The organism is Neiella holothuriorum (assembly GCF_019457915.1).
GTDB classification, from domain to species: domain Bacteria; phylum Pseudomonadota; class Gammaproteobacteria; order Enterobacterales; family Neiellaceae; genus Neiella; species Neiella holothuriorum.
Genome location: NZ_JAHZSS010000004.1, coordinates 173,014 through 219,630, shown reverse-complemented (window position 1 = coordinate 219,630; position 46,617 = coordinate 173,014). Strand labels below are relative to the sequence as shown.

Annotated in this window: 48 protein-coding genes and 2 tRNA genes (1 of these 50 only partly in view); 31 read left to right on the top strand and 19 right to left on the bottom strand. The window is 48.3% G+C overall.

Features of this window, described 5'->3' with window-relative positions:
- Positions 1 to 481 precede the first annotated feature (481 nt).
- The 19 genes from K0504_RS05840 (at position 482) to K0504_RS05750 (ending at position 18,924) form a co-directional block, all read left to right on the top strand.
- On the top strand, positions 482 to 1,378 hold the full coding sequence (locus tag K0504_RS05840; protein WP_220103235.1) for a transporter substrate-binding domain-containing protein: 897 nt from the start codon (positions 482 to 484) through the stop codon (positions 1,376 to 1,378).
- A gap of 286 nt (positions 1,379 to 1,664) precedes the next feature.
- Positions 1,665 to 2,903, top strand: coding sequence for an oligosaccharide flippase family protein (locus K0504_RS05835; RefSeq protein WP_220103234.1), 1,239 nt, complete (start codon positions 1,665 to 1,667; stop codon positions 2,901 to 2,903).
- Positions 2,863 to 3,966, top strand: a complete 1,104-nt coding sequence (locus K0504_RS05830) for a glycosyltransferase (protein WP_220103233.1) — start codon at positions 2,863 to 2,865, stop codon at positions 3,964 to 3,966. Before K0504_RS05835 ends, K0504_RS05830 begins: the two co-directional genes overlap by 41 nt.
- 14 nt (positions 3,967 to 3,980) lie before the next feature.
- The gene (wzy, locus tag K0504_RS05825) at positions 3,981 to 5,378 is read left to right on the top strand and encodes an O-antigen polysaccharide polymerase Wzy (protein ID WP_220103232.1); all 1,398 of its coding nucleotides are present in this window, start codon (positions 3,981 to 3,983) and stop codon (positions 5,376 to 5,378) included.
- A 60-nt stretch (positions 5,379 to 5,438) separates the two neighbouring features.
- Complete coding sequence (locus tag K0504_RS05820) at positions 5,439 to 6,614, top strand: glycosyltransferase family 4 protein (RefSeq protein WP_220103231.1); 1,176 nt, start codon at positions 5,439 to 5,441, stop codon at positions 6,612 to 6,614.
- Between the two features lie 12 nt (positions 6,615 to 6,626).
- Positions 6,627 to 7,811 (top strand): glycosyltransferase, encoded by a 1,185-nt coding sequence (locus K0504_RS05815; protein WP_220103230.1) that lies wholly within the window; start codon positions 6,627 to 6,629, stop codon positions 7,809 to 7,811.
- Complete coding sequence (locus tag K0504_RS05810) at positions 7,795 to 8,385, top strand: sugar transferase (protein WP_220103229.1); 591 nt, start codon at positions 7,795 to 7,797, stop codon at positions 8,383 to 8,385. Before K0504_RS05815 ends, K0504_RS05810 begins: the two co-directional genes overlap by 17 nt.
- A complete protein-coding gene (locus tag K0504_RS05805; protein WP_220103228.1) occupies positions 8,382 to 9,011 on the top strand; it encodes an acetyltransferase in 630 nt (209 codons plus the stop codon). The genes K0504_RS05810 and K0504_RS05805 overlap by 4 nt, the downstream gene beginning before the upstream one ends.
- A gap of 3 nt (positions 9,012 to 9,014) precedes the next feature.
- Complete coding sequence (locus K0504_RS05800) at positions 9,015 to 10,202, top strand: DegT/DnrJ/EryC1/StrS family aminotransferase (protein ID WP_220103227.1); 1,188 nt, start codon at positions 9,015 to 9,017, stop codon at positions 10,200 to 10,202.
- A 73-nt stretch (positions 10,203 to 10,275) separates the two neighbouring features.
- Complete coding sequence (locus K0504_RS05795; protein ID WP_220103226.1) at positions 10,276 to 12,183, top strand: polysaccharide biosynthesis protein; 1,908 nt, start codon at positions 10,276 to 10,278, stop codon at positions 12,181 to 12,183.
- Between the two features lie 72 nt (positions 12,184 to 12,255).
- A tRNA-Trp gene (locus tag K0504_RS05790) sits at positions 12,256 to 12,332 on the top strand.
- Between the two features lie 272 nt (positions 12,333 to 12,604).
- Positions 12,605 to 13,252, top strand: a complete 648-nt coding sequence (locus K0504_RS05785; RefSeq protein WP_220103225.1) for an ANTAR domain-containing response regulator — start codon at positions 12,605 to 12,607, stop codon at positions 13,250 to 13,252.
- On the top strand, positions 13,245 to 14,345 hold the full coding sequence (locus K0504_RS05780; protein ID WP_220103224.1) for a CmpA/NrtA family ABC transporter substrate-binding protein: 1,101 nt from the start codon (positions 13,245 to 13,247) through the stop codon (positions 14,343 to 14,345). Before K0504_RS05785 ends, K0504_RS05780 begins: the two co-directional genes overlap by 8 nt.
- A gap of 36 nt (positions 14,346 to 14,381) precedes the next feature.
- Entirely contained in the window at positions 14,382 to 15,179 is a 798-nt protein-coding gene (gene cobA, locus K0504_RS05775) for a uroporphyrinogen-III C-methyltransferase (RefSeq protein WP_220103223.1), read from the top strand.
- Between the two features lie 81 nt (positions 15,180 to 15,260).
- Entirely contained in the window at positions 15,261 to 15,680 is a 420-nt protein-coding gene (locus K0504_RS05770; RefSeq protein ID WP_220103222.1) for a DNA polymerase III subunit psi, read from the top strand.
- Positions 15,644 to 16,129, top strand: coding sequence for a ribosomal protein S18-alanine N-acetyltransferase (gene rimI, locus K0504_RS05765; protein WP_220103221.1), 486 nt, complete (start codon positions 15,644 to 15,646; stop codon positions 16,127 to 16,129). The genes K0504_RS05770 and rimI overlap by 37 nt, the downstream gene beginning before the upstream one ends.
- 78 nt (positions 16,130 to 16,207) lie before the next feature.
- Positions 16,208 to 17,473 (top strand): hypothetical protein, encoded by a 1,266-nt coding sequence (locus K0504_RS05760; protein ID WP_220103220.1) that lies wholly within the window; start codon positions 16,208 to 16,210, stop codon positions 17,471 to 17,473.
- A gap of 174 nt (positions 17,474 to 17,647) precedes the next feature.
- Complete coding sequence (locus tag K0504_RS18545; protein WP_220103219.1) at positions 17,648 to 18,622, top strand: M23 family metallopeptidase; 975 nt, start codon at positions 17,648 to 17,650, stop codon at positions 18,620 to 18,622.
- The gene (locus K0504_RS05750; protein WP_318837941.1) at positions 18,550 to 18,924 is read left to right on the top strand and encodes a bactofilin family protein; all 375 of its coding nucleotides are present in this window, start codon (positions 18,550 to 18,552) and stop codon (positions 18,922 to 18,924) included. The genes K0504_RS18545 and K0504_RS05750 overlap by 73 nt, the downstream gene beginning before the upstream one ends.
- A gap of 23 nt (positions 18,925 to 18,947) precedes the next feature.
- Here K0504_RS05750 and K0504_RS05745 read toward each other — a convergent pair whose 3' ends face one another.
- Both K0504_RS05745 and K0504_RS05740 read right to left on the bottom strand, forming a co-directional pair.
- Positions 18,948 to 19,226 carry a hypothetical protein gene (locus K0504_RS05745; protein ID WP_220103218.1) on the bottom strand — a complete coding sequence of 93 codons (279 nt, stop codon included), beginning with the start codon at positions 19,224 to 19,226 and terminating at the stop codon, positions 18,948 to 18,950.
- Positions 19,227 to 19,401: 175 nt separating this feature from the next.
- On the bottom strand, positions 19,402 to 21,078 hold the full coding sequence (locus K0504_RS05740; RefSeq protein ID WP_220103217.1) for an alkaline phosphatase: 1,677 nt from the start codon (positions 21,076 to 21,078) through the stop codon (positions 19,402 to 19,404).
- Between the two features lie 454 nt (positions 21,079 to 21,532).
- Between K0504_RS05740 and K0504_RS05735 the strand changes: the two genes are divergently transcribed.
- On the top strand, positions 21,533 to 21,745 hold the full coding sequence (locus K0504_RS05735) for a DUF2061 domain-containing protein (protein WP_220103216.1): 213 nt from the start codon (positions 21,533 to 21,535) through the stop codon (positions 21,743 to 21,745).
- Positions 21,746 to 21,863: 118 nt separating this feature from the next.
- On the opposite strand, the gene K0504_RS05730 is transcribed toward K0504_RS05735, so the two are convergent.
- From K0504_RS05730 to K0504_RS05710, 5 genes are all read right to left on the bottom strand, one after another.
- The gene (locus tag K0504_RS05730) at positions 21,864 to 22,271 is read right to left on the bottom strand and encodes a CBS domain-containing protein (protein ID WP_220103215.1); all 408 of its coding nucleotides are present in this window, start codon (positions 22,269 to 22,271) and stop codon (positions 21,864 to 21,866) included.
- Complete coding sequence (locus tag K0504_RS05725) at positions 22,268 to 22,618, bottom strand: P-II family nitrogen regulator (RefSeq protein ID WP_220103214.1); 351 nt, start codon at positions 22,616 to 22,618, stop codon at positions 22,268 to 22,270. Before K0504_RS05725 ends, K0504_RS05730 begins: the two co-directional genes overlap by 4 nt.
- Complete coding sequence (locus tag K0504_RS05720) at positions 22,615 to 23,394, bottom strand: DUF1538 domain-containing protein (RefSeq protein ID WP_220103213.1); 780 nt, start codon at positions 23,392 to 23,394, stop codon at positions 22,615 to 22,617. Before K0504_RS05720 ends, K0504_RS05725 begins: the two co-directional genes overlap by 4 nt.
- Entirely contained in the window at positions 23,394 to 24,116 is a 723-nt protein-coding gene (locus K0504_RS05715; RefSeq protein ID WP_220103212.1) for a DUF1538 domain-containing protein, read from the bottom strand. Before K0504_RS05715 ends, K0504_RS05720 begins: the two co-directional genes overlap by 1 nt.
- Positions 24,117 to 24,299: 183 nt before the next feature.
- Positions 24,300 to 26,060, bottom strand: coding sequence for a sensor domain-containing diguanylate cyclase (locus tag K0504_RS05710; protein WP_220103211.1), 1,761 nt, complete (start codon positions 26,058 to 26,060; stop codon positions 24,300 to 24,302).
- A 166-nt stretch (positions 26,061 to 26,226) separates the two neighbouring features.
- On the opposite strand from K0504_RS05710, the gene K0504_RS05705 reads away from it, so the two are divergent.
- Positions 26,227 to 26,703, top strand: a complete 477-nt coding sequence (locus K0504_RS05705) for a DM13 domain-containing protein (protein WP_220103210.1) — start codon at positions 26,227 to 26,229, stop codon at positions 26,701 to 26,703.
- A gap of 33 nt (positions 26,704 to 26,736) precedes the next feature.
- Entirely contained in the window at positions 26,737 to 27,354 is a 618-nt protein-coding gene (locus K0504_RS05700) for an RraA family protein (RefSeq protein ID WP_220103209.1), read from the top strand.
- 129 nt (positions 27,355 to 27,483) lie between these two features.
- Here K0504_RS05700 and K0504_RS05695 read toward each other — a convergent pair whose 3' ends face one another.
- The gene (locus K0504_RS05695; protein WP_220103208.1) at positions 27,484 to 28,374 is read right to left on the bottom strand and encodes a LysR substrate-binding domain-containing protein; all 891 of its coding nucleotides are present in this window, start codon (positions 28,372 to 28,374) and stop codon (positions 27,484 to 27,486) included.
- A gap of 103 nt (positions 28,375 to 28,477) precedes the next feature.
- On the opposite strand from K0504_RS05695, the gene K0504_RS05690 reads away from it, so the two are divergent.
- Together K0504_RS05690 and K0504_RS05685 are read left to right on the top strand one after the other, a co-directional pair.
- A complete protein-coding gene (locus K0504_RS05690) occupies positions 28,478 to 29,404 on the top strand; it encodes a YeiH family protein (protein ID WP_220103207.1) in 927 nt (308 codons plus the stop codon).
- Between the two features lie 126 nt (positions 29,405 to 29,530).
- The gene (locus K0504_RS05685; protein ID WP_220103206.1) at positions 29,531 to 29,881 is read left to right on the top strand and encodes a HopJ type III effector protein; all 351 of its coding nucleotides are present in this window, start codon (positions 29,531 to 29,533) and stop codon (positions 29,879 to 29,881) included.
- Between the two features lie 59 nt (positions 29,882 to 29,940).
- Here the strand turns inward: K0504_RS05685 and K0504_RS05680 are convergent, their stop codons facing one another.
- The 4 genes from K0504_RS05680 to K0504_RS05665 form a co-directional block, all read right to left on the bottom strand.
- Positions 29,941 to 30,795 (bottom strand): RluA family pseudouridine synthase, encoded by an 855-nt coding sequence (locus K0504_RS05680; protein ID WP_220103205.1) that lies wholly within the window; start codon positions 30,793 to 30,795, stop codon positions 29,941 to 29,943.
- Positions 30,796 to 30,956: 161 nt separating this feature from the next.
- Positions 30,957 to 32,426, bottom strand: coding sequence for a hypothetical protein (locus tag K0504_RS05675; protein WP_220103204.1), 1,470 nt, complete (start codon positions 32,424 to 32,426; stop codon positions 30,957 to 30,959).
- 110 nt (positions 32,427 to 32,536) lie between these two features.
- Positions 32,537 to 33,007 (bottom strand): hypothetical protein, encoded by a 471-nt coding sequence (locus K0504_RS05670; RefSeq protein WP_220103203.1) that lies wholly within the window; start codon positions 33,005 to 33,007, stop codon positions 32,537 to 32,539.
- A gap of 310 nt (positions 33,008 to 33,317) precedes the next feature.
- Positions 33,318 to 33,393 (bottom strand) — tRNA-Arg (locus tag K0504_RS05665).
- Positions 33,394 to 33,640: 247 nt separating this feature from the next.
- On the opposite strand from K0504_RS05665, the gene K0504_RS05660 reads away from it, so the two are divergent.
- Positions 33,641 to 34,288 (top strand): hypothetical protein, encoded by a 648-nt coding sequence (locus tag K0504_RS05660; RefSeq protein ID WP_220103202.1) that lies wholly within the window; start codon positions 33,641 to 33,643, stop codon positions 34,286 to 34,288.
- A 52-nt stretch (positions 34,289 to 34,340) separates the two neighbouring features.
- Here the strand turns inward: K0504_RS05660 and K0504_RS05655 are convergent, their stop codons facing one another.
- Entirely contained in the window at positions 34,341 to 35,510 is a 1,170-nt protein-coding gene (locus tag K0504_RS05655) for a flagellar assembly protein T N-terminal domain-containing protein (RefSeq protein ID WP_220103201.1), read from the bottom strand.
- 256 nt (positions 35,511 to 35,766) lie between these two features.
- Between K0504_RS05655 and K0504_RS05650 the strand changes: the two genes are divergently transcribed.
- Together K0504_RS05650 and K0504_RS05645 are read left to right on the top strand one after the other, a co-directional pair.
- Entirely contained in the window at positions 35,767 to 36,411 is a 645-nt protein-coding gene (locus K0504_RS05650; RefSeq protein WP_220103200.1) for a FlgO family outer membrane protein, read from the top strand.
- Entirely contained in the window at positions 36,408 to 36,878 is a 471-nt protein-coding gene (locus tag K0504_RS05645) for an LPP20 family lipoprotein (RefSeq protein ID WP_220103199.1), read from the top strand. Before K0504_RS05650 ends, K0504_RS05645 begins: the two co-directional genes overlap by 4 nt.
- 160 nt (positions 36,879 to 37,038) lie before the next feature.
- Here the strand turns inward: K0504_RS05645 and K0504_RS05640 are convergent, their stop codons facing one another.
- The 4 genes from K0504_RS05640 to K0504_RS05625 all read right to left on the bottom strand — a co-directional run bounded on the left by K0504_RS05640 (position 37,039) and on the right by K0504_RS05625 (position 42,611).
- Positions 37,039 to 38,040, bottom strand: a complete 1,002-nt coding sequence (locus tag K0504_RS05640; RefSeq protein WP_220103198.1) for a LacI family DNA-binding transcriptional regulator — start codon at positions 38,038 to 38,040, stop codon at positions 37,039 to 37,041.
- A gap of 184 nt (positions 38,041 to 38,224) precedes the next feature.
- Complete coding sequence (locus K0504_RS05635; RefSeq protein WP_220103197.1) at positions 38,225 to 39,352, bottom strand: lipocalin-like domain-containing protein; 1,128 nt, start codon at positions 39,350 to 39,352, stop codon at positions 38,225 to 38,227.
- Complete coding sequence (locus K0504_RS05630; protein ID WP_220103196.1) at positions 39,349 to 41,913, bottom strand: ABC transporter permease; 2,565 nt, start codon at positions 41,911 to 41,913, stop codon at positions 39,349 to 39,351. The genes K0504_RS05635 and K0504_RS05630 overlap by 4 nt, the downstream gene beginning before the upstream one ends.
- On the bottom strand, positions 41,913 to 42,611 hold the full coding sequence (locus K0504_RS05625) for an ABC transporter ATP-binding protein (RefSeq protein WP_220103195.1): 699 nt from the start codon (positions 42,609 to 42,611) through the stop codon (positions 41,913 to 41,915). The genes K0504_RS05630 and K0504_RS05625 overlap by 1 nt, the downstream gene beginning before the upstream one ends.
- 179 nt (positions 42,612 to 42,790) lie before the next feature.
- Here K0504_RS05625 and pdxH point away from each other — a divergent pair, with 179 nt between their 5' ends.
- Both pdxH and K0504_RS05615 read left to right on the top strand, forming a co-directional pair.
- Complete coding sequence (gene pdxH, locus K0504_RS05620) at positions 42,791 to 43,432, top strand: pyridoxamine 5'-phosphate oxidase (protein ID WP_220103194.1); 642 nt, start codon at positions 42,791 to 42,793, stop codon at positions 43,430 to 43,432.
- Positions 43,433 to 43,453: 21 nt separating this feature from the next.
- On the top strand, positions 43,454 to 43,984 hold the full coding sequence (locus K0504_RS05615; protein WP_220103193.1) for a SprT family zinc-dependent metalloprotease: 531 nt from the start codon (positions 43,454 to 43,456) through the stop codon (positions 43,982 to 43,984).
- A gap of 112 nt (positions 43,985 to 44,096) precedes the next feature.
- On the opposite strand, the gene K0504_RS05610 is transcribed toward K0504_RS05615, so the two are convergent.
- Together K0504_RS05610 and K0504_RS05605 are read right to left on the bottom strand one after the other, a co-directional pair.
- Complete coding sequence (locus tag K0504_RS05610; RefSeq protein ID WP_220103192.1) at positions 44,097 to 44,873, bottom strand: DUF2884 family protein; 777 nt, start codon at positions 44,871 to 44,873, stop codon at positions 44,097 to 44,099.
- Between the two features lie 160 nt (positions 44,874 to 45,033).
- Complete coding sequence (locus tag K0504_RS05605; protein WP_220103191.1) at positions 45,034 to 45,645, bottom strand: glutathione S-transferase family protein; 612 nt, start codon at positions 45,643 to 45,645, stop codon at positions 45,034 to 45,036.
- A gap of 115 nt (positions 45,646 to 45,760) precedes the next feature.
- Here K0504_RS05605 and K0504_RS05600 point away from each other — a divergent pair, with 115 nt between their 5' ends.
- Both K0504_RS05600 and K0504_RS05595 read left to right on the top strand, forming a co-directional pair.
- Positions 45,761 to 46,414 carry a response regulator gene (locus tag K0504_RS05600; RefSeq protein WP_220103190.1) on the top strand — a complete coding sequence of 218 codons (654 nt, stop codon included), beginning with the start codon at positions 45,761 to 45,763 and terminating at the stop codon, positions 46,412 to 46,414.
- 177 nt (positions 46,415 to 46,591) lie between these two features.
- A protein-coding gene (locus K0504_RS05595; RefSeq protein ID WP_220103189.1) for a patatin-like phospholipase family protein crosses the window boundary here: on the top strand, positions 46,592 to 46,617 show its beginning. It continues 922 nt past the right edge of the window; only the first 26 of its 948 coding nucleotides appear in the window; its start codon is at positions 46,592 to 46,594; the stop codon falls past the right edge of the window.

The following is a 46,617-nucleotide window of genomic DNA, read 5'->3' as shown; positions in this document are numbered from 1 at the left end:
GACGTGAAACGCAACTGCGCCGATGGTAGTGTGGGGATTCCCCATGTGAGAGTAGGTCACCGCCAGGCACCTTTTAAGAGAAAGCCCGCTACTGATGTAGCGGGCTTTTTTGCTTTTGGGGGGAAATGCCTACGACAGGGCACTCCTGCCGTGACGACCAATACCCCGCCGAGATTCTCACCAAGCAACTCGTCGAATAACAGGACAATCCGCAAGCTATGAACTTCAACGATTGCTGCACTTTTGAGGACTAAGACTACTTCTCTCTATTCTCCAAAAGCCGACATTAATTGACCCGGCTTAATCAAATCATGATCGCCCTTATCGTCATAGATTGTCTGTATGTGGGTGCTTTTGTTGCTCAATATTGAATCAGAGAGAGACAGATATCTCAGACTGACGGAGTTGGCATTTATTAGTGAGCGACATTCGTTTATAAAACCATGTAATGTCATTTCAGCGTGGAGTAGTTGTATCTGAAATGTTGAAGCAAACGTTAAACATAATCTTACCTGCGATAGCGCTGTTGCTACTTTCTAGCTCTGCCTATGCGTTTGATGCTGTCAAATTATACTCGCCGTCTTGGGGCACCAAAAGCACTGCGTACAAGCATGATGTACTGAAGCGCGCGTTAGAAATTACACGTGCTGAATATGGTGCTTATTCCACACACATCACCGATATTGATATTAAGCCTAAACGCCTCATCGCACTGATGCAGACGAATGCCATGGTGAATGTTGCGGTGTTTGCCGCAGAAGAATCGTGGGACAACAGCGCAACACCGATCCGCATACCAATTCGCGGCGGAGCATTGAGCTATCGCTTATTGCTCGTCAATAAATCGAAACTGAAACAATTTGAAGGGGTTTCGACTCTCAGTGAGTTAAAAGCGCTGACGCCGGGTTTAGTTAACGATTGGTCGACGACCACCGTTATGGAAGAGTCTGACTTTCAAGTTGTTAAATCACAGCATTTTGAAGGTTTGTTTGCGATGCTTGAGAGCGGTCGAATCGACTATATTCCTCGAGCCGTTTATGAAGCCTATGATGAGTTGGAGCATCGCACTGCTGATTTCCCAAGCATCGTGATAGAGCCAACCATTGCGTTATTGATCCCCATGGTTACCTATGTCTATGTTGCACCTAGCGAACCGCGAATTGCGGAGCGTCTATCAAGAGGATTGCATAAGCTGCATGAAACAGGCGAACTGAAGCGTATTTTCGATCGGTATTATGCTGAGGAATTTGAGAAGGCAAAGCTTTCTCATCGTAAAGTTATTAAGATCGATTCTGAGTACTTCGATAATCAACAACATGTCGAAATCGGCAATTCAGAAAATGGGCTGTTTTGGAATTTACATAATTCAAATCAGTAAACTGACCGGTGATTGCTCATTTTTACCGGTGAAGTTGTCTCATGAAAGGGCGCTGGGGCAATTTCACATCCGCCACTCTCGACACCGGTTCATTGCATAATCAACCGGTTACTGGCATCTTACAGGCCAAATTCATAGTCGTGCCATGTTGTTTAGCTGAGTTTAGCGACGTTAAATCAGGTGTTTTAGCTTGCCAAATTTAACGGCTTTATCAGTGTGGTTAGCCTTCTGTTGTAAACCCAATCAAAACCCAACGGATTAGGGAAAGTTTAGTAGTTGTGGATTCATGAACCTCACTAAAGGCATCAGCATTACCCTTGTGTCAAACCTTGTGTTTGCCCTTTCTCAGTGGGTTATTGTTGCAGGCCTTAACCATCTTGGTAGTGTCGATGTCGTCGGCCGATATGCTTATAGCATTACGTTGGCTGGCTTCTTTCTGACTGTTGGTCAAATGGGGTTACGGCAATATTTACTCTCGAGTACGGTAACGTCAGAACTTCTAGCACAAGCTTTTGGGGCACGATTGATCAGCTCATTGATCGCGTTTGTTTGCTTGGCCGCTTATGCTCTGTTGGTCGTGGATGATATTTACCTCTACTTGGTGCTGGTTCTTGGCATTGCCAAATGGGTAGAGAATATGACCGATATCGCCCACGGCTTTTATCAACGCAATTTTAAAATTACTCATATCGCGTGGTCGCGCACCAGCCGGTCTTTACTCACGCCCGTATTGTTTCTCTCGGTGTTCTACTACTCATCCAATATTTACTATGCCTGTGCTGCTCTCATCGGCGCATGGTTGCTGCTATTTGTCTTGTTTGATAAAGCATCATTTATATTTCAGCCCCAGCGCCAGGTTAACTTCCGACTTGTCTCTCAGCTGTTAAAAAAGGCCTTTCCGTTGGGGGTTACGTCGGTATTGGTATTACTGGCAGTCAGCCTACCATTGTTCATTCTTGCTGAAGTCAGCTCTGAAACCGCCGTAGGCCAATATGCCTCGGTGTTTTACTTTGTGACGGCAGCTAGTTTGATTTTGCAATCGGTATTGCAGGTGTTGTCACCGATTATTGTCCGCCACTTGTCGGATAACGAATTTCTCCGCGTTCGCAGGCTAATAAAACAAAGCTACTGGTTAGCGTTGAGCTATGGCATATGCGGGGTGATTATCGCGGTAGCGATTGGAGAGTGGGTATTGAACTTCGTTTATGGCCCGCAGTATATCGGACTTGGTTATTTGGCGGTTTTAGCGGCCGTGCTTAACGGTGCGTTGGCGTTGCAAGCCGTTGGCGGCATCATGTTAACGGCACATGGGGTGTTTAACTTTCAAATGTTCGCCATGATTATTTCGGTCATTGTGAGTGCTATTAGTGGTTATTTTGCCATTCAGGTTTTTGGTATTGCTGGCGCTTTCTATGCCGGTATTGTAACGGCGCTGGTGAATGCCGTGCTATTTGGAATTCGGGTATTAAAAGAGACGCATACATATGAAAAGCTCCAGAGTCTTGCATATCATCAATCGACTTAATACAGGGGGAGTTGAGCGTTGGTTATTAGGTGTGGCCGAAGGGCTACAAGATAGCGAGATCCAAGTTGATGTCTTGGTGCACACCGAAGAGCCAAGTGAGTTTGATGACGCCTTTACCGCGACAGGTAGCAAAATCGTCAAGTGCCGGTATCAGCGCGATCCGTTTCGTTATGCTTGGCGGCTATACAAAACCTTAAAGCAAAACCCCTACGATGCCATTCATAGCCACGTTGATCATTTTAGTGGCCTTGTGCTCATGGTGGCCTTTTTGGCTGGCGTAAAGCTACGCATTTGCCATAGCCACAGTAACCGCGAAAACATCGAGCCTAAAAAAGGATTGCGTCAGTGGTATTTACGACTGATGAAATGGCTTATCTATATCTTTTGTAATAAGTACTTGTCGGTAAGCAAAGAAGCAGAGCGTTCTTTGTATGGCGCAGTAGTACCACCGCAAAAGCTTGAAGTGTTTTATTGCGGTTTAAAGCACTTGAATGAGATAACGGTTAATCCACAACTCAAAAGCGAGCTACAGCTGCCTGAAAATTCACTGATCGTCGGTCACGTTGGCCGGTTGTCGGAACCTAAAAATCATCGTTTTATTTTGCAAATCTTCGCTCGCTTAGTGCAACGAGTTGATGCAACGCTGGTACTCGTTGGCGATGGCGAGCTTAGGGCCGATATAGAGCAACAAATTGCCCAGCTTAATTTGCAGTCGCATGTCAAAATTCTGGGAATGCGCGCCGATGCCGTTGATATTATGGCATCCGTTTTTGATGTCATGTTATTCCCGTCATTGTATGAAGGCTTGCCACTCACGGTGGTCGAGGCTCAGGTAGCCGGTGTGCCTATTTTGGTGGCGGATAACATCACCAAAGAAGCGGGCTTTTCAAAGCACATGGTGGCTTATGCGTCCCTCAATGATTCAGAAGATCAATGGTGCGATGCCTTATTAGCGCTAAAAAGCACGTTTGATCGCAACGAGCGGGAAGATAGCTTTAAACAAACGGATTTTTATATGCCCAATCATATTCAAAAGCTGCAACAGCTTTATATGGGTGTTTAAGGCTTGCCGTTCATATGAATCAAGCGGGCTCCAAAACCTACGGATATATCGCCGTTAATGCGCTGATCTGTCTGTTGACGATCTTTTATCGCATTCACAATGCCGATCTGCATACCGCCAGTACCTTGTATGTGCAAAGTTGGGCGATTTTGAGCTTGGTAGCGATCCATAGCTATGCGTGGATGCGTCAAGGCGGCAGTGATTTGTCGCTCGCCTATTTGTTCTTCTTGATGGTCTTTATTTTTAATTGCGGTAAAGCCATCTTGTTTGTGTTTTTCCCCAATTATCATGAGCCACTGTTTAGCTTCTTTAATGAGCGGCACAGTCTCGTATTGATTCGTGCCTACGAATACTCTTATCTTTGTTTGTTTGCCATGTCGGCGGCCATGCTCTTCGCTGGCAACCATCAACCGATTCGTCAGCAGCCCATTCCGAGCAAGCAACTAGAAGCCATTAAATTAACCGGCGCGCTATTTTTATTGGTCTCTGTTCCTGCTGCGCTTTATGACTTGTTGGATATGATTCGGCTGGTGCTGTCCGGCGGTTATTTTGCTTTGTTCAATACAGAACAGGCCTATGGCGCCAGCGGCATTGTGAAGGTGTTGGGTTTCTTTTTGTTTCCGGCGTTGTACATCACCCTCATTGGCTATCACGATAATCGGCGCATTGTTCGGGTTCTATTTGTATTAGCGGCAGTGTTTACCTTGGCGAAATTAGCCATGGGGGCGCGACTCGTTGCACTGGTACCGTTTTTAATCATGCTCAGCTTATGTGATGTGAGTATTCGGCGGGTTGGTCGCAAAGCGATTTATATGATTGCAGCTGGACTCATTGTGGTGGTGTTTCCGGCGTTATCGCTGTTACGAGTTGGCGACCAACTCGAAGAAGGCGGGGGCATGGCGCACTCGCTGTTTGTCATCGTAAAGGAAATGTCCGATAGCATTAGTCCCTTGGTTTGGATCATGCAGCGCGTTCCTTCGGAAATGGACTTTATCAACGGCCACAGTTTTCTGCTGGCCGCTAGTACCGCTGTGCCGAACTTATTCTGGGATGTTCACCCAGCACAAAAGGGGAGTTTATCGAGCTGGCTAGTGAATGAAGTTGATCCGTGGATGGCAGCTCAAGGCGGAGGCTTTGGTTTTTCGATATTTGCCGAGTTTTATTTAAATTTCTATTGGTTTGGTATTCCGCTGTTGTTTTTAACCACGTTGCTTATTACCCGATTAGCCAAAGTACGTGCCAACCCCATCAATACGGCGTTTTGTTTTAGTTGTTTTCTAGGGCTCATGCTATGGCCCCGTGGGGAGCTCGTTGCCGTTGCTCGCTTTATTATTTGGAATGCTGGGATTCCTTGGCTTTGTTACCGAATATTAATTGGTTTAATTCCTGCCTTTAGACTCCACAACCGATAGTTAGTTGTCGTGAATAGCAGTGAATGTTAATGTTTTGAAAAAAATTATAAAGGCGCGCTAATGAACCTCGCGGTAACGTGTGAGTTTCGGTTTTTCCGGACTCCAGATGGACAAGTTTGGACCGAGAGTGTTTTCTTATACGAATTCTGGTTGCGGTACCTTGAGGCATTTAGCCAAGTTACCGTCATTGCTCGGATACAGGATGTTGCTGAGGCGAAATCGAACTGGCAATTGTCCAGTGGTCAACAGGTCGCATTTGTCGCGTTACCTTATTATGTAGGCTTTTCTGGCTTAGTTAAAAATGCTCTAGCCATTCGTAAAATTATCCGTCAGCAAATCAATCTAGCCGACGCCGTAATTTTTCGAGTCCCTTCTCAATCGATCACCCTTGCCGCTTTTGGTAAAGCCATTACAACCCCGTATGGGGTAGAAGTTGTGGGTGATCCTTACGATGTGTTTTCTAGCGGGATTACTGGCACATGGCTCGACCGAGCACTTGCCGTGACATCATGCCTGAGTTTAAAGCGTATTTGCCGTCGTGCGGAAGCTGCTTGTTATGTGACTCAAGGTTATTTACAACAACGTTATCCTGCTGGCACTAGTGCGTTGTCGGTCGGTTGTTCGGACATTGAACTACCGGCTAACCAAATTTTGCCAAGCCCACGCAGTTACAGCCAACCAGCCAGTAAGTTGGTGTTTGTCGGTTCACTCGAGCAACTATACAAAGGGCCAGATACGCTGATAGAGGCGTTACAACAGCTAAACCAGCAAGGCATTCAGCTCACCGTGAATATGTTGGGGTGTGGTCGCTACTTGGCGCACGTTAAACAGTTGGCAGAACAGAAAGGATGCGCAGACAACGTTAATTTACTGGGCGCAATTGAGCATGCGCAAGTTTCTAATTACCTTGATGAAGCTGATGTATTTGTGATGCCGTCGCGCACCGAAGGGCTGCCGCGAGCGCTGATTGAAGCCATGGCGCGCGGCTTGCCTTGTGTCGCGTCCAACGTTGGCGGTATTCCAGAGTTGCTACCAGCAGATGTACTGGTTGAGAAAAACGATCCTCATGCGTTGGCCGACTGCTTGAAGCGACTTTGCTTGTCGCCAGAGAAATTAACCCAAGCGTCGGCTCAGAATCTGGAAAAATCAAAAGAATACGAACTTAACAAGTTGGCCAAACGGCGAACTGATTTCTATTGCGGCTATAAAGATCGCCTGCAATCCGATGCGATATAGGACGTAGTTGCCGTGAAAGTGCTCCATTTATTGAAAACTGCCGTGGGCGCCAGCTGGGCGCTCAGGCAAACTCGCGAGTTGGTAAAGCTCGGCATCGACGTGCATGTAGCCTTGCCCGATGGCCCCATGGTGGCTAAATATGAAGCTGAAGGTGTTCACGTGCACCAGCTGCAAACGGCCTTAAATATTCGCAACCCTTTGGCCAATCTCAAAACATTTCGCGCGTTACGGCAGTTAGTTGCTGAGATTCAGCCAGATTTAATTCATTCCCACTTTGTTGCCACGACTCTCACCATGCGCCTTGCTTTGCGGGCAAGTGATATTCCTCGCATTTTCCACGTGCCGGGCCCGCTGCATTTAGAGCATGGCTTTTTTCGCCGGCTCGATTTGTGGACGGCCTCTAAGCACGATCATTGGTTGGCGTCCTGTGAATGGACGCGACGCTGCTATCAACGCAACGGCATCGACGCCTCGCGTTTAGGCCTTGCTTACTATGGTGTTGATGTTGAAGCCCATCACGGCAACAACACTGGCAAAATGCATCAAGAATATGGCATTCCTGATGATGCGCCAGTGGTTGGCAATGTCGCCTTTTTCTACCCGCCTAAAGCGTACTTGGGGCAAAAGCGAGGGTTAAAAGGGCATGAAGATTTGATTGATGCGGTTGATTTGGTGGCACAAGATATTCCCGAGCTCCACTGCATTTTTGTTGGTGGGCCATGGGGCGACTCTGACGATTACTATCAGTCGGTCAAACAATATGCTGCGAAAAAACAACACGGCAAATTTATATTTACCGGCACGCGTCATGATGTACAAGATATCTATGCGGAGCTCGATGTCGCGATTCATCCGTCGCATTCAGAAAATGTTGGTGGGGCGGTTGAGTCTTTGCTGTCTGGCGTGGCAACCATCACCTCGAATGTGGGTGGGTTTCCCGATCTGATTAAGCCAGACCAAACCGGCTGGCTGGTACCCAAAGCCGATCCGCAAGCACTGGCTGAAGCGATTCGAGATGCGCTTAATAACCCTCAAAAACGCCATCAATTTGCCGCTCAAGGGTATGATTTGGCGGCTTACTTACTCAATGTTAAAAATAACGCCAGCGACATAGCGCGTTACTACCAAAACCTTGCCAATCACAACTGCCTAACACCAGCTAAAACAAAGGAGAGTACCAATGAAGCGTCTGTTTGATTTGTTGGTTTCGCTTGTTGCCCTTGCTCTACTTTGGCCGGTACTACTGGCACTTTATGTGTTGGTTGCCGTTAAGCTCGGCCGGCCTGTGCTGTTTTCGCAAGTACGCCCGGGCAAACACGGTCGCCCATTTCGAATGTATAAGTTCCGAACCATGACAGATGCGCGCGACTCCGATGGTGAATTATTACCGGATGCTCAACGTATTACGCCGTTTGGTCAGTTTCTTCGTTCGACCAGTCTGGATGAGTTGCCTGAGTTGTGGAATGTTCTTAAAGGTGAAATGAGCTTGGTGGGGCCTCGGCCATTACTGATGGAGTATTTGCCTCTCTATAGCGAATACCAGCGACGTCGCCATGAAACGCCACCAGGTATCACTGGCTGGGCGCAAGTGAATGGGCGTAATGCCATTTCTTGGCAGCAAAAATTCAATTATGACGTCTGGTATGTCGAACATCAGTCGTTGCTGCTCGATATCCGAATTCTTTGGTTGACGGTGCTCAGGGTCGTTCAGCGAGATGGGATCAGTGGGCAAGGTGAAGTCACCATGAGCAAGTTTGAAGGTAATTCATGAAACGGTTAGTGCTTTTGGGCGCCGGCGGCCACGGCAAAGTGGTGTTGGATATCGCCAAACTATCGGGCCGTTACCAGCAGTATGTGTTTCTTGATGATGCCCATGAATCCATTGCCGAATGCGCAGGCATTGCGGTTGAAGCGCCGCTTCATTGCTATGCCGATTATCTGGACTCAGAGACTGAATTCTTTGTTGCGATGGGCAGCTGCGCTGGTCGCCAACAATGGCTTGAAATCTTGCAAGGCGCCAATGCGAATGTCGCCACCTTAATTCACCCCAGCGCTGTCGTTGCCGATTCTGCCCGTGTGGCCTCTGGCGTTTTGATATGCGCTGGCGCGGTGGTAAATCCAGATACAAAAATAGGCTTTGGAGTTATCGTCAATACCCGAGCTAGTGTCGATCATGATTGTGTGATTGGCGCATTCAGCCACATCTGTCCTGGCGTTGCCATTGCGGGCATTGTGACCATTGGGGCACGATGCTGGATAGGCATTGGTGCCAGCATTATTCAATTAGTTTCGATTGCCGATGACTGCATCATTGGTGCAGGCGCTGCCGTCATTCAATCAACCAACGTAGAGCAAACGCTTGTTGGCGTGCCTGCTCGTCCAATTAGTAAGGGATAATTCATGCTCAATACCAACTATTCGCCTTGGCCTAGTTTTACCCAAGAAGAGGCCGACGCTGTTCAGCGGGTGTTGCTGTCCAATAAAGTGAATTACTGGACCGGGCAAGAAGGGCGTTCGTTTGAAAAGGAATTTGCGGCGTTTGCAGATGCGCACTACGCCGTGGCAGTTGCGAATGGCACAGTGGCGTTGGATTTAGCGCTACATGCAATTGGTGTAGGCCAAGGTGATGAAGTCATTGTTACCTCGCGCACTTTTTTAGCGTCGGTGAGCGCGATTGTTAATGCTGGTGCAACGCCGGTGTTTGCCGATGTTGATTTGGACAGCCAAAATGTCAGCGCAGAAACGATTGCGCCACATATCAACAGCAACACCAAAGCCATCATTTGTGTTCATTTAGCGGGCTGGCCTTGCGATATGGATCCGATCATGGCGTTAGCCAACCAACATGATCTATACGTGATTGAAGATTGCGCACAGGCCCACGGCGCCAAATACAAAGGTCGCTCGGTTGGCAGTATTGGTCACATGGGCGCTTGGTCATTTTGTCAGGACAAGATCATGACCACAGGTGGCGAAGGCGGCATGGTCACCACCAATGATGAAGAATTGTGGCAACGAGCTTGGTCCTTTAAAGATCATGGCAAAAGCTACGATAAAGTCTACAACAGTCAGCATCCGCCAGGCTTTCGCTGGTTGCATGAATCCTTTGGGACGAATTGGCGATTAACCGAAATGCAATCGGCCATCGGGCGCATTCAACTGGGCCGTATGGACGATTGGAAAGCTCGACGCCAGCAATTGGCAAAAATGCTTGATCACGCCTTTGCCGATTACCCGTGGATCCACATTCCTCAAATACCTGAATTTGTCGATCATGCCCGCTACAAACATTATGTGTTCGTTCGCCCTGATTTGTTACCTGACGGTTACGATCGCGACCGAATCATGGCCGAGCTAAATGAAGCAGGGTTACCCACCATGTCTGGCTCTTGCTCTGAAGTATATTTGGAAAATGCATTTGAAAAGCATGGTTTACGGCCGGAGAAACGCTTGCCTGGCGCCCAATTGCTAGGTGAGACAAGCCTAATGTTTATGGTACATCCAACACTGACAGATGACGAAATGTTAAAATTTGTCGATGCAATTCACGTTGTGATGACGAAAATGGCTGAACTGTCAAAGATTTGACTGGTCGGATGTTGTGTAAGTCACACTTTGGTGGTAGGTTCGCACAATAATAATATATAAGTGATTGTGCGCTATGAAAATTAACGATCTTCTCGATCGGTTGCCTCGTCGTGCCAAACAGTTGGTGGTCGTCGGTTATGATGTGGCAGCAATGTCTACAGCTTTCGTTCTTGCCTTTTGGTTGCGGCTAGGTTGGAGTTCATCCGAGCTTCATGCTGATCATTTTATCGTTTTATTAACATCTGTTGCGTTAGCCGTTGGTTTAGCTGGTTTGACCGGTGTCTATCGCGCGGTGACACGCTTTATGACTGGCAGTGTCTGGTTGCTGGCTATATCCTGTGTGGTTGTGTCCGCCGCTTTTATGCACCTCGCTGGCATGGTTGCCGAAATCTTCATCCCTCGCTCTATTCCTATCTTGTTTGGCGCTATGTCCGTCTTCGCCATGAGCGTGCCGCGTGTGCTCCTCAGTATTAATCTGGTGAAGAACCAAATCGTCAACAAAGAGAAGGTTGTGATCTTCGGCGTGGGCTCTGCGGGTCGTCAATTGGTGACCGCACTCAATACCGGTATTGATTATCACCCCGTTGCTTTTGTGGATGAAAAGCAGCGCTTCGTTGGCTCGACAGTGCTTGGTCTATCGGTGTATAGCCTCGATCAGTTAGATAAACTGAAAGCTCGCCACGGCCGCATTAAAATTCTGTTGGCGCTACCGGATACCACAGCTGATCGTCGCCGCGAGTTGATCCACAAAATTGAACCGCATGCGCTGGAAGTGCTGCAAGTTCCGCGCATGTCAGACATTGTCAGCGGCAAGCACCGTATCGATGAATTACGCCCTGTTAAAGTTGAAGAAGTACTTGGTCGTGAGCCCGTGCAGCCCATCAAAGATTTGTTTGAGCGCAATATTCGCAACAAGGTTGTGATGGTAACAGGCGCTGGCGGCTCCATTGGCTCAGAGCTGTGCCGCCAAGTACTAGCGCAACAGCCACGCGTACTGATCTTCTTTGAGCTGGCCGAATTCAACCTGTATCAGATTGACAACGAGCTGGCCAAAAAAGCCAAAGAGCAGGGCACCATGTTGGTGTCAGTGTTAGGCTCGGTGCTCGATGGCAAATTGATGCGTAGCACCATGAATCAATACCGCGTAGATACGGTTTATCATGCGGCAGCCTATAAACATGTACCGATTGTTGAAGCCAATTCAATGGCCGGTGTGCGCAACAACATCTTTGGTACCAAAGCCGCGGCAGAAGCGGCGATTGAGTGCAATGTTGAAACCTTCGTGTTGGTCTCAACGGATAAAGCCGTTCGCCCCACCAATGTTATGGGCGCCACCAAGCGCTTTGCTGAATTGGTGTTGCAGGCGCTGGCGCAAGAACCTCACGGCACCCGCTTTGTCATGGTACGTTTTGGCAACGTGTTGGACTCCAGTGGTTCGGTAATGCCGTTGTTCAAAAAGCAAATCAGCGAAGGTGGCCCGATTACGGTGACCCATCCAGAAATTATCCGATACTTCATGACCATTCCAGAAGCTGCGCAGTTAGTGATCCAAGCTGGCGCGATGGGAACGGGTGGTAATGTTTATGTCTTGGATATGGGCGCTCCTGTGCGCATTGTTGAACTGGCATATAAAATGGCGCACTTAATGGGACGCTCGATTCGAGATGAACGCAATCCGCACGGCGATATTGAAGTTCGCTTTACCGGTCTTCGTCCTGGCGAGAAGCTTTACGAAGAATTGCTCATTGGTAATGACACCATTGATACCCAACACCCACGGATTATGTCGGCCAGTGAAGTGTCGCTGCCACTGTCAGAAACCTTGCCGTTACTCGACCGACTCGACAGTGCCTTAACCCGTCATGATGTTCATCAGATCAAGCGCATTTTACTGGAAGCTCCATTGGCTTATGATCCGAGTGAGCCGGTCATGACGCTAGTGTCAGCAAGCGATAAAAAGCTCGCAGCGGTTGCTAATTAACCAACTAAAGCGCTTTGTTACAAAAGCGCTTTACCTTTTGTCGAGCTTAGGTATAATCCAGCTCGCTTGTCTAGGGGCGTAGTTCCAATTGGTAGAACAGCGGTCTCCAAAACCGATGGTTGGGGGTTCGAGTCCCTCCGCCCCTGCCAATTATAAAAACCCAGCTTCGGCTGGGTTTTGTCTTTTCTGCTCCTGCCAAAATTCACCTGCACTAATATGGTGCCAATTCTCATTGTTCGATTCTAATCGCCTCCTAAAATAATGCACTAAATGGGTGCTTGAAATTTCAAGCGCATGATATTAATGGTTTTATTTATCTGGCCTGGCTTTTGCTTTTGTCTGATAGATTAAAAATTGCAGCCATCGGTATCTCTGATGGCAGTACTTACAATGCAAAGGCGCATTAGAGAAAACAATAATTATGCAAGCTCAAGCTGAAATGACGGCCATTAAAGTCATGTTGGTGGATGATCAGGTGGAACGAGCCGCCTTAGTTGAAACCGCGTTACGAGACAATGGCTTTGATGTGGTCGCAAACCTGCCACATGCTTCAGGGTTACTTAATCAAATTGGCCTAACTCTTCCCGACATCGTCATCATGGAGCTGGACTCACCGGATCGGGATATTCTGGAAAGCTTATCGTTTGTGAATAACCATCATCCGATTCCCGTGGTGATGTTTTCTGAACAAGAGAGCGCAGACTTCATGGCACAGGCAGTGGATGCCGGCGTTAGTGCTTATATGACGCAATCGATTGAGCCGAACCGAGTAAAAACAGCCATCGACTTGGCCATTGTGCAGTTTCAACAGCACCAAACATTGAAACAGGCATTAGCTGATAGCCAAGCCGAATTAGAAGCAAGAAAACGAATAGAACGCGCTAAAGGCCTATTAATGGCCACACAAAAGTTAACTGAGCAACAAGCTCATAAACATTTACGCGACTTAGCAATGCGTCAGCGCTGGCGTTTAGAGCAAGCGGCTGACAACTTAATTGAAGCGCTGTTGCCCGGTGCGTCAGGAAAGAATTTGAGTACGGAAGTTGAACATGGGATCGGTCATGAGTAATAACGATAAAATTAAAATTGGATTTGTTCGCCTGACCGACAGTGCACCTTTAATCGTGGCCGAACAACTTGGTCTGTATAAACAACACGGCTTAGATGTCGAATTGCAGCGGGAACGTTCATGGGCGGCTATTCGCGATAAGCTGCATGCCAATGTGATTCAAGGCGCGCAGTTGCTAGCACCATTAGCCATTGCTATTCATGGCGGTTTAATGGGGCCTGCGATGGCGATGGACATGAGCCTGAGCCTTGGCTGTAATGGCAATGCCATTTCCATGTCATCACGCTGCTGCGCTCAAATTCGAGCCGTTGGCGGTGAGTTGGGCGGCAACCCGATGGTCAATGCCCAAAGCTTTGGCGAATGGGTGCGCCAGCGCCGTCAATCGATCAAGCTTGCTACCGTTCACCCATACTCCGTTCATACATTTCAACTACACGCTTGGTTGCGTTACGCCGGGTTAAACCCGACACAAGACGTTGACATTGTTACGCTGCCGCCTGAGCAAATGGTTGATAGCCTGATGAACGGCCATATTGATGGTTTTTGTGTTGGCTCCCCTTGGAGCTCTGTCGCCGTGCAAAAAGGGGTGGCTGAGATTATGGCTGCCGGTTGCCAATTATGGAGCCAGACACCTGAAAAAGTTTTAGCAATGCCAAAGCTTTGGGTTGAACAAAATGCCGAGCAATATGACCAATTACTCGCTGCCGTGCTCGGGGCGTGTGCATGGCTTGGCGAGCCCGCGAATCAAGACAAAGCTATCGCCATGCTCGCGAAGCCCGAATACTTAGATTTGCCTCCGGCAGCGTTAAAGCCGGCGATATCCGGTGAATTGGTTTTGAATCGATTGGGCGAGCAGGTTTATGTGCCGAATTACCATGAATTTTATGGTCGCTTGGCGAATCAGCTATCGGAAATCCAACAGCAATGGCTGCTCACTCATATGAACGATTGTGTTGCTGAACACAACATGACACTAGAAGATATTCGATCTTGTTTTAACGGTCAGACAATGAGTCGCGCCGAGCAATTGGCCGGTGTTGCCTTACCGGAAGTTGCCGGCCATAAAATGCCAGCGCTTGTTACTCTTGCTTAATTGAATACGCAGTATTTCTACGATTGGAATAACCACATGAAAACACATCGCGAACGACAAACTGGATATGTAAGCTTGGTTGGCGCTGGCCCCGGTGATCCGGATCTGATCACGGTTAAAGCGCTCAAAGCGATCCAGTCTGCCGATGTGATCGTCTACGACCGGTTATCGTCGCCAGAATTGTTGCAGCACGTGCCCGCGCATTGTCAGCAAATATACGTTGGTAAAGCGAAAGGCTGCATTCAAATGTCGCAGCAAGAAATCGATCAGCTGTTGGTTACGCTGGCTCAGCAACCGCGCCACATTGTGCGTCTCAAAGGTGGCGACCCCTTTGTGTTTGGGCGAGGCGGGGAAGAAATGTTAGCCCTGCGCGATGCAGATATTCAGTATCAAGTGATTCCAGGCATCACCGCTGCCAGCGGCTGTGCTGCTGCGACCGGTATTCCGTTGACTCACCGAGGCATTGCCCGAGCTGTGACATTTCTCACCGCTCACGGTAGCGACGGCAAATTGCCCAATGGCTGGAGTGCATTGATTCACCCTGAGCATACCTTGGTGATCTATATGGGGCTAAGCAAGCTCACTGAAATTTGCCAAACCTTAACGGGCGAAGGGCGCGCGACAGACACGCCAATCGCTGTGATCAGTAAAGGCTGCACCGCTGACCAACAACAGGTGATTGGCAGTTTGTCTGATATACAAGAGAAAGTAGACGCCGCAGGGCTACCTTCGCCCGCGTTAATCATGATTGGCGAGTCAATTCGCTTAGGCCATGCTGATGTTGATTCTTTAGCGGTTGATTGCGAACGTGCAATGTCGAGCATCGTTGCGTAATCCGAATTACATCGGCTTGCCCATGGTTAATGCAAGTTGGTGGGCGAATGGTTAATATAGCTCCCTCAACGCGGGGGAATTATGAATCAAGCACAATGGCAAGTCTTACAGACTATGGGAATTCAAGCCTGGCAACCCGTTGCTGCCGGCGAGCAGCGACAGCCGATTGGCGTTGCTTCGGCTCCAACCAGCCCCGCTAAATTTCTTATTGTTGCGGCCAGTGACGATGTTCAAGCGCAACGGCGCCTACTGCAATCCATTATCCAAGCCGTGAACTGGCGCTTGAGTGACTACTTGCTTGTTGATAATGTCACTGTGCTAACACCAACCCAGTTAGCGACTATAGAGTGCGTTTGGTGGAGTGCAACGGCAACGCAAACAGAATTGTTTGCTGCCACAACCTGTCATATCGAATCTGCCAGCTTGTCAGAACTTGCCCAAAACCGTCAGCAAAAAGGCGCGTTATGGAGCCAACTCAAAGATTGGCACCAGCCAGCATGATCATTCGCCCGATGCAATCAAGCGACGTGCAAGCGGTCGCGGCCATCGAGCAACAACTGCAGTACAACCCTTGGTCAGAGTATCTATTTGCCGATAGCTTGTCGGTGAATCGTTATTTTTGCTTCGTCATGTTATCTGAGCAGTCAGCGGAGGAATTAGCAGGCTATTATGTTGCCGAGGCGATTGCCGGTGAAGCGAGCTTACACAATATCGGTATTGCCAGCGCATTTCAGGGGCAAGGATTTGGCAAGCAACTGCTACAGCACATGTTGGCGCAATGCCGCTTGTCGTCGGTTAGTAAGGTGTTTCTGGAAGTACGCGATACCAATGGCAAAGCGATCAACCTATATAAGTCGTTAGGCTTCCAACTCGATGGTGTGCGCAAAGGCTATTACAGCGCGCCATGGGGCCGCGAAGATGGCCACCTGATGAGTTTGGCACTTAGTTAACCCTTTCTACTGCACCACTGTCATCTGTTCTTCATAAGCCAAACGGTACACTGTCCGATCATTATGGACAGATCTCACTTGGCTATGCATTTTTACCGTTACTTTTTTATCGCATCCGCAGTGGTGTGTTTACAGGGCTGCTCCAGCGTTGCCAAAGGCGTGACTGAGGCAGTATTAGAACAAGATAAAATCAATTACCAGCGCCGATGCCAAGTGTATGGTGAAACCTTCAAAGGCCTCAGTGAAACTTGGGCCAACCAAAACCCTTATGAGCAACGTGAACTGCGTGTATTGGTGATTCATGGGGCTGGTAACTATCCGAGTGGTTACGCCGATGCAATGAGTTTTCAATTGGCGCGGCGGATGGGGCTAACCCGAGTGGACGCAAGACCTCGTAAACTTGCCTTAAATCAGATCGATTCAGGTTGGAATAAAGGCCAAACCGAGCAGTCGTTAGGCCAGCTTAACGTGTTGCGTTTTCGCAATGCTCAGGACAATCGCCAGTTATTGGTGTTTGAGTTGAGTTGGACGGATATTGCCGCGGCAGACAAAGCCAAGCTGGCGTTTGATGAATCGACTGCGATGACGAGCCAACGGGTGATGGTGAATCGGCAGCTCAAGGAAATGGTCAATATGCACGCCTCTGATCCGATGATTTACATGGGGCCAACGGGCGAGCGTATTCGGCAAGCGGTTGATACCGCAACCTGCTTGATGACAATCAGTCGTTGGGAGCAGCTGCAACCGAATGCTTCATTTGATTGCCAGCGGCAAAATCAACAGTCGCCAAGCCAACCAGCCGGTTATGCCGTGATCACCCACAGTATGGGCAGCCGTATTATCATGGATGTGATTCAGCGAGCGGCAGAAAATGATAATCAGCAAGACGGCATCAACCCGGCCTTCAAGAATCAAAATTTAAATATCTACATGTTGTCGAATCAGTTGCAGCTGTTCCAATTAGGCCGACCGGAGCCTGATAGCAAGGTTCAGACCGGAGATTACTGCACCACATCGAGTGCTGATTACGACAAGCGCTTGGTTAATGAGATGCGGCTTGTGTCCATTACCGACCCAAATGATGTGTTTAGTTACACGGTGCCACAAACATTCGTTGATGAATTCATTGACGCCCGCTTATGTCCAAAGCTCGTCAATGTTGTGACCGAAGTGGCGGCGCCTATCAATGTGTTTGGGCTCACTCAGGTGGCCGAGCCAATGGCTGCTCATAAGGATTATTTTACCGATAGCAAAGTGCTGGATGTCATGGTCTTTGGACTTGCTGGAGCCATGAGCTCGGATGAAGGTCATGAAGGCTGTGAGTGGCACGATGTGGTGAATTAGCACGAGTGGAATAATTTGCTGGTTAAACTTAATCGTTCTAACGATCCGCGTCTAATTTTTTCAAAAAGTTCAACGGTAGATTAGGCTTGCTTGATGGGGGCTGTTTGAATTTAAAAACAAAAAAGGGCATTGTAACGAACCTGTTAAGCACATTGAGTTGAAGTAGTCGTTGTTGTGATTCATCCGCTGTTAGTGACCATTACCACCCGTCAAAGTGCCCGCCAGTTTAAACTGCGATCGTGGCTGCTGTGGGTTTTGCTGGGTTGCTGGATGATTACGATTGGCTTGGTATACAGTTACCAACAACAACTTCAACAGGCGCAACAAGCGCTCACGCTCAGCCAGCACGAATTTGACCAATCTCTAAATTCTATCCGGGAACTAAGGGAAGCAGAGCAGCAACTCTTCACTCAGCTCGATAGCCAGTATGATCGCTGGCGCCACTTTGACAACCGTCTGCAAGGCGTTGAAGTCTTAGCGGGTTTATCTGAGGTTGATATCACGCCGATCCCAACGCCTTATCAAGGCCGGCTCGCACAGGTGCAGCATAAAATTCAGCTGCGCCAGCAAATGCTCACGAAAATCCCCAATGGTAACCCCATGGAATACCGCCGCGTCAGTTCGCAATTCGGTAGCCGCAAACACCCCATTTCATTTAAACGTCATCGCCATACCGGCGTTGATTTACGTGCCGACAAAGGCCAACCCATTTATGCCACTGCCGATGGTTATGTTCAGCAAGCGCGTGACAATTACGACCGAGGCTACGGCAACATGGTGACCTTGTCGCATCAAATGGGCTTTGATACGCGTTACGCCCACATGAATTCCGTCGCAGTTAAATATGGTCAATTTGTTCGCAAAGGCGAACTGGTTGGTTATTGCGGCAACTCAGGCGATAGCACCGCCTCTCATTTGCACTATGAAGTTCGTTTTCTTGGTAACGCCATCGATCCTAAGCCCTTTATGAGCTGGAACTTGGCAAATTACGAACAAATATTTGAAACCGTAGGAACATTACCATGGGACTCTTTTCAGGCGGAGCTAACGCAGCAACTGCAACCTCTGGAACCACAATTATCGCAGCAGGTACCGTCTTCGATGGTTCCCTTGAGCTCAGTTGCAACCTTCACGTCGACGGGGAAGTAACAGGCACGATCCGTTGTTTGGCTGAAGTGACCATTGGCCGCAAAGGCACTATAAGTGGTGACTTAGAAGCTAACAAAATGGTGGTGAGTGGTCTGTTTGACGGCAAGTGTAGCGTCAATAGTTTAGAGATCTGTAAAACTGGCCGGGTGCTTGGCGAAATGCGAGCCATGGAGTTGGTTGTGGCTAAAGGTGGTCACTTCCGCGGTCAATGCATTGAGCGAGAAGAAACCGCAGAGGCCGAAGCCGAGTCAGTAGAGGCTGCCGATAACATGGAACAAGACAAAGCGCCCAGTCAGGCTTGATAAGCCTAGCTGGGGCGATAAGTTTAGGCGGCTTGATATTGTGGCTGGTGGCAAAGGCGGTTTAATAAACGGGTAGAAATGCCTTGTCGCTCAGCTTTTTCCCACCAATCCATCAATTGCGTTAAACGCATTTTGTCTTTGCCATTCACTTCGCAATCTAACTCAACTTGATCCAAGCTTCCTGCTTCTAATTTTGTTAATTGCGGGTGACTAACGATTGTTCGTAAACAAGCAGTAAACAACTGATTGCGTTTAATAAATCGAATCAGTGGTAAGTCAGCAGCTGAAATTTTTATTCTCATAAACATACATCACCTGAAAATCACGGCGCTACTATGCAGGCCGAATATGACAGTGACATGAAGTTTACTTGATGAAGCTGTGAATTGACTGAACGAGGCAGGGCTTTTGTGACAGCAAACCAAGTTGACCCAACTGGCTTGCTGTCTTTTTGTATAACCTCACAAATATTAAGGTTTAGTGTTGAGCTTGTAGCTGCTGTTGTGCCTGACCCGATAGATCAGCAACGTGATTCATCACATGAAAAATCACATTTTGCTCAATGGTGCCAGATAGTAAATGAGCACCAGGACCATTGGCATATACGCCAACATCTTCGCCACCGTGGGTTTCTGATTTTAGTGGCACCAGGGCTTCTTGATGAAAGCCTGAGTCGGTGGTTTCTATCTCACATAAATCATGGCGACCGGCGAATACTGGCTCTTTGTAGCGCAAGCCTGCATTGGTGCGCCCCTGAACATGGGTATGACCACGGCCGTTGTAATAGCCTAAGGTGGTGTAGGGGAGGCCGTCTAATGCCAATGTTGGTTTGGTGGTTGGGTTGCCTTGCTTGTCATTGCCAACGACTTTGCCAAGTATTGGATTGCCGCGAGTTGGGTAACCGCTCATGGTCATTACGTGGCTGTGATCGGCTGTGACGATGATTAGCGTCTCACTCGGATCGGTTAAGCGTAGTGCTTCGGCAACTGCTTGTGATAACTCAACGGCGTCGGTAAGCGCATTGTAGGCACTGCCGGCGTGATGGCCGTGATCAATTCGGCCAGCTTCCACCATCAAAAAATAACCCTGCTCGTCGTTTGCCAATAGCTCAATGGCTTTATTCGTCATGTCTGTTAACGATGGCTCTTGAGAATTACCGCTCCGATCGGCTTCATAACGCATATGAGACGGGTTAAATAAACCTAGAACAGGTTTGGTGGTTTGACTTGTTAGCAGATTCATTGCCTGCCGGTCACTCACGTACAAGCCGCCTTGTTGTTGCCAATCGGCAATCAAGTTGCGGTTGTCTTTGCGTTTGCCTTGGTTTGCTTGCTGCGCGAATTGTGTCAGATCAGCCGGATCGCTGCCGTAAAAAGCACGTCGACCTCCGCCAAAAACAACATCAATGGTATTGGCTTGTGGGTTCGCTTGGTTAACCCCAAAACGCTCAGCAAATGTTTGTGGAAACTCGATCAGTTGACGGGCGATATCAACACAGCCAAGTTCGGCTTCATTGTTATCAAAATCAGCATCCGACTCCCAGCCTCGCTCTGGCGATTTGGCGTAGGTGGCTGCCGGGGTTGCGTGGGTAATGCGAGCCGTGCTCACAACACCTGTTTTTTTACCGGCCAGTTTGGCGAGCTCTAGTGCCGTAACCAGCGGCTCGCCTTGCGCTAAGTATTGCTGACAGTCGCCCCGAGCAACCGTTTCACTCACGCCAATAAAACCAGCTTTAGATTTAACGCCGGTCATCATGGCCGTCATGGTTCCAGCCGAGTCCGGGGTTTGTTGATTGGTATTGTAGGTTTTCACCAAACCGGAATAAGGAAACTCATCCCAACTCAGGTTGTACTCTTCGCCTTTAAGGCCGCGTTGCTGGCCGGCTAAGATTCGGCTGGCAGTAATGGTTGAGATCCCCATGCCATCACCCACAAATAAAATGATGTTTTTGGCAGCGCCACGACGGTTATCAATCTGGCGTTGGCGCGCTTGCTCAACAGCGTCTTGGCCTGCTTGATACCAAGTGTCCGCCGCTTGTGATAACGGCGCTGGGGCAATGGCTTTAGAGGGAACTTCATGAGTCGTGGTTAATTGGCAAGCCGATAGGCAGCTGCACAGTGCCGAAGTAAATGCCACGGTAGTCATTAAACGCATAAGGCAATCCATTGAAGGGTTATGTAACCCAAGTGTTATCGATAAAAACTAGCGGGTTTTATCGCATCTATTCACCGATTGAACAAGGCTGAATGTTAATCACACTCAAGCTGACGTTGTTGCTCGTCGTGGCAAATCAAGCGCTTGCTGCGGTATTGATGGGAAATAAATAGAAATGAGCTGGGGAGAAACGGTAAATTCCGTGTGACCTTATCTGACCCGAGCGGCTGTGTTTAGCGCGTGCTGCCAATGAGGCTGGTGGTTTGGATGAGGATGGTGGTTTGGATGAGGCTGGTGGTTTGACGCTTTGATCGGCTATGTAATGCGTACTGTTATGTGAAACAGAATGTTCTTGATAAGTTGTTCAAAAAAATGAATCGTAAAGTTCTGCAAAAATAACTTTCAATTGCAAATGATAATCACTATCATTTAATCAAACTTAAGGAGAACAATCATGAAAACAACTGTTAAAACGATTACTTTTGCAATCACTCACTTCACTGTGGCATTTACCGTCGCATATTTATTAACGGGTAGCTGGGTTATTGGCGGTGCTATCGCTTTGGTTGAACCTGCGATCAATACTGTTGCCTATGTTATCCATGAGAAATTATGGGAATCACCAAAGAATTCTTGGTTCCAACATGAACACAGCATGAGCCATTAATCGCTGGGCTTCATCAATTTGATTTACCGGCACACAAGCCATGCCCATGCTGATAAAAGGCCACGGAATTAGGGCTCACGCGCGGTACGCAAGCCGCATTAGGCTCATGGTGTTGCTATTATTCGGCAAGGTAGTCTAGCCAACGGATCACGATATCGTTGTAGCTGACGACGCCAATAACTTCTTCTTCTTTGATGACAGGGGCAGACGACAAGCCGAACGTGTCAAATAGACGGGCACAATATTTTATGTCCATTTCCGGCCGCACAGAAATAACCGGTTTGGCCATGATTTCATATAGATTAACGCGATCCGGCGAACGATCTTTGGCAATCACGTGTTTAGCGATGTCTGACAGCTGAACCATGCCAAATTCATCAGATTCGTGGCGCTTACGAATAATGACTTTTTTGTAATCCTTCTCCTGCATGATGCGCAGGGCTTCTGATACGGTCATCAATCCGTCAACCAACTCAAAACGCTGGTTCATCACATCACGGCATGAAATGCTTTTGTGCGACCTCATAGTTCATCCTCAACCTTTTCAACCAATTCTTCGACTTGATGGGCAACGCCAACAGCATCTTCAACATCAATTTGCAGCGCAATACCTGTGCCTGGCGACGTATCAAATTCACCAACTAAGCTAATGTGCTCTAAGATATGGCGGCTCATATGCTCTTCAACCAGAAATAAAACAACATCGCGCTGAGTTTCTAACGACAGTCCAAAGAAGGTCTTTTTCTGTTTGATTCCTTCGCCGCGGGCATTGTTAATAATGGTGGCGCCGGTGGCCCCACATGAGCGAGCTTCATCCATGATGTGCTCAGTTTTAGTGTCTTCACAGAACACCAGAATTAACTTAAATCTCATGGTTTTACCTGACTTTTTCTAGTTGATTCCGATTTGCGCGCTGCGCGTTTTGCATTGACTGCTGACAGTTGTGCATACGCCATTACGGATATCATGGGAAATAGACTGGCAAAGGCAATTAAGCCAAAGCCATCAATCATGGGGCTGCGCCCCGGAATGTTCTCGGCCAACCCCAAACCTAATGCGGCGACCAGCGGCACAGTGACCGTAGATGTTGTTACGCCGCCCGAGTCATAGGCTAAAGGAACAATCATTTTGGGCGCAAAGTAGGTTTGGCATACCACCACAACGTAGCCTGCGATGATAAACCAGTGAATCGGGTAGCCGGTGACAATGCGCCAAGCGCCCATGCTGATGCCAATGGCTACGCCTAATGCAACGGCAATGCGTAAACCCCACACCGAAATCGTACCACCAGATACTTGGTTAGCTTTTAGCGCCACTGCAATGAGCGAGGGCTCCGCAATGGTGGTACTAGCGCCTATGGCAAAGGCAAATAAGTACACCCAAATAAAACTGTGCTCTGTTGCCGTCGGATCAATGGCAGTGAGCTGCTCTGCCATGAGTTTGCCCAAAGGGAACAGTGCTTTTTCCAGCCCTAATAGGAAAAAAGTCAGCCCCAGCACCACCAATACAAAACCGGTGATTACTTTGGATAAGTTGGGGATCCGCTTGCGGATCACAAATAGCTGGAAACCGAAGATGATGGCCGCAATGGGAACCACGTCATCGAGTGTGTCGAGTAGAATGCTGAAGAATTCAATCACCCAATTCATCACAGAAAAATCCCATAAAGCATGACGAATATCATTGGCGTGAGTGATGCGAAAGCAATCAGGCCGAAGCCGTCAATCATTGGGTTCCGCCCTTTAATGGAAGACGCTAAACCAACTCCAAGTGCGGTGACTAAGGGCACCGTAATGGTTGATGTTGTAACGCCGCCGGAATCGTAGGCAATGCCAATGATTTCTTTGGGTGCAAACATGGTAATGACAATCACCCCAATGTAGCCGCCGATGATCAAGTATTGAATGGGCCAGCCTTTCAAAATGCGCAGAACGCCTAACAAAATCGCAAAGCCAACGCTGCCCGCGACGGTCATGCGCAAGCCAAAGGCGTAATCTTCCATGGCCTCAATATTGTTGGCAATCATGCCGCCTTTGGCGGCAACTTCAGACGCTTCTTCCGCTACGGCAATCAGAGCCGGCTCAGCAACGGTGGTGCCAAAGCCCAAGCAAAAGGCAAAAATAAGTAACCAAAGCACAGAGCCTTTTTGCGCAAACGCATAGGCCATTGACTCGCCTATAGGGAACAAGCCAAGTTCAAGTCCTTGAATAAAAAGAGTTAGTCCTATCACCACACTGAGCGTGCCAAACAAGATTTCAACCACATTGGGGAGTGGTTGTTGCAACACCACAATCTGGAAAAATCCGATAACCAGAATGATGGGGAGCAGATCTCGAAGGCTGCCAGCTAATGATTGCAGAAGTGCTTTCATGAATTGAATCTAGCATGCTGATTTTATTGAAAGTTTGATCCAACCCGCGAGGATCAACATGGCGTTCAACTAATTCCGCTGAATTTGAATTAGGCCCATGCCTGCGAGTAGGTGCAATGCGGGTGGGGTTGTGTGTGGTTTACTGAGCCCGTTTTAGCTAAAGGGAATTGAAACGTGAACGGATCAGCTCGGCTCGGTAAATGGGCAATCACCACACAATTCGACGACTTTATTTCGCCCCGAATTCTTGGCTTCGTATAGCGCAGCATCGGCACATTTAATGAGATCGGCAAGGGTTAGTTCATCGAGATTTTTTTCTGCACACACCCGCTGATTAGACCCTGCAACGCCAATGCTAACCGTAAAGTTAATGCTGTCTTTGGAAGTTTTACAGCGCAACTCGGCGAGCGACAGTCGGATCCGCTCGGCAAAATTTCGGCCCTCTTTTTGACTGGTGTTGTCCAGCAACATAATGAATTCTTCACCACCCCAACGGGCAATCAAGTCAGTTTTGCGTGCTGATTGAGCTAATCGATGTGCGGCCTTTTGGATCACTTGATCGCCAACCGTGTGGCCATATTGGTCGTTAACCTGTTTAAAGTTATCGATGTCGATGAGCAATACGGCAATATCGCCATTGCTGTCTACGGCTTTGTTAAACATCACTTCGGCTGGCCGTTGAAAACCGCGGCGATTATTAACGTTGGTCAGCGGATCGGTATCGGCATACCGTTTCGCTACCACCAAATTCTGCTGAACAAGATTGAATCGCTTGGCTAACACCACCGCCAACATGATGGCTTCGAATACCATGCCCACTTCAATGGCTTGGAAGGTGTAAACGTTGTACGGCACGATGCCAGCAACGGCCATGGTTGAAATACCAATGCAGCAAGCGGCGGTGACCGATGCCACAATGAATAACAATGCCGAATCAACCTGTGCTTGTTTGGCGCGAATGCCCATAACAACAAATAACGCCGCGAAACCAGAGTTGAGCATGAAGGACAATACCAACGAAAATACCAATTGGTTTGCCAATGCGCCGAGCAGGATACCAACCGGAAAAACAATGGTCGTCCATATCACTATTTTATCTAACCGCGGTGCGTAGCTTTTGGTTTTCAATAGTGAGCGCGCGAAATGTAATCCTGCAACGCTGTAAGTGATCATCAAAAAGCAATCGAGCCAGTCTTGAAAATGTACGCCAAGATCAGCGGTGATCACTTCATGAAGCTGGCCGGTATAGGACAAGCTATTGATCATGAAGCCTGCCAAATAAAGGCTATAGAGGCCGAATTCTTTTTCTCGTGTGATGATGTAAAGCAGCAGATTGTATAGTGAGAGCGCCAGCAGCATGCCGTACAGCAAGCCATAACGGTAAGCGTTACCGGCATCTAATTGGTGAGCCTGATCGATGCGGCTCAGTTCAAGCGGAATGGCCATTGGGCCAAGGGATTCAACTCGGACGTAAATATCAGTTTTACCAGTAGCAAAGGTATGTTCAAAGGCAAAGTTTTCGTGCGCCATTGGGCGCTGATGAAACGCTAAGTGATCGCCACCGTTGACGTGACGAATAAGTTGTCCGTGCTGCACTAAGTAACTATCAATAACGTCTAGCCAAGGCGTTTTGATTGCCAAGCGCATTGCTTTGTGGGTTTCGTCTGGATTGTTGAGTTGCAGGTGGAGCCAAACTGGATCGGTGCCAATGCCTAGTGCGATGGACTCACTTCTACCCAACGGTTGTGGCGAATCAGCAAAGGTGTTGGCTGCTTGTTGCCAAGAAAGTACCGTGCCTTGTTCTTGAAAGTAGCGCGTGTGCTGCCCCATCATGCGGTGCTCGAAATTGGAGAGATCGACCACTGAATCGCTTGGCGGTTTACTGCAAGCTGTTGTTAAGGCACTCAAAAGTAGCAGCGATAAAACGCTAAAAAGTCGACGCATAACCTAACAATGACAGCCCGCACGGATAAAGAGACGCTAGATTGTATTTCACACCTTGTTAACATAGCAATGTAGGCGACAATTTATCCTCGTTAAAACAGCGCGAGGCTCAGTTATATGGATGCTGTAATTTCGTCTTAAATGCCAAATGTTAGAAGGTAACTTCATGAAAATTAGTCATATCGCGTTACTCATCGGCAGCCATAGCCTGGTGGGAATATTTGGATTTGTCGCCGGCCTTTATTTATTGCCAATCCTCGCGGCACCCACAGCGCCGAGCCAAGCCCACATTCAGCAACTATCGCAACAGCCAAGCTATACCTCTGTCTTTCATAAAGAGTTACAAGACAGCGACTTCTTACATTGGGGCGAAGGTACGGTGGCGATTGGCCCTGATGTGATTACCTTGTCGGGCAAACTAGCCCCTGGGCCACAATACAAGCTGTACTTAGCGCCTGAATTTGTCGAAACCGAAGCTGATTTCTTACGGTTGAAATCGCAGATGGCGCTAGTGGGCGGGGTAGAGACGTTCGATAACTTTGTGGTCGAAATTCCCGAAGGCATTGAGCTTTCGGCATACACCAGTGTGGTTGTTTGGTGTGAATCCTTTGACCAATTTATTACTGCAGCTCAGTATCGCTAATGTTGAAATGAACAAGGTTTTGGAGAAAGCCAAATGACGGATTGCTATGGTGACTTGGCCGTTACCGAATATGCCAATGTGTTGGCCGCTAAACACTTTTTAAGTCGAGCCATTAAGCCGCTTTGGCCCAATATGCCGCGAATCGCTGGGCCAGCTTATACCGTTCAACTCGCCCCTGGCGATCACCTCATGCTACATGCGGCTATCTATGAAGCGCCCAAAGGCTCAGTCATTGTGGTTGATGGGGCAGACTGCAGTAGAGCGGTTGCGGGTGGCAATGTGTGCGCCATTGCCAAACAGCGGGGCATTCTAGGCTTTATTGTTGATGGGGTAATTCGTGACTTGGGTGAAATTACCGACATGGCATTTCCCGTTTATGCCCAAGGTGTATTTCCCGTGCCGGGTCAAAAAAAGCGTTATTTTGATTTAGCCCAACCGATTCAATGCGGCGGCGTATCAATCCGGACCGGCGATATCATGGTTGCCGATCGCGAAGGGATCGTGGCCATCCCAAAGGCCGATGCCAGCTCCGTATGGCAGCAAGCAAAGCAAAAATATGAGCTAGAAACGCGTATGACATTGGCCGAGTGGCAAACTCAGCATGAAACCAAAGTAACCCAAGCGCTGCTAGCCGCAAAAACGCCTAGCTAACCGCAGCACGTACCGAAGCAAACTCTCGGGGACGTCACCCAAGACGCTACGCTTCGCCTAATACACAATGTGAGTAGCAGGTGGTGTTGGCTTGTATCCCGTTTGGGCGCCAATACGGCCGTTAAATCATCATGCTTGATTCGCATCTGAGCTTGTTATCCCCAGCTGCTTCAACAGAGTGTTGAGTTGCGGGAGGTGGCGATTGGTATCGGGGTACACCACAAAGAATTGCCTATGCAGGCGCTCAGGTAACAAAACCTGACTCACTTCGCCGTTATCCAGCGCTTGCTGGCAGGCCAATCGCGATGCAAGTGACAAGCCTAAACCCGCGGCCACAGACGCAATGATCGAGGCAATCGAATTTAGCTCTAACACCAGATTCATGTGCTTCAGCTTGGGCGCAATATGATGCTCAAATTGCTCGCGACTGCCAGAGCTGGGTTCGCGTAATACCCAGTCTTGCGCCGACAGTTGCTGCCAATCGACGACTTGTTCGGCCAATGGGTGCTCAGTTGGGGCAATGACAATCATTTCATCTTGTGTCCATGCGTGCCGCTGTAACGACCGATCAATCACATTGCTTTCGATGAGTGCGATATCAATGTCATAGCGCTTGAGTTGCAATTGCAATTGGCTGCTATTGGCAAGTGACACTTCAGGCAATGGCATGACGGTTTTTAAATCGGCTAACAGCTTGGGAAGCAGAAAGTTACCAATGGTTAGGCTTGCGCCAATGCGTAATTGGCCTTGATTGCTCTCGCTAGAGAATTGCTCCCAAATACCTTGTTGGCACGCCAATAAATCAACCGCCAGAGGTAGCAGCATATGGCCATGGCTGTTCATCACCAAACGCTGTTGAACCCGATCGAACACGGTCACGCCAAGCTGTTGCTCTAGCCCTTTGAGCGCCTGCGAAGCGGCGCTGCGTGTCATGAATAGTTGCTCCGCGGCCTCTCCGAGGCTGCCATGGCGGGCGGTGGAGGCAAACACTCGTAGCTGCCGAATGGAAAGGTCACGCATCACTGTTAAGTTATCCTTAATACTTTGTTTAAAAGTATTCGATATTTATGAATGCGTCAATTTGTCACAATGGCGTCACTTCCTAATTAGCGGTGCAAATGTGATGACGAAACTCAAGCAACACCTCCCTAAACTGCAGTACATCGTCATATTTTTGTGCCTGTTGCCGTTTGTCTCGCCAGCTTTGGCGTTGGCTGTTGGCGTATTGTTTGCGGCTTTTAAAATCCAGTGGCAAAACGCGTCGTCTTATACCTCGCGGGTGCTACAAGTGAGCATTGTGCTCATGGGCTTTGGCATGCAGTTGGATGCCGTGGTGGAAGCCGCTTCGAGTGGCTTTTTACTCACGGCTGCATCGGTCATTGTGGTCATGGCTGGCGGTATTTTGCTAGGTAAATTGCTTGGTATTGATGACAAGGTGGCGGTGTTAGTTTCCGCAGGAACCGCAATTTGTGGCGGCAGTGCAATTGCGGCGGTATCGCCAGTGCTCAATGCTAAAAACCACCAAATCTCCTTTGCCTTGTTTGTGGTATTTGTTCTGAACGCAGTAGCGTTGTTCGTGTTTCCTCCGTTGGGCCACTACTTTGGCTTGTCGCAAGAGGCGTTTGGGATATGGGCGGCGATTGCCATTCACGATACATCATCGGTGGTTGGGGCTGGAGCCAGCTATGGCGCGGATGCCTTACAAATTGCAACCACCGTAAAGTTGGTTCGCGCGCTTTGGATTATTCCGTTGTCACTGGTGATCTTGTTTGTTTCTCGCCAAACCGAAGGCAGCGCAGGCAAGGTGAAATTCCCGTATTTCATTCTGTTATTTATTGCTGCGGTGTTAGTGGCGTATTGCTTTCCTCAGTTCGACAACACCTTTGAGCTGCTAAATGGGGCAGGTAAACGAGGCATGGTCATTGCGCTGTTTTTGATTGGTACTTCGATTTCATTCAAAGAGATAAAGAGCGTCGGCTTCCGGAGTTTTTTACTGGGTGTGCTGCTGTGGTTGTTCATTGGCGGCGCGTCGTTGTACTTCTTGCTGTAAGTATGTTTGATTACAGCAATCTCTTAGCGCCGATAGCGGCATCGCTCAAGTGATTCGAAGAGTTTGTATTTTTAGCAAAAAAACGCAAGATAGGCTTTTTTCGTCATCGACATAACTGGGAACGCCATGAAAACTGTTCAAGATCTTATCGCCGCCATCCAACGCAATGACGCCTCATATCAATTTTCTGAGGTGATGGCTGTGATTGACGCAAATTTCAAATTCACACCAACGGCGTTTAAAAATGGCGACGTCAGCAATGCCGCCGGAGAGAACAACGGCTCATGCAAAGTGTTTGCCTTTGGTCAGTTACAGCAATTAACAGCGCCACAAACACTCGCTTTATTTGCAGAACACTATCGTTCAGTGTTGGACACACCAACTGGCACGGATCATCAAAACATCCGCAATTTTATCAAGCACGGCTGGGCAGGCATTCAGTTTGAAGGAAGTGCTCTTACAGAGCAGGACAAGTAGCGCGAGCGAAGCCTGCAACATACCAGGCGCGCTATTTAGTTAGCGCGGGTTACTCGGCGCTAAAGACGCAGTTTTAAGTGGTCAGCTACCTGATATGTCATGAGCTTGTGTTGCAGAGGGCAGCTGAATCTGAGTGATACCGATTGCAACTGCAAGTCTCGCGTTTGGTGTTGTGCCTGACCATAAAGGCGATCGCCAACAATCGGGTAGCCTAAGGCCGCTAAATGTTGGCGAATTTGGTGCTTTCGACCGGTCAACAGCTTCACATCTAGCAACGAATGCTGAGCGTTTTTCTCCAGCAATGAAAAGACAGAATGAGCCTGTTTGTCATTCACAGGCAAGCTAACCGGGTGGTTTTGCGGAAACACTGAAAAATCGCCTGACACAATGGCCTGATAGCGCTTGTCCATCTCGCCCTTACGGAACATCTCGCTAAACAGGTGAGCTGCCTTTTTGGAATGGGCCAGTAACATGAGCCCCGACGTGGCTCTATCTAATCGGTGGACTAAAAAAGCTGGACGCTGGGGCGTGTTGGTGAGCTGAGCAAGGTTTAATTCAACCCAACGATTGATGCTGGCAAAATCGCCCCATCGGCTGCCCTGACAACTCAAACCATAGGGTTTAAACCAAATACTGTAATCGCCAGCATCATCAATTAAGTTGGGTTCCGCCACTGATTGTTCAAGCAGTTGAGGGTTATAGTTCAGCTCAAGCCTATCGCCTGCCTTAAGTGATTTACTGGCTCGCCGAAGCCGCTTTTTGTCACCACCACGAATAAGCCAAACCGCGCCTTTTTGCATCGCATCTTTAATTTTGGCTTGAGAAAGTTGGCTGCGCTCAGCCAAAAGTAGGCTGGCTTTTTGCTGACAATTCTCAGCATCAAGCGTGAGTGAAATTTCAAGAGGTTCGGTCATGGGCGCACCTTGGGGCAAGGCCCACACTTTAATGAATCTTAGGGATTATTCAACCTGAGGTTTTGATGGATAACGCTTTGTTAGCGGGAGCGCGTTAGCGAGTCCTAGCCAGAGGCTTTCGCTTGTGTTTTTCATTGAGCAACTTGTATGGTCAATTCCGTTCATATGCAATCGAGACCCGTATAACAACTTGTAAATAGTGCAAAAATAGGAAACAAAGCCGTTTGTATTAATGCTGTTACGATTGCAATAGTATGAATGGCTCTTGGTGTTTGCAGTTTAGAAAACCACGCCGATGCCCAAGTAATACTAAGTGGGACAAAACAAATAATAAAATTAACCAATAGTAATTTAAAAGTTCTAGTTTCCCTTGCGTAAGCCGAACCTTCAAAATAAAAACTATAAGCACATATCAACGCAAAAACGGAGAAAGTAAAGGCAACAGAAACTGTGCTCCCTTTCTTATTTATCAAAGTAACATTAGCTTCAAACACTAAGACTAATATCGGAAAGATAACTAATAAGGTTAGAAACAAAGCCAGACTCCTTTTGGCGTCTATGCCCAGCTTCGCTGGGCCTTGATGCGCTTGTATGCCCTTGTTTGCTTCAATATTAAACCGCCATAAAGGCAGTTCATCACTTTTGTAATCTTCTGGGATTACCACTGTAAAATTCTTAGGGTGATTATCAGTTTCGACTGCAGTTACTTCACCATTATCTTCCGTAGCCAATTTATACATTGTTGATGCCATGCTACTAATGTTGCCCAATATATCAAAGCCATCATCAGAGGGGCCATTGTGAGGCCCGTAAGTAAAACGAACTCCAATTAAGCGTTCTCCAGCCATTATTGGTAATGACTCAAGTTCTTCCCAATTACTATACATAGTAAAATAAAAAACTAACTGCTTCTCTAATTCACCAGTTACTGGTTTACCCGCGCAATACAATAAGATATTTTTTATTATAAAATTAGTCTGCCCTGTATTTTCATCTAATGTAGCTGGTTTTGATGGGTCTGATAAGAAATATACTTCCAGTGGTGGTTTTGTCGCTAGCATCTGATCACCTAGCAGAAGCATTTCATTATTTTTTAACGCATCTTCAATTGTGATAATGAATTTATTACCATCTTTTACAAAAGCACTGCTTGGAATCAAAGTCCAGTAATTTAATTTGGAAAAGTAAATTGCAAACTTCACTTCACATCCGACAAGCTCAGAATACTTTAAGACTGAATTGAAATATTTTTCAGTAAATGAGTATGTTTCACTAAATGGTTCTTTATGGTAATTTTTAACTTCAACTAAGAAGTTAGCTCCATCTTTTAGGACAACTCTATAGTCAGGAATTGAAATATAGTCGTTACAATACGCTTCCCCACCATCTTCTTGTTTTATTAGTGCACATTTCCCTAGCGATGCAGCAACCACTGCAAACATACTCTCAACACGCTTCCCAAAAACTAAATTCAGATTTTTTCGATTATCTTTAAGTGCGCTTTTTACTAAATCAACGACAGCATCAACAGAACTCAATTCTCCAATATCAAGAGAGTTTTTGGCACACAATTTCGTATACAGCTCAAAAGAATCGAATTTTTGAGGATTACGTTTAATTTTGTTAATCAACACAGACTCCATAGAGGGCTAACGCCGCAAGCACGGGCAAAGGCCAGCGGCTCGCCGCGTTGTGGCCTTTGTCCCCGAAGAGCGTAGCGACGAGTTAGTGACTTGCTTTGTTATAAAAACCTGCCAACCCTAGCTGCAATACTACGTTGAGCAAAAGTAAACGCCGTACAAGCGAAGATACATGCTATGGCGAAGGTTAACGCGACAGCAGTGCCAACAGAAGAGGCTAGATTGAACTCGCTTGCTAACAGTGGTGGAGCAACAAAGAAGATTGCCCCAGCCATGCTGCGATAAACACCTTGCAAACTGAATCCCACCTGCTCTGAAAGCCCGTAGATAAACCGGACAAAGCTTGCTATGGACAGGTCCGGGAAATAGAAAAAGTACGCAAGACCACTCAACAAAATGTGTATCACGAACAAAGCTCCAAAAAACCACACAATTACGTCAGGCGGTTGAATTCCCTCTAAAAAGGTTATTAAACCATCAACTCCTGACGCTTGGACAATCAGAAAGCAAGGAATACTTCCTAGGATGATGGCACATAAAACTTCTTTAAAGATTAGATCACGAAAACTCACATAAACCTCCTTGTCGATTGGTTTTTATAACAACTTATTAGTGAGGCCGTGCAAGGTTGGCCTACCTTGTAAGGTAGAAAGTACCTTTGTATCGTCGCACAAAAAAATATCTAACAATCATACAGTAACCGCGATACGCGAGAATCTGCGCCAGCTCAAGATTATGATAAGCCTCGGCAGCTCCCGAAGTGACGGCGGGTCATTGGGCAAACAAGTTTTAGGTCAATTTCCAGCTAGACCGAATTTCGAAGACGCATGGTTCGTACAAGATTTATGTTTTGAAAGTGGCGTTAAAACAAACGGTTTGATTTGGCGTCCCCACCAGGACTCGAACCTGGATCGATCGCTTAGGAGGCGACTGTTCTATCCAGTTGAACTATGGGGACGTAAGCGGGTTATCCGGATAGGCGGCTGGATTATACAGCGACATTTAGTAAAAAACAGCCGCTGAGATCATTTGGGGCGGTTACTGTAGTGGCGGCCTTTGTTTGGTTATACCGCTGTTAAATCTTCTCTTTTTGCTCGGGTTTCGGTGGACACTCAGGCTGTCACTCCCTAAGCTTGCGTCAATCAATTAAATCCTTGGCCGCCGTTATTTATTCTTGGGTGGCATTTTTGAAGAGTGACGTTGTTATGAACCGACCTTATTACTGGGCTATTTCGGCTGTCGTTGCATTGGCCGCTGTGGTATTTGCGATTGCGGTTTCGTTGGAGCCCTCTGCTCAGAAGATGTTGATGCAAGAGCATGGCCCGATTGAATCTTTATCTGCCTTGGGCTATTTGATTGCCGTGGTGGTGATGCTCAAAGCCGGTGGTCAAGATTACCTGAAAAAGTATTGGTACTTTGCGGTGGTCTTTGTGTCGTTTGCGGCGCGAGAAATGGATTTTGATAAGTCGTTTACCAATGTTGGCGTGTTGAAGAGTAAGTTCTTTTTCAGCCCAGAAGTGAGCATCATGGGCAAGCTGGTGGCGGCCGTTATTTTAGGCTTTATTTTGTTTGCTTTAATCTCCATCGTGCGTCATCACGGCAAGGCGTTTATTGCTAAAGTCTTTACTTTTCGCTGGGATCCGGTTGTGTGGAGTATTGGTTTTGCCGGTTCGTTCTTAGTGATTTCTAAATCGTTAGACGGTTTAGGTCGTAAGTTACGTGGCTGGGGAATTGCCGACATTTCAGCGGAAGTTGATAAAACCGCTAGCCTAATTGAAGAGTCAATGGAATTGGCTGTTCCTTACTTGTTCATTATTGCGATTCTGGCTTATTTGCGTCGCCAGCGCGGCTGATCACTTCTGTTCGAAAGCATATTGTTTGCAAGCAGGAGCGCTCGCTCCTGCTTTACCACTCCTGATTCACACCGTTAAAGATTACCACATCATTGATATTGACGTTGGCCAACGCTGAGGGATATTTCGTTGTTAAATATGCTTGGCGGGCTTCAACTGCCGATACAACGAGTTCAATACCCGAGGTATCAAAGCTCGTTTTCACTTTGCCGAATGGGTCCATAAAGGTCGTCATGCGCGTCAACTTGGCGGTTTGACCTTGGCTGATGCCGTCTAAGCTGCCCATATTAACGATAACGCCGGCCTCTTGACGGTTAATAATATTGGCAATGCTCGGCGCGCAAGATAAAGCCGTTTCAATATCACTTTGAGCATCGCTGAGCAGGCGCCCCCAGGCTTTGCCGTAATCGCTTTGCCAGAAGTCTGCTGAAAATGGATCAACGGTTTGATCGGGCGGAAAGCCCCACAGAACGCGATCTTGATAACGGAAACGTTTGACTAATTCGCCCGTCATTCCGTCGAGTAAATCCAACTCAATGGCTAACGAGCGCGGCTTGGGTTGGTAAGTCCAAAATGCGAGGTTAACGGACTCCTCTTGGCTTACGCTAATATCTCGAACTTGCCCCAACAGCACATATTGGCTGTTGGTGCGACGGGCCAGCGTCCTTGCTAACGCATCGACTTCGGGGTGAGGCATAAGTTGGGTTGGTTCATAAGCAACAACCTCATCTAGCCACAAGTGACTTTTCAAATAGTTGCTGGTTTGTTCAATGCTGGTGTGCATCACTTTACTAACCGCAGCACCAATATCATAAATGCCACCGTAAGCAGCATGTTGGCGATGCGCGAGCGGGAACCGCGCAATGGTGATGGTATGCGTCAAACCACTGCTGCTACATTGTGGCTCAGCAAAAATTTCAGCTCGAACATGGACGCTTAAGGTGTCACCAGATGTGGTTTGAGACAGCACTTCTAAGCCCACCAGTTCGCCATTGCTTTGGTAAGAAATAGTGTCTTGCGTCAGGGTGCCGTTTTCGACTTGTTGAATGCTAGAAATAGAGGCGCCAGCGAACACAATGGCAGACTTCACGGCTTCTTGAACAGCCTGATCGCGGGCGCGTTCGATATCACCGTCAATAATATATGCAGTGCCTGTGGCTTCGTACCATTGCGCATTGGCGATACCCGCCATAACAGTGCTGATGACAAATAGTAAACTCATTAGCCCACGGCGAACGATAACCGGCAGATTAATTATTGAATACAGTTTGCTCATAAATTACTCACGTTGATGTAAATAGCCGATGCGACACTCACAGGATATTGACGCTTTAGTCTGACGTGCAGGGTACTAAGCAAAATTAGTGCCTAATATGAAATGACAAAATAATGTCAGTATCGGCGGCATGATTTTTGCTGCTACCAGCTTGAGTACCAAGGCAGAGACAAATTCTTGCCGGTGGCATGAGGATTTTAGGGTGAATAAATACATCATCACATTGCTGTTGAGTGTTGCTGCATTAACTGGCTGCGCAGCAACCGATGAACAACAGTTAGAGCACAAGGTGGCTTATGATCATAGTGAGCCAAGCTTGCTGACGAACGCCATTGATGACATGGCTCGGCAATTATTTGCCACTAAGCGGTTTGTGACCACCGAAACGCCTATTGCAGTGACATCATTTGTGGAGCTTGAGAGCCTGCAGAAAACCAGCCAAATCGGTAACCAGATGGCTGAAAGCTTTGTTCATCACTTGCAGTCCAATGGTTTGCGAGTCATTGAATATAAAGCGCCTGGCTACATCAAGGTCACGGAAACTGGCGATTACGCTTTAAGCCGCGATTACAAGGATTTGACCGGTGGTTACGCTATTGATTATATCCTCACCGGAACGTACAGCTCGGTGCCGCAAGGCATGCTAGTGAATGTTCGCATGTTTGCTGCTGAGTCTAAAATTGTGGTGGCAACCGCTCAAGGCTTTGTGCCAAACCAAGCGCTAGCGAAAGAGCCTATCAAACAAACCGATCACCAAGCGCTGCGTATTGAGCATGGCTCGTTAGTACGCTCCGATCAGCAGCTGGACAAACCCAAAGCTGAAAAAGACGATGGAGGTTGGCTATGAGGTTTAGTCAATGGGCTTTGATGGCGTTGGCCTCGTTGTTGTTGAGCGCCTGTTCATCATTAGATTCTGCTTATGAAAAAGAAGTGGAATATGAATACCTTGAACCCGAATCTTATCCGGTACTCAGTGCGGTAGGGTATGCGCCCATCAGTGCGCAACTCGGCAACGATTACAATGCCAAATCATTACGTGCGATGAAAGCCTCTAAATTGGAAGCCTACCGAGAATTGGCCGAGCAGGTTTACGGTCAGCGCTTACAAGGGAAATCAACGGTTGCCGACATGGTGGTTGTGGACGACAACTTGCGCACTAAAGTTGATGGTTTGATTCGCGGCGCGCGGGTTATTCGAAGCTACCCTGTCGGTGATAACTACGCCACTGAAATGGAGTTAGACATGGAACGTATCTATCTCATTACCAGCTCAGTGAATAAGCCACGGGTCATTAAAGACGTGCACTATTACTAATTCCGCACATGAATCCTGATTAAAAAAAGCCGCTTTAAGCGGCTTTTTTGTTGTTAGCGGTTGCTTATATTTATAGAAGGTTAAGGCGCTCCATCATAACCTTGCATGATGATTGAAGACGCCATGATCAGAGAACCTTGGACTTTAACTAAGCGCCGTTTTAATCGTTGGGTTGGGCTGCCATCAATGACTCACGCTCAATCAGTCGTGGCTGCAGCACATGAGTCACCGCCGCGGTTTTATGCCCCGCCATGGCTAATGCCATGTGGCCAGCGCGTTCGCCCATTTGTTCAACCGGAAAGAACACACTACTGAGTGACGGATTGAGGTATTGAGCAAACGTCACGTCATCAAAACCGACCATGCAGGTCGATTGCAGCTTGCCGTGTTGATTCAATACATCGCGAGCGCCAATAGCAATCAAATCATTGCCGCAGAATATGGCGCTAAAATCGCGTTTCAAATTCAACAGCTTTTGGCACATGCGTCGGCCGCCATCTTCGTTGTAATCATCATCGAACACTAGATCCTGACGGAATGGAATGCCGAATTCGTCCAGTGCTTGTTGATAGCCTTCAAGGCGCTCGAGGCTATCGGGGTGAGTGAAGTGGCCAGCTAAAAAGGCAACGCGATCATGGCCTAGCTCCAACATACGTTTGGTGGCCAGATAGCCGCCTTGCTTGTTGTCGAGATAAATACAGTTGTCTTCAAACCCTTGAATACGGCGATTGAGCAGAACGATGGGCGTGCCGTTGCGGTGCAGCTCAACAATCTCTTCTTCAGGGAGAGCGAATACTGTCAAAATTAACGCATCAACGGGGCGGTTGGTCATGAACTCAATGGCTTCACGTTCACGATCTTCTTGGCCGTGTCCATTGGTTACCACCAATTGAAACCCTGCATCGCGAATGACCTTTTCAGCGCTTTTCATGATGGGGCCAAAAAATGGGCCGGACAAATCGCTGACCACCATGCCAATAGTGCGTGAGCGATTGGTGGCCAAAGCCTGAGCAAGTGCGCTGGGTTTATAGCCCAGCTCTTTCATGGTTTGTTTTACTTTGTCGCGAGCGATTTGAGAAACCCGCTCATTACCGTTTAACACGCGGGAGACGGTGGCTTTGGAGACACCCGCTAGTTTTGCAACGTCCTTAATGGTCGCCATATTTTTATTGTCCTCAGTAAGAGGTTGCGCCTCTAGGGTGGCTAGGGCTTGATTATTTTTCGTATTATTCAGCAGCTGAAACACAACAGCAATAAGCTCAGGACTAACTCATGAGTAAGTTCAACAAACCAGCATGTTGGCGACTGTTCAGGTTGCTTTACACTCAATTTGCTGAACGATAGGTTTATTTAGGCTGATAACCGGTCATTTCCATATAGCCTTCACCTTGTTCGCTGCCACTGATCAACACAGGGCCTTCCCAGTAAGGGTAATCAACCGCCATCCATTGTTGCTGCTGGCGACTTGTAACGGTTATATCTAATCCGCTTTGAAGGTGACGCACATGCCAGCGTTGTGGCACTTGGCGGCCAGCAACTTGCTCGAACGCAGCCGGAGTTAATTCAAAATCTTGGGTATGTAATTTCCGCAGCCCTTGGTCATCAAACCAGCTTAGCCATTTGTAATGCGGCTGGTTGGTATTCGGTTTACTGCGCAGCTGATACACCATGATTTTTTCACCGGAATCTAAATGCAGCGCTAGCCAATCCCAGCCTTGCTGCTGAGGCAACAAAAATTGGCTGGACCACTCTCGATCCAGCCAGCCTTGGCCGGTTACCGCAATGACCTGATTATCAATGGTGATAGTGCCGCTCAATTGCAGGTAAGGTTGGCTGTAGTAGTAAGAGCCCGAGCCCTGATTATTCTTCACGCTAAACCCGTTATCACCTTGCAATACGAGGCCACGTTCGCTGCTCAAGATGAGGTTCATTTGATAGCCATTATCTGCTGCCGTCATGCGCATGGGCAGCCAACTGTTGGCTTGCAAACTTGCGAGTTGCCAATGATCAAGCCAAGCAACAAAAGGCTTATTGGTCACTCCAGCTTGATCAGCCACAGCGCGGCCATAGCGTTGCATGGCATGGTGGCCGCCATCCCACGAGAGCGCTGCGTGAGCCATGTAAATCTGGCGTTGTTTCGGTAACGCTTCCTGACCATTCAAACCCGAGCGAAATAATGTCCACTGAGCGCCGTACCACTGACCTTGATCGTCTTTCAGGTTTGCCGTGACGTACCACCATTCCATACGGAAATTCGGATGTGGGCCATGATCGGCAGGAAAACTCAGCGCATTGCCGCCGGTGGCTTGCTGATAAGTGCCATTGTCTTGGGCTAGCAGGGCTTGGTAATCATCGCTGTTAGCGAAGACAGACGAGGCGAACGTTAGTAGCAACAGGCACGTTGCGCGCAACATGGGTTGCAATGTGTTGTTGATTGCTTTGGTCGCGTTGACTGGCTTGAGAAAGAGAGTCATTCGTCCACCTCTTTGAGCAAACTGGCAATGCTGACGGACTTGAGGCGAAGGGTGGGAATGACAGTAGCCGCTAGCACGCAACCAATCGCCAGCGCGGCCAATAATGGGTAATGGTGCCACACCCAAAGCGTTGCAAAGCTCCAACCAAATGCTGCAGGAGTGACGACATCTGATAGCACCCAAGCAAGTAAGGTTCCGAACGGCCAAACGACCAACATGCTTAACGTTGCCAGTAATCCCCATTGACACAATAACAAACCAATGCGCTGACGATGACTCACGCCCAAAGCCGCGAGTTGCGCTTGCTGGCGAACCCGATGATGATGAATGGCACTGGTTGCGCAAAAAATGCCAATGCCTGCAACCAGCAAGGTGAGGCCGTTCAGCGCCTCGGTAATGGTGAAGGTTTGTTCAAAAATAGACAGCACGACTTGGCGAACTTGTTGCTGATCGATGACTTGCTCTGGGGTGATTAATTCGGCCGCGCTGAGCTGTTGAATGAGACGATGCCAATCATATGGCGGCGTTGTTTCTGACACCTTATCCGGCGCATCTGCTAATAACAGCGCGGTACTTTTAGCGCGATGTAACGGCCAGCAGCGGCGAAATAAATGTTCATCCAGCAACCATTGGCTCCGAGGGTTACCGTAATCGCGGTAGCTTCCGACAATTGGAATGTCGGGGGCGGCATCGCATAAATGAACTGATTGGCCAATCTCGCCTCCGTCTAACCGCATGTAGCGCTCTGAAACATAAATGCCGTGACCTTGTGCGAACTGCTCAACGGCTTGTGGTTGTTGCTCTAGCAACTGAATACTTTGTGTAAATGTAGGAAGTGGTGGTAACGAGGCAATTTCAACGCCGCCTCGGTGCGAATGAATTAAGGTGTGCCGTTCGGCAATGGCAACATCTGGCGCATTTTCGCTGAGCCATTGGCCAAGGTGCTGTTGGCCTGCTTCAACATCGAGGTAAATGGGCGCGACCAGTCGCTGATCGAGCCAGTGTTCGGTGGCTGCTCTAAAGCTGGTGATCATGCTATTCAACCCCGAATTGGCAACCAGAGCGAGTGTCATGGCCATTAACGAAACGGCAGCAGGCCCCAGCAACCATCGACTATCGGCAAGTAGCCATTGCAGAAGCGGTCGTTGATTCGGAATAAGGCGTTGTAAACCGGCCAAAGACCAGCGCAGGATCATCGGCAAACACAATGCGCCGGCAAGCAATACACAAGCTAGGCATAGTAGTGCCAACCAAAGACCATCAGCTAGTTGTTGCAAGCTCAGCGCGAATAAACAAAAAATGCCGGCTAAGCGTATCAACAGGCGATCACGTTTTAGATGAATGGCCTGATCGTGTTGATGGCGATAACGCGCCAACAAGGGTTGCTGAATAAGCTGGCGCATTGGCCAATAAGCAAATGCGGCGGCGCTCAGAACCATAACCAATGGTAAGGCTGGAATGGATTGGATGAGGCTATTGGGGTAGGCAATATAGATATCGTATAGCTGAGCCAGCGTTTGCCCCAGCCCAGGTAGCAACAGGCTAGCCAACCAGATCCCCGCGCCGTAGCCTAACAAGCAACCAACGCTGACAAATACGGCTAGCTCAACCAGCAGACAATGCAGAAGTTGGCGTTTGCTTACCCCTGACAGTCGCAAACGCCGGAGCAATGGTTGACGATCGGTGTAACTAAATTGAATGGCGTTAAACGCCAAAAACAGGCCGACAACAAAACTCAGTAGCCCCATGGCCGCCAAATTCAGGTGCAGGCTATTCGCGAGGCCCGCTTGCTCAACGGGCGTTGCTGCCGGCTTGTAGATGAGAGTGGCGGGGAGCGCGGCGATAAGTTGCTGACGTTGGTGCTCAGACATAACCCAAATTGCACTGAGCTGATCAAGCTGCTGACTAATATCTTGCAGCCCATACAAATCCATCAAGGCTTGATGGCCTAAACCTGAATGTTCAGGAGCAGGTACCACTGCGGGTAAGGCTGTGGAACGCTTGGTTTGCGCTGGATCGGTTGAATCGGCTTTGACCAGCATCATGGATTCGCCGGCTGTAAGGTTCAACTGCGTCATGCGCGCAGGTGCCATGAGTAGGCGATAGGGCGGCAGAATGAATGCCTCCAGCGAGATGGTTGGCATCGCCAACGTGTTTTGTTGTTCGGATTGATTCGTATTGGCTTGAGTCGTTGATGACAACGCCAACCAATCCACACCCATGACGCTGATGACGCCGTGTTGTTGGGTCGCAAACTGGCTTTGTAACACAGGCACGAGGTGGTCGAACCCAGCACGCCGAAGTGCTACATAATGGTTGATGGAAAACCGTTTCTGCCCCTGTGCTGCTACCACATAACCCACAGGTTGCTGTGCCATTAGCGAGGCACCGCGAGAATAACTCGCCTGAGCTTGAGCATTAATTAACTGCGTCGCGACTAGCAAGACGGTCGCAATGGCTAGGCCAACGACTAAAAATATAGCTTGAATCGGGTGGCGTCGATAATGACCTGCCAGCGCACGTAAAATCGCCCGGTGAGACTGCAATAACGGGCGTATCATCAGCTGTTCTGAGCCTGTTCGAGTTTGCCGCTTTGCAAGGTCAACACGCGGTCGGTGTAACCGGCCATGGCGGCGCTGTGCGTCACCATTAACAGGGCGCAATTGGCTTCTCTCGATAACATCATCAGAAGCTCCATGACGGTATGGCTGAGACTATCGTTGAGGTTGCCCGTTGGCTCGTCGGCAAACACAATGGCTGGTTTATGGGCAACGGCACGAGCGATGGCAACCCGCTGCTGTTGACCGCCTGATAGTTGCTCAGGTAAGCGATGACTTACTTCATGCAGAGCCATGGTTGTCATCAAGTGATCGAGCCAGTGCGAATCGATTGCTTCGTGCTGCTGGTGGCCTTGATTTAAGCGGCTTTGGAATAGAATGTTATCAATGACACTCAGCCCAGGTAACAAATTAAATTGTTGAAAGACAAAGCCTAACTGTTCTCGTCGAAGGGCTGATAGGGCGTCATCGGTTAGCTCGTAAATGGGTAAGTCAGCGAGCTCAACCCGGCCTTGTTTGGGGAGTTCTAAGCCAGCAGCCACTTGCAATAAAGTGCTTTTACCACTGCCACTGGTGCCCATTAGAGCCAAGGATTGACCACGATTTAACGTCAGCGAAAGGTTATCCAGCACCTTTGATTGGCCGTCATTCGGCGCCGAGGCATCATCAAACCAGTGACTCACATTTTGCAATTTCAGCACATGGCCTCCGTGGTTAGTACCGCGTCAATTGTTCCTTCATGTTCTAATCTACGTGATGGCGGCGAAAAAGATAGTTACTTGCATTTATCAAGCGTAGGACTGAAAATCGCCGCCACGAATTGCAACTGTCAGTTGCGTATAACAATTGCTCTGAACGACTAAGCCAAGCGAGTCATACCATGTTGGATTTATCGGATCTGCGCCGCGAATATTGCCAAGGCGGCTTGCGTCGAGACAATTTGCCTGCCAGCCCATTTGAATTATTTGAATTGTGGCTGCAACAAGCGGTGACTGCCAAATTGTCGGATCCGACGGCCATGAGTGTTGCCACCGTTGATGACGCTGGTCAGCCCTACCAACGCATTGTTTTGCTGAAACAATCGGATCCCTCAGGGTTTGTGTTTTTCACCAATTTGGGCTCACGCAAAGCACAGCATTTAAAGCACAATAGCCACATCAGTGCCTTGTTTCCTTGGCACATGCTAGAGCGACAGGTACATATCACGGGCATTGCAGAGCCGCTTTCTCATACCGAAGTGCTGCGCTATTTCATGACGCGGCCAAAAGACTCGCAAATTGCAGCTTGGGCATCGAAGCAAAGCGCGCGTTTGAGTGCGCGTCAGCTGCTTGAGTCGAAATTTATGGAGCTAAAAAAGAAATTTGCTGACGGCGAAGTGCCCTTGCCGACGTTCTGGGGAGGCTACCGTATTGTGCCAACCAGCATTGAGTTCTGGCAAGGCGGCGAACACCGACTACATGATCGCTTCTTATATCAGCGAGACGCCGAGGCTAATTGGCATATTGAGCGCTTAGCGCCATAAGCGCTGAGACGTCCGTACACCATGGCTCGCTCCTCTCAAGCTCAACATTTCGCAAACTGCCGGTTGCAAGCCGAAGCTGACTGGCAGGCGCCGTTGCATTCAAAAATGGCGCAATTATTAACGCGTGCCAGTGAATCCTTTGAGTTTGAATTCAAAACGCCGGATTTGGTGTTTGATCAGCGTGGCACCAGCGCGGGGAGCGCTCGTTTGCAGAGCCAGATCTTGCGTTTAAATCCGGTGTTGCTGGTGGCTCAGCCAGAGGTATTTGTCGAACAAATTTTGCCCCACGAGTTGGCTCATTTATTGGTTCACCAACTGTACGGTAAAGTTGCCCCTCATGGCCCGCAATGGCAGCACATGATGACCGCTGTGTTTGATGTAGTGGCCGAACGTACCCACCAGCTTGATGTAAGCGATTTGCAGGGGCAGCAGTTTTTGTATCGCTGTGGTTGCCAGCAACATGCGCTGACCATTCGTCGTCACAATAAAGTATTGCGTGGGGCTAGCTATCGCTGTCGTTTGTGCGGTGATGCATTGCAGCCACTCGGTTAGTGACTGTGCGTTGCCTTCGGGATGAAAGGTTGCAACATGCTCGCTTGTCTTGGGCGTGACTCGATATTTAGATATCGAAAGTCCGGCCAGAGCAAGCGAGCAATGGCGCCAACTAGATCTTCACCAGTTTATAATCTTGCAGTTGTGGTATTTCTTGGTGAACTCGAAGCTCCAACTTGTGTAGTTGCTCCGCTTGTTCACAGACTTCAACACCACGTTGTTCAATGGCTTCCGATGAGGTGCCGACTTTATCTTCGATGGCTTGCCCCATTTTTTCCATGCGCTCACCAAAGGCTTCCATGCGCTGCTCAAACGTTCCTTCGTCGCCACTGAATGCTTCAGCTAACATGCTGAAGACAGAACTCAAACCATGTTGCATGGAATCTTCTACAACGGCCTCAATGCCTTGCTCTAGCTCGCGGTCAAAATCACCGTCTTCATGAGCTGCCAAATGGTAGTTTTGTTCATCTTTGTGGAAATAGCGCTCTAACGCTTGGCGTAGCTTGTCGATAGACTCTTCTAACTCACGCTGACCATCGCTATCAATGTTCAAACCTGTGACGACTTCTTGCACCGCTACCATCGCCAGATCGACGGCATCGATAGCCAGCTCAACGACCTGTGGCACAAAGTCGCGGATCTCTTGTTGGTATTCTGAGTAGACAACTTGTTGACTGGCCGTCAGCGTTAATGGCGTGCCATCAATCAGGAGCTGATCATTGAGCATGGTGACTGTTGGCTTGTCTTGATCTAACAGTTCAATGGAGTTTGGGGCTAAATTAACGCCCATTCCCAGATCCATGGAGCAGTTATCATCATCAGCCATGGCATTGCCTGATAGGCCAAAGGTGAGAACGGAGATGCTGGCTGCAAGCAAAATGTTACGCATGATTGAAATCCTTGTTAGCGAATAAGTGAATCATATACCCAATGTTATTAACAAAGAGTGTGCCAAATTTTATTTGCTTGATTTTATAAGGAAAAATATTTCCCCTTGGCGGCTCATTAAGGAATTTAACCAGTCCTTTGGTTAAATTCACCAACATGATTTATCCCGCCATTTCTTTTTCTAAAGCGCTGGCAAGGGAAGGGCGCTGACTGTTGCGCTTACGGTAAGCCGCAAGTTTAGGCGGTAGCTGCTGCTCAAAAGAAACGGCCCAGTTGAGGGTGTGGGTTAGTAAAATATCGGCGACGGTAAAGCGCTCGAATAAGGAATCAGAATCTGGCAGCTGTGGTTCTAGTTCTGCGCAGATCTTTTCAAATTCCCAGGTCGCGGTTTCAAGCATTTGTGGGATCCGCTGTTCTTCTGGCAACGCAAATCGATGCTTGCCCATGGTCCACAACGGTTGCTCCAATTCACTGGTGACCAACTGAACCCAGCGGTGATGGCGGCCCTTATCAGCCATTGATTCAGGTAACAAGATATCGGCACCGTAGCGTTCGGCCAGGTACATGCAAATGGCCGCAGATTCGGTTAGTACTAACTCACCATCGGATAAAGCTGGAATTTTGCCACATGGATTAATGGCTAAAAAAGCTGCTTGGCGATGCTCGCCGGCCTTTAAGTCGAGCTTTTCGTATTGCCAGTCCAGCGCCAGTTCTTCGAGCGTCCAGCTCACTCGTAAAGAGCGGGTACGTGGCGTGCCGTAAAGTTTGATCATCGAGAATTCCTTAGGTTTGGTGATTGACCTTTTACTTTGGTGTTATATAGCTTGAGCTTCGTGGTGCAAGTTGAAATACTGTCGCGCTAATCGCCACCTGTTAGGATGGAACCAAATGCGTTTGGCCGACCAGATTATCATAGCCGACGATCACCCGTTATTTCGTCAAGCTCTCATGCTCACGTTAGAAACTGTACCTGAGCTTACCGGTACCCAATGGTTGGAGGCGGATACGGTTGTTGCGTTAGAAGCCTTACTGGAACACTCCGCAGACGCCGATATGTTGGTGCTGGATTTACAAATTCCCGGCGCCCATGGTTTTTCGACCTTGGTGCATGTGCGTTCGCATTTTCCTGATTTGCCTGTGGTGGTGGTGTCTGCTCACGAAGAAGACGAAAATATTCGCCGCGCCATGCAAGCCGGAGCGTGTGGATTCATCCCTAAATCGAGCGACCCTGAGTTATTACGTGAAGCCATGGTTGCAGTTCTGGAAGGGCAGGTTTGGGTGCCCGACCCGAAAGTATTAGAACAAAGCGGTGATGACGATATTGTTGCCCGTTTATCATCTCTTACGCCGCAACAGCACCGCATTTTAATGATGTTTGCCGATGGCATGCTCAACAAGCAGATCGCCATTGATCTCAGTGTGTCAGAAGCCACCGTTAAAGCGCATGCTACTGCCATTTTCAAAAAGCTTAATGTGCGCAACCGAACTCAAGCTGTTATTGCCGTTGGTCAACTCGATTTAGCTCAATTCCAAGCTGAATAGCTTCCTTCATTCATTCTGGGCTGACTCGCCTTGAGTTGGCCCATTGTTTTAAAGCCCTACTGTTAAAAGAGAATGCTAGCGCTGTCGCGTTGCTGCTCATCCGAACTCACTGGTAGTTCTGTTTTATCTATCAAAACTATCAAAATTACTCGATATCTAGAACCATCTGACTGATCTATGCTCTCTGTATCGACTCTCCATGA

Excerpts from the sequence above, each read along its gene's own strand:
- K0504_RS05685 (WP_220103206.1), top strand. The coding sequence starts at position 29,531 with ATGAAAACTGTTCAAGATCTTATCGCCGCCATCCAACGCAATGACGCC.
- rimI (WP_220103221.1), top strand. The coding sequence starts at position 15,644 with ATGGAGCCAACTCAAAGATTGGCACCAGCCAGCATGATCATTCGCCCG.
- K0504_RS05655 (WP_220103201.1), bottom strand. The coding sequence starts at position 35,510 with ATGAGTTTACTATTTGTCATCAGCACTGTTATGGCGGGTATCGCCAAT.
- K0504_RS05785 (WP_220103225.1), top strand. The coding sequence starts at position 12,605 with ATGCAAGCTCAAGCTGAAATGACGGCCATTAAAGTCATGTTGGTGGAT.
- K0504_RS05630 (WP_220103196.1), bottom strand. The coding sequence starts at position 41,913 with ATGATACGCCCGTTATTGCAGTCTCACCGGGCGATTTTACGTGCGCTG.
- K0504_RS05715 (WP_220103212.1), bottom strand. The coding sequence starts at position 24,116 with ATGAAAGCACTTCTGCAATCATTAGCTGGCAGCCTTCGAGATCTGCTC.
- K0504_RS05600 (WP_220103190.1), top strand. The coding sequence starts at position 45,761 with ATGCGTTTGGCCGACCAGATTATCATAGCCGACGATCACCCGTTATTT.
- K0504_RS05830 (WP_220103233.1), top strand. The coding sequence starts at position 2,863 with ATGAAAAGCTCCAGAGTCTTGCATATCATCAATCGACTTAATACAGGG.
- K0504_RS05730 (WP_220103215.1), bottom strand. The coding sequence starts at position 22,271 with ATGAGGTCGCACAAAAGCATTTCATGCCGTGATGTGATGAACCAGCGT.
- K0504_RS05780 (WP_220103224.1), top strand. The coding sequence starts at position 13,245 with ATGAGTAATAACGATAAAATTAAAATTGGATTTGTTCGCCTGACCGAC.
- wzy (WP_220103232.1), top strand. The coding sequence starts at position 3,981 with ATGAATCAAGCGGGCTCCAAAACCTACGGATATATCGCCGTTAATGCG.
- K0504_RS05680 (WP_220103205.1), bottom strand. The coding sequence starts at position 30,795 with ATGACCGAACCTCTTGAAATTTCACTCACGCTTGATGCTGAGAATTGT.
- pdxH (WP_220103194.1), top strand. The coding sequence starts at position 42,791 with ATGTTGGATTTATCGGATCTGCGCCGCGAATATTGCCAAGGCGGCTTG.
- K0504_RS05705 (WP_220103210.1), top strand. The coding sequence starts at position 26,227 with ATGAAAATTAGTCATATCGCGTTACTCATCGGCAGCCATAGCCTGGTG.
- K0504_RS05635 (WP_220103197.1), bottom strand. The coding sequence starts at position 39,352 with ATGACTCTCTTTCTCAAGCCAGTCAACGCGACCAAAGCAATCAACAAC.
- K0504_RS05720 (WP_220103213.1), bottom strand. The coding sequence starts at position 23,394 with ATGAATTGGGTGATTGAATTCTTCAGCATTCTACTCGACACACTCGAT.
- cobA (WP_220103223.1), top strand. The coding sequence starts at position 14,382 with ATGAAAACACATCGCGAACGACAAACTGGATATGTAAGCTTGGTTGGC.
- K0504_RS05610 (WP_220103192.1), bottom strand. The coding sequence starts at position 44,873 with ATGCGTAACATTTTGCTTGCAGCCAGCATCTCCGTTCTCACCTTTGGC.
- K0504_RS05840 (WP_220103235.1), top strand. The coding sequence starts at position 482 with ATGTTGAAGCAAACGTTAAACATAATCTTACCTGCGATAGCGCTGTTG.
- K0504_RS05700 (WP_220103209.1), top strand. The coding sequence starts at position 26,737 with ATGACGGATTGCTATGGTGACTTGGCCGTTACCGAATATGCCAATGTG.
- K0504_RS05735 (WP_220103216.1), top strand. The coding sequence starts at position 21,533 with ATGAAAACAACTGTTAAAACGATTACTTTTGCAATCACTCACTTCACT.
- K0504_RS05800 (WP_220103227.1), top strand. The coding sequence starts at position 9,015 with ATGCTCAATACCAACTATTCGCCTTGGCCTAGTTTTACCCAAGAAGAG.
- K0504_RS05605 (WP_220103191.1), bottom strand. The coding sequence starts at position 45,645 with ATGATCAAACTTTACGGCACGCCACGTACCCGCTCTTTACGAGTGAGC.
- K0504_RS05710 (WP_220103211.1), bottom strand. The coding sequence starts at position 26,060 with ATGCGTCGACTTTTTAGCGTTTTATCGCTGCTACTTTTGAGTGCCTTA.
- K0504_RS05725 (WP_220103214.1), bottom strand. The coding sequence starts at position 22,618 with ATGAGATTTAAGTTAATTCTGGTGTTCTGTGAAGACACTAAAACTGAG.
- K0504_RS05745 (WP_220103218.1), bottom strand. The coding sequence starts at position 19,226 with ATGAGAATAAAAATTTCAGCTGCTGACTTACCACTGATTCGATTTATT.
- K0504_RS05660 (WP_220103202.1), top strand. The coding sequence starts at position 33,641 with ATGAACCGACCTTATTACTGGGCTATTTCGGCTGTCGTTGCATTGGCC.
- K0504_RS05645 (WP_220103199.1), top strand. The coding sequence starts at position 36,408 with ATGAGGTTTAGTCAATGGGCTTTGATGGCGTTGGCCTCGTTGTTGTTG.
- K0504_RS05640 (WP_220103198.1), bottom strand. The coding sequence starts at position 38,040 with ATGGCGACCATTAAGGACGTTGCAAAACTAGCGGGTGTCTCCAAAGCC.
- K0504_RS05820 (WP_220103231.1), top strand. The coding sequence starts at position 5,439 with ATGAACCTCGCGGTAACGTGTGAGTTTCGGTTTTTCCGGACTCCAGAT.
- K0504_RS05810 (WP_220103229.1), top strand. The coding sequence starts at position 7,795 with ATGAAGCGTCTGTTTGATTTGTTGGTTTCGCTTGTTGCCCTTGCTCTA.
- K0504_RS05615 (WP_220103193.1), top strand. The coding sequence starts at position 43,454 with ATGGCTCGCTCCTCTCAAGCTCAACATTTCGCAAACTGCCGGTTGCAA.
- K0504_RS05695 (WP_220103208.1), bottom strand. The coding sequence starts at position 28,374 with ATGCGTGACCTTTCCATTCGGCAGCTACGAGTGTTTGCCTCCACCGCC.
- K0504_RS05805 (WP_220103228.1), top strand. The coding sequence starts at position 8,382 with ATGAAACGGTTAGTGCTTTTGGGCGCCGGCGGCCACGGCAAAGTGGTG.
- K0504_RS05690 (WP_220103207.1), top strand. The coding sequence starts at position 28,478 with ATGACGAAACTCAAGCAACACCTCCCTAAACTGCAGTACATCGTCATA.
- K0504_RS05795 (WP_220103226.1), top strand. The coding sequence starts at position 10,276 with ATGAAAATTAACGATCTTCTCGATCGGTTGCCTCGTCGTGCCAAACAG.
- K0504_RS05770 (WP_220103222.1), top strand. The coding sequence starts at position 15,261 with ATGAATCAAGCACAATGGCAAGTCTTACAGACTATGGGAATTCAAGCC.
- K0504_RS05835 (WP_220103234.1), top strand. The coding sequence starts at position 1,665 with ATGAACCTCACTAAAGGCATCAGCATTACCCTTGTGTCAAACCTTGTG.
- K0504_RS05740 (WP_220103217.1), bottom strand. The coding sequence starts at position 21,078 with ATGCGTTTAATGACTACCGTGGCATTTACTTCGGCACTGTGCAGCTGC.